The organism is Pseudomonas sp. Y5-11, from assembly GCF_022368695.1.
In the GTDB taxonomy this organism is placed as follows: domain Bacteria; phylum Pseudomonadota; class Gammaproteobacteria; order Pseudomonadales; family Pseudomonadaceae; genus Aquipseudomonas; species Aquipseudomonas parakoreensis.
Window position 1 is genome coordinate 1,931,305 of record NZ_CP058974.1, and the last position, 55,034, is coordinate 1,986,338.

Genomic DNA, 55,034 nt, shown 5'->3' on the forward strand with positions numbered 1-55,034 from the left:
AAACGCCTCTTCATCACCCGGCATCGCCAGCACACCGTTGTAGCCGTGGCGAATATGCTGCGCCGCCGCTGCCTGATCGTACGCCACCACCCCCAGACCTGAAGCCAGTGCTTCAAGCACCACATTGCCGAAGGTTTCGGTCATGCTCGGGAACAGAAAAATATCCCCCGAGGCATAGTGCGCCGCCAGCGCTTCGCCGCGCTGTGAACCACAGAAAATCGCCTCAGGCAGTTCCCTTTCCAGCGCAAGCCGTTGCGGTCCATCGCCGACCACAATCAGCTTCAGGTTTCGCTGTGGATAAGTGCTGCGGAGTTTATCGAAGCAGCGCTTGAGCAGGCCCAGGTTCTTCTCCGTGGCCAGACGCCCTACGTGAATCACCGCGATGTCCTGCTCGCTCAGGCCCCATTGCTCACGCAACCCGTTCAGGCGCCTGGCCGGGTGAAACAACTGGCTGTCCACGCCTCTGGAGAGCAGGGCGAGGCGGTCGAAGTGCCGACGCTCCAGTTCCAGGCGCTGACTGACGCTCGGCACCAGGGTCATTGCCGAGCGATTGTGAAACCAGCGCAGATAATGCGTCAGCAAGCGCGTCAGCAAACCCAGCCCGTACTGATGGGTGTACTGCTGGAAATTGGTATGAAAACCACTGACCACCGAGATCCCCAGGCGTCGCGCGGCCCGCAACGCCGACAGGCCGAGCGGACCTTCTGTGGCGATGTACAGCACGTCCGGGCGATGACGCTGCCAGCGCCGCAGCAGCTTGTGCATCGACGACTGACCCCACTGCAACCCCGGATAACCTGGCAACGGCCAGCCTCGGCACAACAGCAAGGCATCGTCATCGACGCGCTGCGGATCTCCCGCCTGGCGCGGTCGCACCAGTTCCACCTGATGGCCACGCGCGCGCAGGCCATCGCACAAGCGGCCAAGGGTATTGGCCACCCCGTTGATTTCCGGTGGGAAGGTTTCGCTGATCAGAGTGATATGCAGAGCTGTCGTCATGACCTCAGTGTCGGCTGAGGCCATGTCGTGCTTGTGACGTTCGGATGATGGATTTGTGACTGGCGGTCTGTGAGCGGCTCAGCGCTGTGCGACAAGGTTCTCCGCGCCGCGCTCACGTACCCAGAACAAGGTCGCGCCCGCAACAGCGGCCGGCATCATCAGAATATTCACCACCGGAATCAGCAGCACCAGATAGACGATCCCGCCAAAACTCATGCTCTGCCAGCGCTTCTGGCGCAGCCAGGCGAGCATCTCGTTCCAGCCCAGTTTGTGGTTGTCCGCCGGGTAGTCGATGTACTGGATCGCCATCATCCACACGCCGAACAGCAGCCACAGCGGCGCGGCGACGATATTGACCACCGGGATGAACGAGAGGATGAACAGGCCGATCGCCCGGGGCAGGAAGTAGCCGAGCTTGCGCATTTCCCGGGCCAGGGTGCGCGGAATCATCGCGATCAGTTCGCCCCAGCTGAAGGCCGGGAAATCATCGGTGCCGCGTACCACCACTTCGACCTTCTCCGCGAGGAAGCCGTTGAACGGCGCCGCGATCACGTTGGCGAGCATGGTGAAGGTGAAAAACACCATCAATGCCACCAGCACCACGAACAGCGGCCACAGGATGTAACTGAGAAAACTCAGCCAGTCGGGCAGCGACGGCATCAAGTTGTCGACCCACAGGCTGAACTGATGGCCGGCCAGATAGATCAATCCGACGAACAGCACCAGATTGATCGCCAGCGGCAGCAGCACGAACAGGCGCAGGCCCGGGCTGAGAACCAGTTTGAGGCCTTCGCGCAGGTATTGCGGGCCGGACAGAGCGGGGGCGGGCATAAGGGGCTCCGAGCAAGGGAAAACGCGCCGACCTTACCGACTTTGCAACCGGTGCGAAAGCGCGGCAGAGCGATCGACATTCACTGTAACAAAGACGTCGATCCGGTCGGAGTCTGCGCATAGAGACCACCTATGAGCTGGATTGTTAAACCGTATTTCCTTAATCTTGCCCCCCTCGATACGCTGCACCCAACTTTTTACAGGACTGTCGAGCTCATGCCTTCCCCAAGGTTATCCACAGTCCTTTTTTATTCCCGCCGGCAGTCCGGCGTTCCGCGCCAGTGTTTCGGCCCGGTCAACAGGAGCAGGTCATGTCTGAAGTCCGTCATTCGCGAGTGATTATTCTCGGTTCCGGCCCTGCCGGTTACAGCGCTGCGGTCTACGCCGCCCGTGCCAACCTCAAGCCACTGCTGATCACCGGCATGCAGGCTGGCGGTCAGCTGACCACCACCACTGAAGTCGACAACTGGCCGGGCGACGTGCACGGCTTGACCGGTCCGGCGCTGATGGAGCGCATGCGCGAGCACGCCGAGCGGTTTGAAACCGAGATCGTTTTCGATCACATCAACGCCGTGGACTTCGCCGTCAAGCCGTACACCCTGACTGGCGACAGCGCGACCTACACCTGCGACGCCCTGATTATCGCCACGGGTGCCAGCGCTCGTTACCTGGGCTTGCCGTCGGAAGAGGCGTTCATGGGCAAAGGTGTTTCCGCCTGCGCGACCTGCGACGGTTTCTTCTACCGCAACAAGCCAGTGGCTGTGGTCGGCGGCGGCAACACCGCAGTAGAGGAAGCACTGTACCTGGCCAACATCGCCAGCACCGTGACCCTGATCCACCGTCGCGAAACCTTCCGCGCCGAGAAGATCCTGATCGACAAGCTCAACGCCCGTGTGGCCGAAGGCAAGATCATCCTCAAGCTGAACGCCAACCTCGACGAAGTGCTGGGCGACAACATGGGTGTGACCGGTGCGCGCCTGAAAAACAACGATGGCAGCTTCGACGAAATCAAGGTCGACGGCGTGTTTATCGCCATCGGTCACACTCCGAACACTTCGCTGTTCGAAGGCCAGTTGACTCTCAAAGACGGATACCTGGTGGTGCAGGGCGGCCGTGACGGCAACGCCACTGCCACCAGCGTCGAAGGCATCTTCGCTGCCGGCGACGTCGCTGACCACGTTTACCGTCAGGCCATCACTTCGGCCGGTGCCGGCTGCATGGCGGCACTGGACACCGAGCGTTACCTGGACGGTCTGCAGAACGCTTCGTTCTAAGACCGCAGGCACAAAAAAACCGGCTTCGGCCGGTTTTTTTATGAGAGTCAAAAGATCGCAGCCTGCGGCAGCTCCTACAGGGATCAGTGTAGGAGCTGCCGCAGGCTGCGATCTTTTGATCTTGAATCAGCGGCGGGTCAGCGGCTGTGCTTCGAACTTCACACCGGCCAGACCGAGCTTGATCAGCGCACGGATATTGCCGTGGTCACTGCCTTCAGGCGTCGCCAGCACCGAGCGGTAATGCTCGCCGAATGCCAGCAGCGCTTCTTCATCGCTCAAGCCTTCCAGCAGTGCCAGACCCAGGGTCTTGCACGAACCTTCGTTCTGCCCGGCAGCGTTTTCCACGCCACCATTGTTGAACGCTTGCGGCTGGTAGTCATAACCGGCAGCGATGAAGGCCAGGGTATCGGCGAAAGCGTGTTCGCCGCTGTTGAGGCTGGCGCGCAGGGTGTTCAGATCACTCATTGGGTTTTCCTTTGGCGAACGCCGCCTGTTGTTCGGCGCTGGCTTCTTGCTGGTATTGGGCTTTCCATTCGGCGTACGGCATGCCGTAAACCACTTCGCGGGCGTCATCGAGGCTGACCTCGATCTGACGGTCATCGGCGGCGGCCTTGTACCACTTGGACAGGCAGTTGCGGCAGAACCCGGCAAGGTTCATCAGGTCGATGTTCTGCACGTCCTTGCGGCTGTCCAGATGGGCGACCAGCCGGCGGAAGGCGGCGGCTTCGAGTTCGAGGCGTTGTTGCTCGGTCATGATGGGCTCTGTGCAGTCTATTCGTGGCGCGGATGATAAAAGTCTGGCGAGCAATGCGCCAGACGCGCTCAGCGGCTGGCCGCGAGGGTGATCGACACCGATTCGGCAAATCGCAGGGCATGCGGCTTGTCGACTTCGACTTCGGCGTAAAGCACGGCGGTATTGCTCATCACCAGATCCAGCAGCTCCTGGGTCAGGCGTTCGAGAAGTGCAAAGCGATTGCCCTCGACGTGGGCGATGATCGCCTTGGTGATGGTGCGGTAGTTCAGCGCGTGATCGATGTCGTTGTCGCGCACCGCTTCCTGCGCGGCGTACTGGATGGTCAGGTTGATCAGCACATCCTGTTTGTTGAGGATCTCGTCCTCGTTGATCCCGATAAAGGTGCGCAGGCGCAGATCCTTGACCCGGATGCGCGCCATTCCCGGTTGAAGTTGTGACATTTACTTGCTCCGTCCAATCAATTGCAGGAACTCCTGGCGGGTGTTGCTCGAGTCGCGAAAGGCGCCGAGCATGACCGAGGTGTTCATGGTCGAATTCTGTTTCTCGACACCGCGCATCATCATGCACATGTGCCGGGCCTCGATGACCACCGCGACGCCAGCGGCATCGGTGACCTGTTGCACTGCGTCGGCAATCTGCCGGGTAAGGTTTTCCTGAATCTGCAGGCGCCGGGCGAACATGTCCACCAGCCGCGCAATCTTCGACAGTCCCAACACCTTGCCGGTCGGAATATATGCCACATGGGCCTTGCCGATGAAGGGCAGCAGGTGATGTTCGCACAACGAGTAGAGCTCGATGTCGGCGACGATGATCATCTCGTCGCTGTCAGAGGCAAACAGCGCGCCGTTGACGATCTCCTCCACACGCTGTTCGTAGCCGTGACACAGGTATTGCATGGCCTTGGCCGCGCGCAGCGGGGTGTCGAGCAGGCCTTCGCGGTCGGGGTCTTCACCGAGGCCGATGAGGATCTCGCGGTAATTCTCGGGCAGGGAACGGGTCATGAGAGAGCCTCGCGCAGCAGCTTATTTGACGTGCCGTCCGCCGTTAACGGTCAGGGTCGTGCCGGTGACATAGGGGTTGTCGAGCAGATAGCGCAGGCTCTGGTAGATCACTTCGCTGCCGGGTTCGATGCCCAGCGCGGATTTGGCCAGCGCCTTGGCACGGTACGCCGCGTCGTCGTCGGGATTGAACAATAGCAGGGCCGGCGCGATGCCGTTGACCTTGATTGCCGGCGCATAGCGCGCGGCGAAGGACAGGGTCAGGCTGTCGAGCCCGGCCTTGCTGGCGCAATAGCCGATGTGTTTGCTGCTGCCCTTGCGCGTGACGTCGTCACTGATGTGGATGATGTCGGCCGGTGTCGAGCGCTTGAGCAGGTCGGTGCAGTGCAGGTTGATCAGGTACGGCGCGAGCAGGTGCACGTTGAGCATGCGTACGAAGGCTTCGGCTTCGTTGCCCGGGGTTTCCGCCAGCCATTCGGAGGCGTTGTGGACGATGGCGCGCAAGCGGTCGGTATGGGTTTTCAGTTCATCGATGAAGGCGAGAATGGCCGCTTCGCTGGAGAAGTCGGCGAACACTCCGATCGCGCCCAGATCCCGCAGCGCTTTCACGCCTGGACGTTCGCTGCGGTAGGTGAAAATGACCTGATGGCCGTCTTCAAGCAAACGCTGCGCGCAGTGCAGACCGACACGCTGGCCGGCACCGGTGATGAGAATCGGGGCGGAGGAATTGGTCATGAATGGTTCGCGTCGCGGTTGGAGCAAAAACTATAACAGCGACATGAGCCATGCACCTATTGTCGGCCTTACCAATACCTGTGGGAGCGAGCCTGCTCGCGAATGCGGTGTCTCAGTCGACATCAATGTTGAATGGCAGTCCGTATTCGCGAGCAGGCTCGCTCCCACACAGAAATCATCGATTCTGCGTAGAGGGTGTTGCAGGCAAAGGTCGCGCCGGCACAGCGTTCAACCAGTTGGCCAGCAGCCGCGTCGACAGCGGAATAAAGAAATACACCATCAATGGCGTCAGGCACGCCGTGCTGATCAACACCCGCGGCAGCAGGCTCATGTCGCCGAGCAACGGCCCGAGAACAAAGTTGAACAGCAGCGACACCGGAAAGAACGCCAGCCAGATGGCCACGGCCTGTTTCCAGCGCGGTGGCCGCTGACCGGCCGCGCCGAACCAGCCTTCGATGCCGCTGACCCGATGTTCTTTGGGATGCGCGAACAGATCGCTGCCCCGCGCGAGCCACGCGGTACGCGAGACCGAGTGCTCCCAGGCATGCAGGGTCTGTTCGTCGACAAAGCGGAAAATGATCTGGAATTCGTTGTCACCGGGTGGCGGAGCGAGCACGCCGGAGCCCAGGTAACCGGGAAAGTCAGTGGCCAGTTGTTCGCCTTCGCGCAGCCAGGCAATCAGGTCCTGATAGCGGCCATCGGCGACGCGACGCGCAACCATCAGCGTGACGGGGGAAGTAGACATTGTGTATCTCCGTATTCCGAGTGCGTCGCTCCGGGTAGGAGTTTCGCAATACGCAGGCGGGGGTAGGAGCCTGCGCTTTTTGACAAGCAAGGATTATTCCTGATTTTAATGACAGTTTCAGAGACTTTCGTCTCTGTTCATGGGGTTGAACCGATAGAGGGCATCGGAGGTAGAATGGGATCCAAATTTACCGAGTGGATGCACCTGCACAATGGCTGTTATCACGGACGCTGACCCTGCTTTGCAGGCCTCTGTCGCACTTGAGCGCGAAGAGTTGTTCCCTATTCGTGAGGTGTCGCGCCTGACCGGCGTCAACCCGGTAACGCTGCGTGCATGGGAGCGTCGCTACGGTTTGATTCAGCCGACGCGCACCGAAAGCGGGCACCGGCTGTATTCGATGACCGAAATCGAGCGCGTGCGCAGCATCGTCGACTGGATCGACCGCGGCGTGGCGGTGAGCAAGGTCGGCAAGATCCTCGCCAAGACCGAGCCGCTGAAAGTGCTGGCGCATATCATTCCTGATGATCTGGTGCAGGCGGGTTACGCGCAGTGGCAACAGCAGGTGCAGGTTGCAGTCAGCGCGTTCGATGACCGCGCGCTGGATCAGGTCTACAACCAGATTTTCTCTTCATATTCGCTGTCAGTGGTGTTCCAGGACATTCTCATGCCGTTGTGGCTGCAGATGCTGCAGCGCCAGGACGCCTTCGGCCAGACCAGCGAATGGTTGTTTTTCGACGGGTTCCTGCGGGCGCGAGTCCTGCAGCGGATTGTCGCGCTGCGCGGCGCGCAACCGCGCAAAGTGATTGTCAGTGCGCTCGCCGGTCAGTGTCGTGAACTCGAATTACTGGTTGCCGCGTTGTTTCTGAGTGGCAATGACGCCGGGGTGCGGGTGCTCACCACCGGTCAGCCATTCGATGAGTTGGCGCTGGTGTGCGAGCGGATCAAGCCGCAGGCGCTGGTGCTGTTTTCCAATCACGCCCCGACAGCCGATTTGCCGCGACGGTTGAACCGTCTGGCGTTAAGTCTGGATTGTCAGGTGATGCTGGCCGGCGATACCGCCGATCTGGCGCAGGACAGTCTGGCGGGATCGTCGATCGGCTGTCTGGGCAATGAAGGGGTGACGATGCGTCAGCGCATGACGCAGTTTCTCGCGGGGACGCTGGATACCTGAATATCAGGTGTGCAGGGCGGGGTGGGTCAGACGGTGTTGTTGCAGGATGAACTGACGCAGGCGTTCGGTTTCATCGGCATCGGTCTGGCTCAGCTCGTAAGCGTAGAAGCCATGCTCGGTTTCGCGCTCGAAATTGCCGCGCAGGGAGATCCGCTCATAACCTGAAGGGCTGAACCACAGGGCGAAATGCTTGGGCGGTTTGGTCTTGTTGCGCATTTCCAGCAGCACGCCTTTGTGCGACACCTCGTGCACCCACATCATCCCCGGTTGGCCCTTGGCATTTTCCAGCGCGACCGGCTCTTCGAGGGTCAGACGCCATGGGCGAACCATCGGCCCGTCTTCGTAAATGCTGGGTACGCCCAGACGCAGGTGCAACGCGTGAAATTCGTCTTCCACCAGGTGCAACGGGAAGGTCATCTGCTGATTTTCGAAGTTGGCCTGGATGGTCACTTGCTCATGAGCCGCCAGGCGCGTGAGCAGGTCACGGATCTGCGAGCCACCATTGACCAACAGGCTCGACGTCGCATCCCGCACATTGAGTTGCGGGTTGTGCTGCATGGTCTGGATGAAATCCAGCTCATCCTGGGTCAGGAGGGCGTCGCGTTGCATGGCCTGGCTCGAAAGAATTAGTTACAAAGTCATTGGTGATTGTAGTTACTGACACTTAGTTCGCCGTTTTGTTTGCGCCGTTCGTCGCTTTCAGGGCAGAGAGTTCGGCTTGCAAGGCGGCAACCTGTGCTTCCAGTTGCGCGACGCGTTGCTGCGCCTTGACCTGAACCGTGACGTCCTTCTGCACGCCGACGAAATAAGTCTGGCCATCATCGGCGTTTTGTACCGTCGATAGCGACAGTTCATTCCAGAAAGGCGTGCCGTCCTTGCGATAATTGCGCAATGTTTCGCGACACGCGCCACCAGCGCGCAGCACTTCGCGAATCCTTTCCAGACTTGGCTGATCGCGGTCGCCGGACTGCAGAAAACGGCAATCCTGGTAGAGAATTTCTTCGCTGCTATAACCGGTCAGGCGCTCGAAGGCCGGGTTTACGTAAATCAGGATGTTGTCCTGTTCGCCTTCCTTTTCTGCAACCACGATCCCGTCGTTCGAAGCGTTGATCACCATTTGCAGCAGACTGGCATTGATCATCAATGAATCCTTTCAGTGTCGATATTGGCTGGCATTCTAGAAGTTCCAGCCAGTCTGTCTACTGGCCATCACGGCTATTCGGGCCTGGATCGCGGCTTTTACGTCGGACTGCTACTATCGCCGCTCTTTTTTCCAGCTTCAGGATCAGATTGATGAAAGTCGCCATCCTCTCCGGCTCGGTTTACGGCGCGGCCGAAGAAGTCGCCCGTCACGCGCAGAACCTGCTGAAAGACGCCGGTTTTGAAACCTTCTACAACTCGCGCGCCAGCCTGGCGGATATACAGGCGTTCGGCCCTGAAGCGATTCTCGCGGTGACCTCGACCACCGGCATGGGCGAGTTGCCGGATAACCTGCAGCCGCTGTATTTCAGCCTTCGCGATCAATTGCCGATGGCCTGGCGCGGTTTGCCTGGCGCGGTGATCGGTTTGGGCGATGCCAGTTACGGCGATACGTTCTGCGGTGGCGGCGAGCTGATGCGTGAGTTGTTCGCCGAGCTGGGCCTGCGCGAAGTACAGGAGATGCTGCGTCTGGACGCCAGCGAAAGCGTGACCCCGGAAACCGATGCCGAGCCTTGGCTGGCGCAGTTGATCGCCACGCTCAAGGGCTGATCGCGCGCTCGCGCAGCAGGGCCAGCCAGGCCTGCGCGGCTTTCGACAGATAGGCGCCGCGACGCCAGATGAACGCGATATCCCAACGCAGATAATCTGGCGCGCGCAAGGTCAGGCGCACCACGCCCGGACGCTCCAGTGCCCGGGCGACCACGCTCGGCAACAGCACCACGCCTTGCCCGGCCGCCACCAGCGCCACGAGAAAATCCGCTTGGCCACTGCGCCCGCCTTCTTTCGGGGTAAAGCCCAATTGCTGGCACGCCTGCAATAGACGGTCATTGAGCACGAAGCTGCGCTGATACAGCAGGAACGGTGTTTCGGCCAACTCCTCCAGAGCAATTTCATCGCGCGCCGCCAGTGGATGATCCACCGGCAGCAACGCGTCGAGCTTCTCATCGCAGAACGGCTGAAAATCGAACTGCGGATCCTTGGGCTGCAAGCTGCCACCCAACTCCAGTTCTCCGCTGAGCACCGCCTGTTCCACGTTACGACTGCCGCCCTCAAGCAATTGAATGTTGATGTTCGGATAACGCCGCCGATATTCGGCGAACAAACCGGCGAACAACGCATCGCTGCCCAGCAGCGGCAGACCGAGGCGCAATTCGCCGCGCGCCAGTTGGCTCAGATCGTCCAGTTCGCTGAGCAACTCCTGACGCAAGCGCAGCATGCCCTCGGCGTGTTGCAGCACCACGCTGCCCGCAGCGGTCAGGTGCAACTGGGAGCCGAGCCGTTCGAGCAACGGCGTGCCGAGACTCTGCTCCAGTTGCGCGACTTGTTTGCTCACCGCCGACTGACTGACGTGCAGGGTTTTCGCCGCCTGGGTAAAGCCGCCTTGACGCATGACTTCGACAAAACTGCGCAGCTGTTTAAATTCCATGGTCCGATTCCGTTTTGGAATAGCCATGAGTCTAACAATTCGCTTCTGGGATGACAGGCCGCTTCGTAAAATAAGCCCCTGTAAGGAGCCCATCATGAACGCTGCATTCCTCACGTATGTTTCCCGTCTGATAGCAGAACTGGCCGTGTTGCTCGGTCTCTATTTGCTCGGCTGCCAGATTGCCGCGTGGCTGGCCTGGCCAATCCCCGGTGGCGTTATCGGCATGGCCCTGTTGCTGCTGGCGTTCGCGTTTGGCTGGGTCAAACCGGCGGCGCTGCAACTGGGTGCCGGCTTGCTGATGGCCGAGATGCTGCTGTTCTTTATTCCGGCACTGATGAGTCTGCTCGACTACGGCGCACTGCTGCGTGATGACGGTTGGCGGATTCTGCTGGTGATTGGCGCCAGCACCCTGATGGTGATGCTGGTGACGGCCTTCACCGTGGAGCTGGCCGTGCGCCTGAGGCGGTCCCATGAAGCTTGAATGGATGCCGATGTTCTGGCTCGCTTTCACTCTGTTGGCGTATCTGTTCAGTCGCTGGATTTATCGGCGTACCGGGCGTTATCTGTTGTCGCCGCTGATTCTGGTGCCGGCGCTGCTGCTGGCGCTCGCCATACCGTTGCACACGGCCTATGCCGAATACGCCAGCAACACCCATTGGTTGATGCTGGTGCTCGGGCCGGTGACCGTCGCTTTCGCGGTGCCGATCTGGCAGCAGCGACGTCTGCTGGTGCGGCACTGGTCAGCGCTGTTGCTGGGCATGCTCGCCGGCAGCGCGGCATCGATCGCTACTTCGTTTGGCCTGGCCAGGGCGCTGGCGCTGGATACCTCAGTCACGATGTCGCTGGTGCCGCGTTCGATCACCACGCCGTTCGCCATGCCGCTGGCGCAGGATCTGGGTGGCGTGCCGGAACTGACGGCCGTGTTCGTGATGTTCACCGGCGTGTTCGGTGCGATGCTCGGCGGCGTGCTGCTCAAGTGGCTGCCGCTGCGCAGTGCCTTGGCGCGCGGTGCATTGTTTGGGGTTGGCGCGCACGGTGCCGGCGTCAGTCGGGCGCATGAAGTGGGCGGTGAAGAAGGCTCGGTGGCCGGGCTGGTGATGGTGCTGACGGGACTGCTCAATCTGTTCGCCGCGCCTTTGTTGGCGTCGTTGCTTTGACATGGATCCAAGCTGTTTGCATGGCTGACCCGCTCAGTCATCAAGCTGGCTGGCAATGCAACTACGTGAGCCCCGGGAGCTGACTAGACTGCTGACACGTGCCAAACAATAAGAACGCAGAGGTGCATACAGTGAGCGTAGCCCCCGTCCAGTCGCCCGTTAATGTCAAAGACCAGGTCAGTGCTGCGGAGTGGCAGACCCGGGTCGATCTCGCCGCCTGTTATCGACTGGTCGCCCTGCATGGCTGGGACGACCTGATCTTCACCCACATTTCCGCCAAGGTCCCGGGCACCGAAGACTTCCTGATCAACCCGTTCGGCTTGATGTTCCATGAGATCACCGCCTCAAGCCTGGTCAAAGTCGATCAGGCCGGCAACAAGCTCATGGACAGTCCCTACGAAATCAATCCCGCCGGTTACACCATCCACAGCGCCGTGCACGAAGTGCGGCACGATGTGGTGTGTGTACTGCACACGCACACCGCGTCCGGCGTGGCCGTTTCAGCGCAGAAGCAGGGCGTGTTGCCGATCAGCCAGCAGTCGCTGTTCGTGTTGTCGAGCCTGGCCTATCACGCCTACGAAGGCGTGGCGCTGAATCACGAAGAGAAAGCGCGCTTGCAGGCCGACCTGGGCGAGAACAATTTCCTGATGCTGCACAACCACGGTCTGCTGACCTGTGGCGGCACCATCGCCGACACCTTTCTGATGATGTTCACCTTCCAGCGCGCCTGCGACATTCAGGTCATGGCGCAGACCGGCGGTGCTGAACTGATCGCCATCGAACCGCAGATCCTGGCGGGCGCCAAAGCGATGATCGCCGGCGTCACCAAAAGTGCTCAAGGCATGGGCGGCGCGCTGGCCTGGCCGGCGTTGCTGCGTAAACTCGATAAACAAGACCCCGGATATAAACTCTGATGCCTCTTGCCGAGATTCCTCTGTGTGTCTGGCGCAAACGCAGCCGGACATTTGTCTTTCGCGGCCAGTCGATCCGTTACTGGACGGCGGGGCAGGGTGAGCCGCTGTTGCTGATCCATGGCTTTCCGACGGCCAGTTGGGACTGGCATTACCTGTGGCAGCCGTTGGCCCAGCGCTATCGGGTGATCGCCTGTGACATGCTCGGTTTCGGTGATTCGGCCAAACCGTTGCATCACAGCTACAGCCTGCTGGAACAGGCCGATTTGCAACAGGCGCTGCTGGCCCATCTGCAGGTCGAGCAACCTCTGCATATTCTGGCTCACGATTACGGCGACAGCGTCGCCCAGGAACTGCTCGCGCGGCATTACGAAAACCGGCTCGCCGTCGCCAGTTGCGTGTTCCTCAACGGCGGGCTGTTCCCGGAAACCCATCGCCCGGTGCTGATGCAAAAGTTGCTGCTCAGCCCTTTGGGCTGGATGATTGGCCGGGCCTTCAGCCGTGATGCATTGGTAAAAAGCTTTCGGCAGATTTTCGGCCCGCAAACCGGCCCCAGCGAAAGCGAACTGGATGATTTCTGGAGCCTGATCGAGACCCACCGCGGCCCGCGCATCCTGCACAAACTGATTGGCTACATCCCCGAGCGCCGGGCGCAACGCGACCGCTGGGTAGCGGCCATGCAGCGTGATGACATCCCGTTGCGAGTGATCGATGGCGAAGTCGATCCGGTCTCGGGTGCGCACATGGTCGAGCGTTACCGCCAGTTGATCGCCGGCGCCGACACGGTGTTGTTGCCGGGCATCGGCCACTATCCACAGATCGAGGCGCCGGTGCAGGTGCTCAAACATTATCTGGCGTTTCGTGATCGCCTGGAGTTGCCGCCGCGCAAGGTGGCGTGCTCCTGAGAGATCAAAAGATCGCAGCCTGCGGCAACTCCTGCACAAATTAATGCAGGAGCTGCCGCAGGCTGCGATCTTTTGATCTTTTGATCTTTTGACGCCCTCATCATCCCCCACCGTTATCGCGCACCATTCAGCCTCAGCCGTATTTGTTGTGACCCAAAGCCCTGTGCCTGACACTCGGACTCAATACTGGCCTGCTGGAGTTCCTGCGATGAATGAGTCCGTACGTTTCGAAGATAAAGTCGTGATCGTCACCGGCGCCGGTGGTGGCCTGGGCCGGGCGCATGCTTTGCTGTTCGCCCGGCATGGCGCCAGAGTGCTGGTCAACGACCTCGGCGGCTCGACCCAGGGCGAGGGCGCCAACGCCTCCGCCGCCGACCGTGTGGTGGCGGAAATTCGTGAAGCCGGTGGCATTGCCGAGGCCAACCACGACTCGGTCACCGACGGCGACAAACTGGTGCAGAACGCCCTCGACGCCTTTGGCCGTGTCGACGTGGTGGTGAACAACGCCGGGATCCTGCGCGACAAGACCTTTCACAAAATGGACGATGCCGACTGGGATCTGGTCTATCGCGTTCACGTCGAAGGCGCCTATAAAGTCACCCGCGCCGCCTGGCCGCACCTGCGCGAGCAAAACTACGGCCGGGTGATCTTCACGGCATCCACTTCGGGCATCTACGGCAACTTCGGTCAGTCCAATTACGGCATGGCCAAACTCGGCCTCTACGGATTGACCCGTACCCTGGCCATCGAAGGGCGCAAGAACAACATTCTGGTCAACGCCATCGCGCCCACTGGCGGTACGCGCATGACCGAGGGCCTGATCCCGCCGCAAGTGTTCGAACAACTGAAACCGGAACTGGTCAGCCCGCTGGTGGTGTACCTGGCCAGTGAGCAGTGCCAGGAAACGTCCGGTCTGTTTGAAGTCGGTGGTGGCTGGATGGGCAAAGTGCGCTGGGAGCGCAGCCTCGGCGCCGGGTTCGATCCACGCAGCGGTTTCTCCCCGGAAGACGTTGCGGCACATTGGCAGCAGATCTGCGATTTCGAAGGGGCGGCGCATCCCAAGGACAACATTGAAGCGCTGAAGGAAATGATGGCGAATCTGCAGAAGTATTCGCTTTGACATCTGCCATGACCGTCAAGCGACCTGTCCCACCGGCATAAATCTCGCCCATAAAAAAGGCCGCTGCAAACGCAGCGGCCAAGGTAAGACGTTGGATCAAGGAGCTACAAATCAACGTCAGTGAACACCAGGGCGATCAATCGAAGCATCGATTCATCTGAAATCGGTCAGCGCTGGCGCGAGTTGTTCGGCAGCCAAGGCTGGTTGCTTTGCGGCGTGTGCCGTGAAAGCCCGCTCAGAATAAGCACTTGAGATCGAAGGAAACAGAGCGATTCCGGACATGCACTGTTACGGGGCATGCAACAGTCGTGTCCGGCTACACTATTGGGTCACTGAAGGGATTGTGGCTGTTGTTTCAAGGGCGCAGGTCGTCGGCCTGATAGCCCATGCGCCAACTGACGGCGCGTGCCGCCGCCAGCAATCGCCGGGCGGCCGGGCCGTTTTCATCCGCGTGGAACAATGAAGTCGGGCCGACAATCGTCAGTACCGCTGCGATCTGCCCGACGGCGTTGAACACTGGCGCCGACAATGCATCTACGCCCGGCATCAACAAACCGTGCACATGATGCAGGCCGCGTTCGCGGATCTGTTCACACAGGCTGACGTAGTTTTTTTCATCGGCCAGCGGATGGTCGGCGATGGCGGTTTCCAGTACGCGCAGTTCATCGGTTTCGCGATGCGGCAGATAGGCACTGAACACCAGGCCAGTGGATGAACTGAGCAGCGGTAATACCGAACCCAATTGCGTGACCACCGTCACCGCGCGCACCGCCGGCTCGATGTGCACCACGGTCGCGCCCTGATTGCCCCACACCGCCAGAAAGCAGGTTTCATTCAGTTCATCGCGCAACTCCGACAGCGGCAGGGCGGCGACTTTCAGCACGTCCATACTGTTCAGGGCTGCCAGGCCCACGCGCAACGCTTCACGGCCGAGTCCGTAATGGTTGGTGGCGGCGTTCTGCTCGGCGAAACCACTGGCGATCAGGGCCTGAAGATAACGGTGCACCTTGCTCGCCGGCATCTGCACATGTTCGGCCAGCCGCGACAACGAGGTGGAGGGCGACAACTCGGCCAACGCCTTGAGGATGTCGGTGCCGACCTCGGCGGAGCGGACTTTCTGTTTGCCGTTGCTGTCGCTGGTTTTTTCCATGGTGCGGCCGGGATCCGAAAACGAATGGGCGTCTTTATAGCTTGACGCTGGTTAGCGAGCAAATTACGTTATGCGTAATCGAATTACGATAATAACAACCCCGGCGTGCGCAAAGCTCTGAGCCAGAGCGATGGGCCACTGCCGACTCCCTGTTCAGGAGGCTCCATGAACCTCGATTCAAACGCGTCGGCGCTGGTGTACCAGTCCGGTTTCGGCAACGAATTCAGCAGTGAAGCGTTGCCCGGCGCCTTGCCCATCGGCCAGAACTCCCCGCAAAAAGCGCCCTACGGCCTCTACACCGAATTGCTCTCCGGCACGGCGTTCACCATGACCCGCAGTGAAGCGCGGCGTACGTGGCTGTACCGGATTCAACCGTCGGCCAATCACCCGGCGTTCGTCAAACTGGAGCGGCAACTGGCCGGCGGCCCGCTGGGTGATATAACCCCGAATCGTCTGCGCTGGAATCCACTGCAGATGCCCGCGGAGCCGACCGACTTCATCGACGGCCTGGTCGGCATGGTCGCCAACTCGGCAGCGGAAAAACCGGCCGGCATCAGCATCTATAACTACGCCGCCAACCGCTCGATGGAGCGGGTGTTCTACAACGCCGACGGCGAACTGCTGCTGGTGCCGCAACTCGGGCGACTGCGCATTGCCACCGAACTCGGTGTGCTTGAAGTCGCGCCGCTGGAAATTGCTGTGCTGCCGCGCGGTCTGAAATTCCGCGTTGAACTGCTTGATCCGCAGGCGCGCGGCTACGTTGCCGAGAACCACGGCGCGCCGCTGCGCCTGCCGGACCTGGGGCCGATCGGCAGCAACGGTCTGGCCAATCCACGGGACTTCCTCGCGCCGGTCGCTGCCTACGAAAACCTGCAGCAGCCGACGACGCTGGTGCAGAAATTCCTTGGCCAGTTGTGGGGCACCCAACTCGATCATTCGCCGCTGAACGTGGTCGCCTGGCACGGCAACAACGTGCCGTACAAATACGATCTGCGCCGTTTCAACACCATTGGCACCGTGAGTTTCGATCATCCTGACCCATCGATTTTCACCGTGCTGACCTCGCCGACCAGCGTGCATGGCATGGCCAACCTCGACTTCGTGATCTTCCCGCCACGCTGGATGGTCGCCGAGAACACCTTCCGTCCACCGTGGTTCCATCGCAACCTGATGAACGAGTTCATGGGCCTGATCCACGGCGAATACGACGCCAAGGCTGAAGGCTTCGTGCCCGGCGGTGCATCCCTGCACAGCTGCATGAGTGCCCACGGCCCGGACGGCGAAACCTGCACCAAAGCGATCAACGCCGAACTCAAACCAGCGAAGATCGACAACACCATGGCCTTCATGTTCGAGACCAGTCAGGTGCTGCGCCCAAGCCGTTTCGCCCTCGACTGCCCGCAACTGCAATCCAATTACGACGCCTGCTGGGCCACGCTGCCCGCCACGTTCGACCCGACCCGGAGATAACCCATGACGCAGAATTCCATCACCCGCAGCTGGGTCGCTTCGGCCAACGGCCACGCGGATTTCCCGTTGCAGAACCTGCCGCTGGGCGTATTCAGCATCAACGGCTCGGCGCCGCGCGCGGGCGTGGCGATTGGCGAACACATTTTCGATCTGCAAGTGGCGCTTGAAGCCGGTCTGTTTGACGGTGCCGCGCGCAGTGCGGTCGAGGCCATGCACGGCGGCCTGTTGAACGCCTTCTTCGACCTCGGTCGCGAAGCCCGTGTCGCCTTGCGTACGCGCTTGCTGGAACTGTTCAGCGAGGGCAGCAGCCATCGCGGCGCCATCGAAGCCCAAGGCGCAAAACTGCTGCCCTTGGCTGCCGATTGCCAGATGCACCTGCCGGCCCGCATCAGCGATTACACCGACTTCTACGTCGGCATCGAACACGCGCAGAACGTCGGCAAACTGTTCCGCCCGGACAACCCGTTGTTGCCGAACTACAAGCACGTGCCGATCGGTTATCACGGTCGCGCCTCCACCGTGCGCGCCTCCGGTACCGACGTGCGCCGCCCCAAAGGCCAGACCCTGCCAGCCGGTGCCAGCGAGCCGACCTTCGGCCCGTGCGCACGATTGGACTACGAGCTGGAACTGGGCATCTGGATAGGTCAGGGCAACGACATGGGCGAGCCGATTGCGATTGGTGACGCCGCCGAGCACATCGCCGGTTTCTGCCTGCTCAACGACTGGTCGGCCCGCGATATCCAGGCCTGGGAATACCAGCCGCTGGGCCCGTTCCTGTCCAAGAGTTTTATCACCAGCGTCTCACCGTGGGTGGTGACGGCCGAAGCGCTGGAGCCTTTCCGCACGGCACAACCGGCGCGCCCTGAAGGTGATCCGCAGCCGCTGCCTTACCTGTTCGACAAGCGCGATCAGGAGGGCGGTGCCTTTGACATCGAACTGGAAGTGCTGCTGCTCACCGAAGCCATGCGCGAGCAGAATCTGCCGGCTCATCGCCTGACCCTGAGCAACACGCGCTACATGTACTGGACCGTCGCACAAATGGTCGCGCACCACAGCGTCAACGGCTGCCAGTTGCAGGCCGGCGACCTGTTCGGTTCGGGCACTTTGTCCGGTCCGGAAAACGGTCAGTTCGGCAGCCTGCTGGAAATCACCGAGGGCGGCAAAAAGCCGATCGAACTGGCCTCCGGCGAAGTGCGCAAATTCCTCGAAGACGGTGACGAAATCATCCTGCGCGCCCGTTGCGCCCGAGACGGTTTTGCCTCGATCGGCTTCGGCGAATGCCGCGGTACAGTGCTGGCGGCGCGCTGACAGGAGCGGCTCATGGATCTCTACACCTATTACCGCTCCACCTCGTCGTACCGGGTGCGTATCGCTCTGGCGCTGAAGGGGCTCGACTACAACGCGCTACCGGTCAATCTGATTGCGCCGTCCGGGGGCGAGCATCGGCAGGCGGCGTATCTGGCGATCAATCCGCAGGGCCGCGTGCCGGCTCTGCGTACGGATGAGGGCGAGTTGCTGATTCAGTCGCCGGCGATCATCGAGTATCTGGAAGAGCGTTATCCACAGCAGCCGCTGCTACCGGAAGACCTCGCCGCCCGCGCTCATGTGCGCGGTGTGGCGGCGGTGATCGGTTGCGACGTGCATCCGCTGCACAACGTCAGCGTGCTCAATCGCCTGCGCCAGCTGGGCCACGAAGAGCCGCAGGTGGTGGAGTGGATTGCGCACTGGATCAGTCAGGGGCTGGCGACCGTCGAGCAGTTGATCGGCGACAGCGGTTTCTGTTTCGGCGAGTGGCCGTGTGTGGCGGACGTGTACCTGATTCCACAGTTGTACGCGGCGCAGCGCTTCGGTGTTTCGCTGGAGGCTTATCCACGGATTTGTCGCGTAGCCGCGTTGGCGGCCGAGCATCCGGCGTTCATCAAGGCGCATCCGGCCAACCAGCCCGATACACCGTAAGACCCTGTGGGCGCGAGCCTGCTGGCGAAGAGGTCGTATCAGCAGACATTCTTTTGGCTGGCACACCGCTTTCGCGAGCAGGCTCGCTCCCACCTCGGGTCCGTGTTGTCCCTAAAAAATCATAAAAACAAAACAGGTACCTTGCGATGCACAACCAGATTGCCAGCTTCCGGGCGGCACTCGACGCCCGTCCTGTGTCCCGCTATCAGTGGTTGCTCTTGATCCTGCTCGCCTTGTTGCTGGTCACCGACGGCTATGATGCCCAGGTGCTCGGCTACGTGGTGCCGGCCCTGGCGCAGGACTGGGGCCTGGAGAAAGCCGCCTTCGGGCCGGTTTTCAGTGCCAACCTGTTGGGCCTGACCCTGGGTTCGCTCGCGGTGACGCCGCTGGCCGACCGCTTCGGCGTGCGGCGGATTCTGCTGGCGTGCGTGCTGATCTACGCCACCCTCACGGTGCTGATGGTGTTCGCCGATTCCCTGAATACCCTGATGATCGCGCGTTTCATTTGCGGCATCGGCATGGGTGGCGCGATGCCCAGTGCCATGGCCCTGATGTCGGAGTATTCGCCGCCGCGCCTGCGCACCTTGATGGTCACGCTGGCCGCTTGCGGCTTTTCCTTTGGCGGTGCGGCGGGTGGTTTTGTTGCGGCAGGGTTCATTGATCGCTTTGGCTGGCAAGCGGTGTTCCTTGCCGGTGGTGTCACGCCGCTGCTGCTGTTCCCGTTCCTGTGGTGGATGCTCCCGGAATCGCTGCCGCGACTGCTGCGCGATGCACCGCCCTATGCGCGCCTGCGCAAAGTCACCGCGCGAATGCTGCCGGACTGGCAGCCACCGGCCGCCTCGGTCGAGCAGAACGAGCGCGAGCAGGGCAGCAAACTGACCGTGGTCGAGCTGTTCCGCAACGGTTATGCACGACCGACCCTGCTGATCTGGGCGACGTTTTTTGTCAGCCTGATTCTGTTGTATTTCATGATCAGCTGGCTGCCGACGCTGTTGCTCGAAAGCGGTCTGCAACTCAATGAAGCCAATCTGGTGACCTCGATGTTCCTGTTCGCCGGCACCTTGGGTGCGGTGTGCATGGCGTGGTTCGCTGACCGGCTCAAGCGCAAGGTGCGCCTGCTCTGCGCAGTGTTGGCCGGGGCGGCTGTGTGCACGATTCTGCTGGGGCTGAATCACGACAATCCGCGCTATCTGGTGGCCTGCGTGTTTGCCGCCGGGTTCTGCATCATCGGTGGGCAACTGACGCTGAACGCTTTCGCCAGTAACTTCTATCCGGCGCAGGTGCGCGCCACGGGCACTGGCTGGGCGCTGGGGGTAGGGCGCTTCGGTTCGATCCTCGGGCCGCTGTTTGGCAGCCTGCTGCTGGCGATGCACATTCCGGTGGCGCAGATTTTCTTCTTCTGCGCGATTCCGGCGGTTATTGCGGCACTGCTGATCATCCAGGTGCGTTCGCCCTCAGATATCCCGCAATCCAATGTTGGGGCGAGCTTGCTCGCGAAGAACGATAACGCGGTTTAAAGGATAAACCGAGGCGCCTGCTTCGCGAGCAGGCGCGCTCCCACACAGGGATTAGTGGACCACGGAATTCGGAGGCAGGTGCCCGAGCCGTTCGGTCAGGCGCAGGCGCTGGATCGGATCGTCACTGAGCAGCAACGCATGCTCCAGATCGAAACGCTCGGCGTTCGGGCAGTCGAGGCGCTGATACAGGCTGGCGCGAGCCAGGTAATCGGCAGCGCTGGCACCGCCCAGTTCCAGCACGCGTTCGGCATCGATCAACGCAGCGATGTAATCCTCGTGCGCCAGATGCAACTGGCGCAGGTTGCGTGACAGGCGCTGCAGCATTTGGACCGGAGTGGCGACCAATAGATGCTCGGCGTTGAGTTTCATGTGTGCGCCGTACTGACGCTGCAACAACTCGCGACAATCATTCGGATAAAGCCGCCGACCGCCGCAGGGATCCAGCAAGTGATCAGCGCCGGGCACCCGCAGCAGGAAATGCCCTGGAAAGTTCACGCCGACCAGCGGAATTTCCAGACTGCGCGCCAGTTCCAGGGCTATCAGGGACAGGCTCAGTGGCTGGCCGCGACGGGTCTGCAACACCTTGTGCAACAACGCGACCTGTGGGCGCAACGGCAAAAAATCATCCTGGGCGAACCCCAGATCATTCATCCGCCGCAGCAACGGTTGCGCCAGTTCGCTGACTGGCAGCATCGGCAAACCGTGGCTGACGCGCTGTTGCAGCTCCTTGAAGTCCTGTTGCAGTGCTTCGACATCCAGGCCTTTTTCGTGCTCGGCAGCCATCCACAGCGCCGCTTCGAACAGTGCGGGCGGTGAACGGTGCAGACACTCGAAAAAACGTTGGCGCGGACTCATCGAAATCTCCGGGGCATGCCTCGTTTTAGCCCCGTCCGTGCCATTCGTCCAGTACCGGCCGGGTTATGCCGCAAAGTCGCCGTTGGCGCCGACGCTTATTCCGGTGCGCTTCAGCAATTTTTGGGCGCAAGCCTATACTGGCGACTACCAGAAGTGATTCGGGAGCCTGCCGATGTTCGCTCTCATGCAAAGCACTCGCCTGGAATCGCTGCACCTCAGCGTTGACCCGGTCACCGGGTTGAAGGCGGTCATTGCCATTCATAACAGTCGCCTCGGGCCTGCCCTGGGCGGTTGCCGTTATCTTGCCTATCCCAACGACGAATCCGCAGTCGAGGACGCCATTCGCCTCGCGCAGGGCATGAGCTACAAAGCGGCGCTGGCCGGACTGGCCCAGGGCGGCGGGGTGGCAGTGATCGTACGCCCGGCGCATGTGGAAAACCGCGGTGCGCTGTTCGAGGCTTTCGGGCGCTGTATCGAGCAGCTCGACGGGCGCTACATCACCGCCATCGACAGCGGCACGTCGGTGGCGGACATGGATTGCATCGCCCAGCAGACCCGGCATGTCACCAGCACCACCTCGGCCGGTGACCCGGCACCGCACGCGGCGATGGGGGTGTTCACCGGCATTCGCGCCACCGCCATGGCGCGGCTGGGCAGCGACAATCTTGAAGGCTTGCGCGTGGCGATTCAGGGCTTGGGCAACGTCGGTTATGCACTGGCCGAGCAGCTACACGCGGCAGGCGCCGAATTGCTGGTCAGCGACATCGACCACGGCAAGGTGCAACTGGCGATGGAACAGCTCAACGCGCATCCGATCGCCAACGACGCCTTGCTCAGCACACCCTGCGACATCCTTGCGCCTTGCGGCCTCGGCGGGGTGCTCAACAGTCACACGGTGACGCAATTGCGCTGCTCGGCGGTGGCCGGTTCGGCGAACAATCAACTGACGCATCTGGATGTGGCTGATCAACTCGAGCGTCGGGGGATTCTGTATGCGCCGGATTATGTGATCAACGCGGGCGGGTTGATTTATGTCTCGCTCAAGCATCGCGGTGAGGAGCTGGGGACGATCACTGCGCATCTGTCGAAGATTTCCTCGCGACTGACCGAAGTGTTTGCCCATGCGCAGGCCGAGAAACGCTCGCCGGCGCGGGTGGCGGATGAGTTGGCGGAGAAAGTCCTGTATCGCTGAAAAGCAAAAGATCGCAGCCTGCGGCAGCTCCTACATATGGAATGCGTATTCCCTGTAGGAGCTGCCGCAGGCTGCGATCTTTTCGATTCAAACGTTGTTACTTGGCAGCTTTCGCCGCTTTTGCCGGTTTGACCGGCGCTTCATCGGATTTTGCCGGCCCAGTCTCTTCAGCCACTGGCTCGGCCGGTGCATTGATCAGCTCCGACAGCGCATCAGGCTGGCTCTTGAACGCCTTGGCGAACACATCGCGGTTCTTCGCCATGTAGATCCCGACTTCTTCAACCTGTTGCTCGTTCAGCGACGGCACGGCTTTTTGCAACACTTCGGACAGCATCTCGGCCAGTTCGAGCATTTTGTCATGACGGTCAGCTTCGGCTTTATCCATGAACAAGCGCTCCAGATCTCGGCTGCTGCGGTATACCACTTCGACGGCCATTCACCACCTCACATGCCTTCACATTTAGTTGTCTTAGCGACTACTGTATTTATATACAGCGAAAGGATAAGCGAATCCCTGCGCTTTGGGTAGTGGCTTTTCAATGTAGACCGGATTCGGCGATTTTCCTGATTCACGCCCCTCAAACAAAACGACCCGCACGCGGCGGGTCGTTGGTTTGTTTGATTTCAGAACTTGCCGCTGGCGTAACCCCCATCGATGGGCATGATCACACCCGTGACGTAAGCGGATTGATCGCTGAGCAGCCAGAGCACCGCGTTGGCCACTTCGTCCGCCGTGCCGAAGCGCTTCATCGACGTCACGTTGATTTTGCGCTGGGTGTTTTCCGGTGCGGCTTTCAGGCGTGCCTCGCTGTTCATGCCGCCGAGGATCGGTCCCGGGGCGACCGCATTGACGCGAATGCAGCCACCGTCTTCCAGCCGCGCATTTTCGATCGACGCCACTTGGGTCATGCCGTTGATCGCCTGCTTGCTGGCGACATAGGCCACCTGGCCGCCAATCGGCACCACGCCGGCGCAGGACGAGGTATTGACGATGGCCCCGGTGCCGCGGGTGAGCATCAGTTGCAGTTCATGGCGCATGCAGTGGTAGGTGCCGTTGACGTTGATGTTCATCACCTTCATCCAGTCATCCGGGCACGATTGCGCGAGCGCTCCGTACTTGGCGGTCACGCCGGCATTGTTGAACGCGCAATCGAGGCGGCCGTAGGCCGAACGAATGGTCGCGAACGCCTGCTCGACCTGCGCCGGATCCCCGACATCGCAGGCGATGAAGCGGCAGTGTTCACCCAGCCGATCGGCCAGCGCCGCGCCTTTTTCCTCGTCCCGGCCGAACACGATCACCTCGGCGCCGGCCTTGATCAGGCGTTCGCTGACGGTCTCGCCGATGCCGCTGGTGCCGCCGGTGACCAGGCATACTTTTCCCAGAAAATCGTACATATGTCGCATCTCCTTATGCCAACGCGGGGCGTAAATATTTCGGGTTCACGCAGCAATACACCCGATCCAGTTGCGGATTGCTCTTGTCGCTGAAGCACTGGCTGTCCCACCGGCATTTGTGGATATCGGCGGAGCGGCCCTGCAGGGTTTTGTTGATCAGGTCGTTGTCGGCAAACAGCGCCCGCGACATGCCCACCCAATCGCATACGCCGTCGGCCAGCAACTGCTCGGCCTTGTCCAGACCGTCGATGAAACCGGCGTACCCCACCGGTACTGTCGCCACGGACTTGATCGCCCGCACGCCGGCTTGCAGGTAGGCGTCCATGGTCTCGGAATGCACAATCAACTGGCCGAAGGTCGCGCCCATGCACATCGAACATTCCAGCGCGGCAACGCCGGCCTGACAGAGCGCCTGCACGGTTTCCTTGATGTCCGGATATTGCAGCCCTTCCGCGCCCAGACGGTCGTCGATGCCCAGACGAATGGTGACGATCAATTGGCCCTGGGTGCGCTCGCGAATGGCCCTGACCACGTCAAGCAACAGCCGCGCGCGGTTCTCTTCGCTGCCGCCATAGCGGTCGGTGCGCTTGTTGGTGTGCGGCGAGAGAAAACTGCTCAGCAGGTAGCCGTTGGACGCCTGCAACTGCACCAGGCGTGCGCCGTTGGTCCAGGCCAGCCAGGCGGAATGGGCGAACTGCTCGATCACCAGGGCGATGTCGGTTTCGTCCATGATCCGCACGCGATAATCCGGATCAAGTTTCGACACGCGCGGGCAGGGCACGCCGCTCGGGGTCAACACGGCAACCCCGGTGTGGGTGGTGGTGCCCTGGCCGCCGTAATGCTGCAGTTGCACACCCACTGGCGTGTTGACCTGCTCGGCCATGGCGAACATCGCCCTGAGCGATTCGCCCTGATGTGCTTCGAACAGGCCGAGCCCGGTGCTCTGCAAGCGTGACTGCGGCGAGACCGTGGCGTTGCACAGAAACGCCATGGAGCAGCCGCCCTCCATGATGCCCTGATAAAACTCGATCATGGCGGGCGTCACGCACCCGCTGTGATCGGCCAGGTCCACGCCCATCGACGCGAAGAACAGCCGATTGCGCAACTCCAGCCCGCCGGCCAGCCGCAGCGGCTCCAGCACGTGGGGATAGCGCGTCATCATGCTTCCTTCCTGTGTTCGGGCATTGCGCTGGTCTGATCGAAGGTCATCCACACCGGTTGTCCGAGAGCGGGCGCCGGGGCCGGAGCGGTTTCTTCGTGGGAGAAGTAAGCGAATTGTTTGAGCACCTCGCGCCACTTGAAGCGCAACGGCGAATCCAGCTCTGCCAGATGCAGTTTGAGCGTGCCGGCCTTTGTCGCGTCGCTGGCGTGCAGCGATTGCAGCGGCAGACTGAGCATCCCTTCGCTTTCCAGATACAGGTAAACGTGGCCGCGCTCGGAGGCGTCGAGCGGGCTGTCGCATTGTACTTGCAGGCCGGCCATCGACAGCAGCTCCAGACGGGCGGAGAGGTGACGCCCGGAATCCAGGCGCACCAGCACTTCATGGCGTATGCCCTTGAGCGGGCGGAACCAGCAGGCCGGGTCGATGTTGATATTCCGCATGCGCTTGAACACCGGCATCTTGATCACTTCGCCATGCAGGCGAATGTCGGCCACCAGTTCGCCGCGCTGAAAGAAGCGTGCACGCTTGTCGACCTTGCGCGCCCGTGGCTGCGCCATGCCTTCGTAGTCGCCGACCAGCACATCCACCTGAAACGAAGACTCGGTGTAACGGGGAAAACTCGACAGCAGATCAACGATGGAAATCGACACCTCGCCGCGGGCGTAACCGCTGTGCTCGTAGAACTGTGCATACATCGCTTGGCGTGCCGCTTCGATCAGCATCAGGCCCGGGACATGCTCGTGGTGCTTGCGGTAGAAAAAGTAATTGGCGGTGTCGTTGAACAGGGTGAAATACAGCAGACCCTGCTGCGGGCAGCCGTCCAGGTTTTTCAGGACATCATGCACCTGCCGGCGCTGATCGAGGCTCAGGCCGTTGTCGCAACCGGGCAGTCGAGCCAGTTTGGCTTCGGTGCTTTCCAGCACCCAGACGCCGCTGAGGATCAGGTGGTCGGTGGTCTTTTCGTAATTCGTCAGCAGCTCCGGCAGACAGTCGGACAGGCCCGCCTGTTCGAGCGCCTGCAGGTCGATGATGGTTGGCAGTGAGCGCAGCACCAGGCGCTCGCTGTCCAGCCGATAGGCCTGATTGATAACCTGCAGATCCATCGGATCAAGGTTGGCCCGTTGCACGATGGCCGCAGGCAACCAGGCCGGCAGCAAGTGGTGAGCGTCGTAAATCAGCACATCGTCGTCGTGGCCCTTGTGGACGATGTCTTTGGCAACTTTCCTGTGCATGTCGATCATGATCATCCCTCTGTGTTGAACGTTGGTTTAAGGCAGTTGCTATCCATGGCGTGAAATCGACCCACACCGAAAGGTGCTGCTCGACGCGTGTCGGCAGCTTCAGTTGATGTGTTTTTTGTTATCGCGTGTCGAGCAGTTTTACTGCACCGTGATGTAGCAGGCGCCGAGGGTTCGGTTGTCCAGGACCTGTGGCGGCGCCAGCCATTTGTAGTCAATGCCGCCGCGTTTGAGCAGGCGGCCGATGGCAACCGGGGACACCGACACCAGATGTGAAACGCCGCAGGTTCGGGCGTACTCGAGCGTGGCCATGAACAGGCCGACGGTATTTTCGTCGGACATCACTTGTTCGTTTTTGCCGCCCTCGGCATCGAGGTCCAGTGAGGTGAAGCGCGACAGCTCCCAGATGTCATCACCGCACGGTGCAGGCTGGTCACCGAGCAACGCGGTGAACACCTCACTCAGCAAATACGGCTGGGTGGTTGGTAACAAGCGTGCGCAACCTTTGATGTTGCCGTCTTGTTCTTGCGCAACGATGTAATGGGTGCCGCTGTGGTCGAACTGATCAAACTCGAAATCGTCCGGTGTTGATAATTGCCAGCCGAGGCGTTCGACAAAGACCTGATAGCGATATTGAGCCAAGCGTTGACGCTTTACTGTCGTCAACTGGTCATAACGTCCTGACAAGTAATCCATCACAGATTCCGTTTAGTGATTGGTTGGGTGGCGATTAAAGTGCACACTGCGCTCGCAGACTACCTGTCACCCTTGACAGCTAGCGGAAACATTTGGAAATATGCTAGGCATGTTGGCAAGAGGCCGACAGCAATAACTGTGGGAAAGGAATCTCTATGTCATATTGGCAGGCTGAACTGTTGGAAAACGCCATGTCTGCAACGGATGTCGAGTTGTTGTTCGACAATATCAAGACCGTTGCCAGGCAGTTGGAGTTTGATTATGTGGCCTATGGTTCACGCAGGCTTTTCCCCATCACCAAACCTTGCCTTTTTCTCGCCAATAACTATTCGCCGGCCTGGCAAGCTGCCTATTCCGCCAATCGTTACCTGGAAATCGACCCTTACGTGATGCGCGCAATGCGCAGCGTGAGACCGGTGTTGTGGGATGCTGAACTCAAGGCTCAAGCGCCCGACTTCTGGCAGGAAGCGCATGCTCATGGAATCTGCGAAGGTTGGGGGCAGACGCTGCTGAACAGCGAAACTCAAGGGCTGGTGACGTTTGCCCGGGGCAGCGAAGCGATCACCGCACTGGAACTCGAAACCAAGCAGGCAGAGCTTTCATGGCTGGCTCAGATCACCCATCTGGGCCTGACGCGCCTGCAAATGCGCGGCGCCGATTCGGTAATCCCGGTACCGATAGAACTGTCGCAAAGGGAAAAGGAAATTCTGCAATGGACCGCTGACGGAAAGTCATCGGACGATGTTTCGGTGATCCTCGGCATCAGCAAAAGGACCGTAAACTTCCATATAAACCATTGCCTGAAGAAACTCGGTTGCCAAAACAAAATCGCCGCGGCCGTTAAAGCTTCGCTGATGGGCCTGCTCTGGAAATAATTACACGAGTAATTTATTCGATAACTAACTGGTGAATTACCGGGGGAGTGTGCGCGAGTTCACAGAATGACCCGGTTAATAATATTTCATTTATAAGCTAATGCCTTTTCAACGTAACGAACTTATCAAGAAACTTTAGTTGGATCGTCACAATCATTCCTGTTGACGGTGTCTGTTCAACGGTGCGACCAAACGCCACGGCGCAGGTTTCATGCCGGCTCGCCATGATGCGTGGCCTCGTTTCTGCATGGCGCACAGCGCATACGGAAAACCGTCACGTCCAACAGGCATCATCCGCTCGCATCGGGCTAAGGAACATCATCGTGAAAATCAACTGGGCCGAGAAATTGCGGCAAAACGTGCATCAACTGGCCGAGTCCCTGGGCAACCTGTTCGTCGAGACCTTCCACTACCTGGCGCTGTTCGCCATCGGTGCGGTGACCGCGTGGGCGGCGGTGATGGAATTTCTCGGCATGCTCGAGGAAGGCCACATCAAGATCGATGACATTCTGTTGCTGTTCATCTATCTGGAACTGGGCGCAATGGTCGGGATTTATTTCAAGACCAACCACATGCCGGTGCGCTTCCTGATCTACGTGGCAATCACCGCGTTGACCCGCCTGCTGATCTCCAACGTCTCGCACCACAACCCGCCGGACATGGGCATCATCTACCTGTGCGGCGGCATTCTGCTGCTGGCGTTCTCGATTCTGGTGGTGCGCTACGCCTCGTCGCAATTCCCGTCGGTGAAGATCGAAAAACCGCAACGCAAACTCGGCGCCGGTTCCGGTGAACACCCCGAGATCGAGAAGGGCGAGCTTTAAAGGCCCATCGACGGCCGAGGCTGGCCGTTGTTCTGCTGCGGTGGCGGGGACAGCCCGCCGCCGCTGGTCATTGCTTCGAGGATCGCCATGGCACTGTGGCCCTGTTCGATGGCGATGCCGAACTGAATGCTTTGCACCAGCCGCTTGAGCCGTACCGGATCGTTGCGCTGTTCGGCGCTGATCATCCGTTTGGCCACGATCCGGCCGCTGTTGGACAGGGTCAGCATGATGCTGCCGTCCAGCCCCTGAATGCTCAGGTTGATCTGATAGTCCGGCGCGAAGGCATCGGTAATGATCTGAAAAGGGTTGTCCATGATGCGTCACCGCCTGATTGAACGTGCAGTTGTTGACCGGCCGTGATCGGGTTGGTTCGCCATACCGGACCATCGGCCATTCCGTGGCCTGTGTTGTTGCTTCGTGTAGGAGCTGCCGCAGGCTGCGATCTTTTGATCTTCAGTGTTTTGATTTCGGTCACAAAGATCAAAAGATCGCAGCCTGCGGCAGCTCCTGCACAGGTCATAGCAAGGGCTGTGCCGGGAAAATTGTTGGACAATGGATACGGCGTAAAAAAGGCGAGCCCCTGGCTCGCCTTCGTCATTTATGGCCCGTTTCAGGGCAGAACCGAGTAGATGATCGCCGACAGTGCAATCAGGCCGATCAGCACCACGAACACGTTGGAGGCCTGTCCCGAGTACTGGCGCAAGGCTGGCACCCGGCGGATGGCGTACATCGGCATCAGGAACAACAGGCAGGCAATCACCGGCCCGCCGAGGGTTTCGATCATGCCCAGAATGCTCGGGTTGAAGGTGGCGACGGCCCAGCAACTGAGGATCATGAACAGCGCGGTCGCACGGTTCAGCCAGCTCGCCGACATCACTTTGCCACGGCCCCGCAAACTCTTGACGATCATGCCCTGAAAGCCTTCGCTGGCGCCGATGTAGTGGCCGAGGAAGGATTTGGTGATCGCCACCAGCGCAATCAGCGGTGCGGCGTAAGCGATGACCGGGGTCTGAAAGTGGTTGGCCAGGTACGACAGGATCGATATGTTCTGCGCCTTCGCTGCTGCAAGATCGGCCGGCGATAGCGCCAGTACGCAACTGAAGCAGAAGAACATCACCGTCACCACCATCATGCCGTGGGCCATGGCGAGGATGCCGCTGCTCTTGCGTTCGGCCTCCGCGCCGTAACGCTGTTTCTGATCGACCGCGAAGGCGGAGATGATCGGCGAGTGGTTGAACGAGAACACCATCACCGGGATCGCCAGCCACAGGGTCTTGAGGAACGTCGACAGCGGCATTGCCTCTTGAGCGCTGGCGAAGAACGCGCCGTTCCAGTTCGGAATCAGACTGAGGCCGAGTAACAGCAGCGCGGCCACGAATGGGTAAACCAGCACGCTCATGGCTTTGACGATCACGTTCTGGCCGCAGCGCACGATCGCCATCAGGCCGAGGATCAGCACCAGCGACAGGATTGCCCGAGGTGGCGGCGCGATGTGCAATTGATGTTCGAGAAAACTGCTCAGGGTGTTGGTCAGTGCAACGCTGTACACCAGCAGGATCGGAAAAATCGCAAAGAAATACAGCAGGGTAATCAGCTTGCCGGCGCCGATACCGAAGTGTTCTTCGACGACTTCGGTGATGTCGCCGGAACGCCCGGACAGCACGAAGCGGGTCAGGCCTCGGTGGGCGAAGAAGGTCATCGGGAAGGCCAGCAGCGCCAGAATCAGCAACGGCCAGAAACCGCCGACGCCGGCATTGATCGGCAGGAACAATGTGCCGGCACCAATCGCGGTGCCGTACAGACCGAGCATCCAGGTGGTGTCGGATTTGCTCCAGCCCTTGTGGGCAACGTCGGTGTTGCGTGTGCGATCTACAGCGGGATTTTCGGCAGCAGGTGTACGTACATCGGTCATCGTTTTTGCCTCGTTATTATTTTTGCTCGGGCTCACGGTTGGCAGGCCGCAAGTTGCGGCCTGCCGGGGCGGTCAGGGAATGCGCGTCAGCACTCCACCCAGCTCACGGCCAGGCCTCCCCGTGAAGTCTCTTTGTATTTGTCGTGCATGTCGGCGCCGGTGTCGCGCATGGTGCGGATCACCCGGTCGAGAGAAATGAAGTGTTTGCCGTCGCCGCGCAGGGCCATTTGTGTGGCATTGATCGCCTTCACCGCGGCGATGGCATTGCGCTCGATGCACGGCACCTGCACCAGGCCGCCGACCGGGTCGCAGGTCAGGCCGAGGTTGTGTTCCAGGCCGATTTCGGCGGCGTTTTCCAGTTGTTCCGGAGTCGCACCCAGCACTTCAGCGAGGCCCGCCGCGGCCATCGCACAGGCCGAACCGACCTCGCCCTGGCAGCCGACTTCAGCGCCGGAGATCGAGGCATTTTTCTTACACAGAATGCCGACAGCGGCGGCGCCCATGAAGAACGCGACCACGTCATCGTCAGACGCGTCCGGATTGAATTTCATGTAGTAGTGCAGAACGGCCGGAATGATCCCGGCCGCGCCATTGGTCGGCGCGGTCACCATGCGCCCGCCGGCAGCGTTCTCTTCGTTAACGGCGAGGGCGAAAAGATTGACCCACTCCATCGCCGACAGCGTCGAACTGATCACGTTCGGCTTGCCGATTTCCAGCAGGCTGCGGTGCAATTTCGCCGCGCGGCGCGGCACGTTCAGCCCACCGGGCAGGATGCCTTCGTGGCGCAGGCCCTGTTCGACACACTCGCGCATCACCGACCAGATGTGCAGCAGGCCGTTACGGATTTCAGCGTCGCTGCGCCAGGCCCGTTCGTTGGCCATCATCAGCTCCGACACGCGCAAGTTGTGCTGCTTGCACAGGCTCAGCAGTTCGGCGGCGCTGGAAAAATCGTACGGCAACACCACGTCGCCGGCCGGCGCCACACCGGACTCGGCTTCCGCCGCTTCGATGATGAAACCGCCGCCAATCGAGTAGTACGTTTGCGTAAAAAGCTCGGCGCTTTCGCCAAAGGCTGTCAGCGACATGGCGTTGGGGTGGTAGGGCAGGCTTTCGTCCAGCAGCAGGAGATCGTGCTGCCAGTTGAAGGAAATTTCTCTCTGACCGGCCAGAAGCAACAGGCCGCTTTCGCGCAGTTGCTGGATGCGTAGGTCGATGGTCGAGGGATCAATGCTGTCCGGCCATTCGCCCATCAGGCCCATGACCGTGGCGCGGTCGGTGGCGTGGCCGACACCGGTGGCCGACAACGAGCCGTATAAACGGATTTCCACCCGACGCACATCGTTGAGCAGGCGGTGCTCGATCAGCGCCTGGGCGAAGGTCGCAGCAGCGCGCATCGGGCCGACGGTGTGGGAGCTGGACGGACCGATGCCGACTTTGAATAGATCAAAAACACTGATAGCCATGCTAAACCCTTACAAGCAATGGAGTAGGAATCGCTGCCATTTTTTGTAGGACAAGCGCAATGTCGGCGATACTGCCTACCTCGGTCCTACGTGACCAACGAAACTTCCTAAGAAAGCCTTTAGCAGGACTAAACGATGAGTCGTCAATTGCACGCCCAGACCTACGTCTGGCTGCAGGTGTTTTCCTGTGCCGCGCGGCACCTGTCGTTCACCCGTTGCGCGGAAGAGCTGCACATCACCCCGGGGGCGGTCAGTCAGCAGATTCGCCAGCTGGAAGAGCGTCTGGGCTTTCGCCTGTTTCATCGCCGGGCGCGGGGTGTCGAGTTGAGTGCGGAAGGCCAGCGGCTGGCCATCACCGTCAATGAGGCCTACGGCAACATCGATGCTGAATTGCGTCGTCTGGATGCCGGGATGATCAGCGGGATTTTGCGGGTGCGTTCGATTCCGTCGTTCCTGAGCAAATGGCTGACCCCACGTCTGCCGCGCCTGCAACAGCGCTATCCGGACATCCAGTTACGGCTGGTGGCCGAGGACAGCAGCGTGCCGTTGCACGAGGGTGACTTCGATTTGGCGATCGATCTGAACGACGGCAGCTATCCGGGGCTGTTATCCACAGCCTTGCTCGATGAGCAGATTTTTCCGGTGTGTGCGCCGAGCCTGTTGCGCGGTCGCCCGCCGCTGCATGGGCCGGCGGATCTGGTGCATTTCCCGTTGTTGCACGACATCACCGCCTGGCGCGGCAGTTATGAGTACGCGGAGTGGGAGTTCTATCTGAATGCGATTGGCTTTGAAGGCGCCGACGTACGGCGGGGGCACACGTTCAATCGCAATCACCTGACCATCGAAGCGGCTATCGCCGGTATGGGCGTGGCGATTGCCCGGCGCACGTTGCTCAACGATGAGCTGGAGCGCGGGACGTTGATCGTGCCGTTCGGCCTGTCGGTGCCGAACCACAAGCGCTATGTATTGCTCTATGCGCCGGGGGCATTGAGCCATCCGGGCGTGCGTGCGGTGCATGACTGGCTGGTGGAGGAAGCGGGGATTTTCCGCAGTTTACATCCGTTGAACGACGGGCAATTGTGAGCAGATTTTGCAGGGTTGCGAGGCAACCCAACTCCCGACCTTACCAGTGACTTGCTCGGTTGTCCGGCTTTTTTTGCGAATGAATATTTATCTTTTTTCAGGGGTTGAAATGTTCGTCAGTCGGGCCGATTGTTGTAACCAAGGGGTCAGGAAATTCAATTCAAGGCCTCTCGCGAGCTAGCTGAAATAAGGGATGAACTATGCAAATCCAAGTCAACAGCGATAACCATATTCAAAGCAGTAAACGACTGGAGGAGTGGGTACGTACAACCATTGAGAGCACGCTCGACCGTTATGAAGAAGACCTGACCCGTGTCGAAGTCCACCTGAGCGACGAGAACGGCGACAAACCAGGTCCCCATGACTTGCGCTGCCAACTGGAAGCGCGGCCAAAAGGCCATCAACCGATTTCCGTCACCCATAAAGCCGATTCGCTGGAACAGGCGATCGACGGTGCAGCCGAAAAACTGGAACATGCGCTGGAGCACCTGTTTGGCAAACTGCGGGGCAAACCCCGCGCCGCCATCGTGCCATTCAGCAAGGCGAATGACGCACTGCTGGAAGAAGAGTTTCTGGAGAACGAACAGGCAGCGATCAACAGTTGATGCGCTGATTTTTCAAGCCACCCCATGAGAACGGGCCTGCGCAAGCAGGCCCGTTTTTGTTTGTGTTGCTGTGCAGTGTGGCGAGGGAGCAAGCTCCCTCGCCACAGTTCTTTTAGAAAGCTACAGACGTTTGTACATACACCGTGCGCGGTTCACCGACGTACTTGCCCTTGTTGTTGTCGTCAAACGAGCGGGTGAAGTACTGCGTGTTGAAGATGTTCTTCACCCCCACTGCCACGTTCAGATCCGACAGTTGCGGGCCGAAGTCGTAACCGGCGCGGCTGCTGAACAGCATGTAGCCGGGGATTTTGCCGGTGCTGCCGTCGGCACTTTCCTTGGAGGTGTTGGCGTTGTCGGCGAACTGGTCGCTCTGGAAGCTGCTGTCAAAGTTGAGCTTCCACGGCCCTTCGGTGTAACCGACGCCAATTGTGCCTTTGTGTTTCGAGGAGAACGGTACGCGGTTGCCCTTGTTCGGCCCGTCTTCGCGGATGGTCGCGTCGACATAGGCATAAGTGGCGTACACATCGAAACCGGCCAGTGCCGGGCTCAAGTCATCCAGTGCGTAATTAACGCTGGTCTCGATTCCCTGATGGCGGGTCTGGCCACGGGCGATCACCGAATCATTGGTCTGATTGCTTTCGTACTGGTTGTCGAAGTTGATCAGGAACGCACCAATTTCTGCGCGCAGTGCGCCGTTGTCGTAACGGGTGCCGAGTTCCCAGGTGCGGGCCTTCTCCGGTTTCACTTCGCCGCTGCTCACGCGGTTAGGCATCTGGCTGTACTGCACGCTGCCGAACGAGCCTTCGGTGTTGGCGTACAGATTCCAGCTGTCAGTCAGGTGATACAGCACGTTCAGTGCCGGCAGCGCGGTGTTGTAGTCGCCTTGGTATTTGACGTTGGTCAGGTTGTTGGTCTGCTGCGACTCGATCATCTCGTAGCGTACGCCCGGGGTGATGGTCCATTTGCCGATGTCGATGCGATCGTCGACGAACAATGCGTTGGCTTCAGTACCACCGCGGGTGTCGCGGTCGTTGCGGCTGTTAGTGGTCGGGTATTGGTTGCTGCTGATCGGCGTGCGATAGCGCAACTCGTGCCCGGCCTCATTGATATAGCGATAACCGACGCCGACTTCATGGCTGGTCGGGCCGAGATCAAAACCTTGGGCGAAGCGCGTTTCGAAACCGCGTACCCAATACTCGCGCGGCGACAGCGAGAGAAAGCTGCCCTGATCCAGATAACCGCTACGCAGGGTTTTGGTGAAGAAGGTATTGGCGGTGAATTCGCGGCGATCTTCCTGATAGCGATAGCCAAAGTTGAACATCGTCCGGCGACCCCAGAACTGGTCTTTCAATCGCGTCGACTGGTACGGATTGGCATCGTAATCGGCGACGCTCAGGCCACCGGGCATGTCGGCCTTGCCTTCGTAATACTGGGCCATGGCGTTGAAGCTGTTGGCCTCGTCGAGCTGGTATTTACCCTTGAGAATCAGGTCGTCGATCTCGCTGTCGCTGTGTTCACGCCAGTCGCCACCGCGAGTCCCGGAATACAGCAACGCGCCGCCCAGACCGTTGGCATTGGTGCCGCCGGCCAGCAGATTGGCGCTGGTCTTGAAGCCATCATGGCTCGACGACGGACTGGTTTCTGTCTGGAGCCCACCCTTGACCGTCGGCTCATCGGGGATGGCGCGGGTCACGAAGTTGACCACACCGCCGACGTTTTGCGGGCCGTAACGCACCGCGCCGCCGCCACGCACCACATCCACCGCGTCCATGTTGCCCATGCTGATCGGCGCAAACGACAACTGTGGCTGGCCGTAAGGGGCGAACGGCACGGGAATGCCGTCCATCAGTACCGTCGAACGTGCAGCCAGGCGCGGGTTAAGACCGCGAATGCCAAAGTTCAGCGCCATGTCGTGGCTGCCGGTGCCGTTGTTTTCCGGCGCGTTGACCCCGGGGATGCGGTTGAGTACATCGCGCGCCTGAGTTGCGCCTTGACGCTCAAAGTCTTCACGGCGGATCACGTCGCGGGCACCCGGATGCTCGAACACGTTGACCTGCGCCGCATCACCGAGCCAGTCACCGACGACTTTCGAGGCGTCTAGCTCCAGCGCGGTGTCGCCGACCGGTTGCAGGCTGAACGCATTGTTACCCTCGGCGCGGGCTTGCAGGCCGGTGCCTTCGAGCAGTGCATCGAGACCTTGGGCGGCGGTGTAGCTGCCTTCCAGGCCACGGCTTTGCACGCCGCGGGTGATCTGCGAACCGAAGGAGATCAGCACGCCGGCTTCACGACCAAACTGGTTGAGGGCGTTTTCCAGCGACGCCGGGGCGATGTGGTAAACCTTGGTTTCGGCGGCCATGGCTGGCAGAGCGCTGAAGCTCAGGCTGGCGCCCAGTACGAGGTTGCGCAGGTGGCGGGCCAGTGGCGTGAGGCGGGTGGGGTGCATGAAGGGTGATCCTGAGAAGGTTGAATCAAGGGGGCTTTCCTTCTCTGTCACGCCAGATCTGAAAAACGGCTCATTTATTTTCGAGAGCAAAAGATCGCAGCCTTCGGCAGCTCCTACATTGGCTTGATGTACATCCTGTAGGAGCTGCCGCAGGCTGCGATCTTTGGATTTTGCCTCTAAGCCCGCGCTTCGACGCTGACCCAATAGCGGGTAAACCGCCGCACGTTCACCGGCAGACTGACTTGCAGCAGATCCAGAATCCGCTCGCTGTCGTCCAGTGGATAAGTCCCGGAGATCAGCAGATCGGCCACTTTTGCATCGCAATGCAACTGGCCGCGCCGGTAGCGCCCGAGCTCTTCAAGGAAGTCGCCCAGGCGCATGTGCGCGGCGATCAACATGCCGTCGGCCCAGGCGCCGCTGTTGGCGTCCAGTGGTCTGGCTTCGCTGATCGAGGTGGCGCTGAAACTCAGTTGACGGGCGATGGGCAGCCACACCGGCTCGTGCCCGGGGCGGGTCAATTCAACCTGGCCTTCGAATAGCGCCACCTGCGTGCGATCGGCAAATTGCCGGACGTTGAGCCGGGCAGCAGCGGTTTTCAACAGCCCTTGTACCGTGCGCACTTCGAACGCTTGGGCGGTGCTCAGGAGGATCTCGCCTTCCAGCAGACGGATCAGTCGTTGCGTGCTGTCCACGTCCGCTGCACTGGCGGTGTTGAGCTGCAACTGGCTGCCCGCACCCAGCGTCACCTTGCGGCGCTGACCCAGCGGGCTGCGGTAATCGGCGAGCAGTGTCGGCAGCGGATTGTGCTCGCGCATGCCCCAGGTGACGGCGGAACCGGCACCGAGAAGCAGCAGCAATTTGAGCGCCTGACGGCGGCTGGAGGACTTCGGCCCGTTCAACGCGGCATGGGCCAATGGCGAAGAAACACCGCGCAAGCGCTGGTTGACCCGCTGCATGTGCTCCCACGCCCGACGGTGTTCGCTGTGGGCGTCCAGCCATTGCTGCCAGGCGTGTTGCTGGCGCGGGGAGAGCGACCCTTGCTGCATTTCCATCAACCAGTGCACGGCCTGCTCGGCCACTTGCGCAGAGAAATCCGGGTTGCGGTTCATAGGGCGAAATAGCAGCGCAGGGCGGCTTTGTGCAGATGACGTTTGACTGTGGCTACGGAGATGCCCAGTTCGGCGGCGATTTGCGGATAGGTCAGGCCATCAACCTGCGCCAGCAGAAAGGCGCGTTTGACCAGGCGCGGCAAGCCGTCGAGCAACTGATCCAGTTCGATCAGGGTTTGCAGGATGATCGCTTTGTCTTCTTCCGATGGCGCAAGCATTTCCGGCATCTGCGCCAGGGTCTCGAGATAGGCGCGTTCCAGGTCCTGGCGACGGTAATGATTGAACAGCACGCGTTTGGCGAGGGTGGTCAGGAAGGCGCGCGGCTCGATGATCACCGGTTGTTCACGAGCGCTGAGCACGCGGATGAAGGTGTCCTGGGCCAGATCCGCCGCACTGTCCGGGCAGCCGAGTCTGCGCCGCAACCAGCCGGTGAGCCAGCTGTGGTGGTCAAGGTAGAGCGATTCGACGGGATGGGCGGACGACAAGGGTATCACTCCGGGCGCATGATCGATGCGTTAGAGAACAAGAACTGTTCGCATTGTAGGGGTGTGTAGCGCTGCCCGGCAATCAGATGCTTTTGCGTATGAGAATATTTATCATTAATATTGCTCGCCTGTTGGTTCGGCTTTATCGGCTGGACGTTTTTTCGTTTCAGGGTCGAAACATGAAAGGCAAACTCGCCTCACTTCCCATGTCCTATCGTCTGGCCATCACCTCGCGGGTGCTGGCGGCGGTGTTCGGCGGCTATCTGGTTGCGGCGCTGGCCAGTGTCGCCCTGACGCTGTGGCTACCGTTGAGTCGTGCCGAAGCGGTGGTGACCGGCATGACCATTTCCTTTCTGGTTTATCTGGTCGCGGTGCTCTGGTGCTTCGCCTGTCGCACGGCGTGGTCGGCGTGGGTCGGTCTGCTGGTGCCCAGCGTGATTCTGGCGACGGTATCCGGCGCCGCGCGGGGCTTGGGCTACGCATGAAAGAGGGCTTTCGTCAGTCGATGGCCTGGCTGCATACCTGGACGGGACTGGTGTTTGGCTGGCTGCTGTTTGCGATTTTCCTGACCGGAACGCTGGCCTATTTCAAGGCTGAAATCAGCCACTGGATGCAGCCGGAAATTCCCGTGCACGCCATCGATTCAGCGAACAGCCTGAGCCTGGCGCAAGGCTATCTGCAGCAGCACGCGCCGGCTGCTTCGCGTTGGTTGATTGATTTGCCGAATGCCCGTGATCCTGCGTTGACTGTGCGTTGGCAAAACACACCGGTCGAAGCCGGCAAGCGCGGAGGTTTCACGCAAAAAACGCTCGATGCGCAGACCGGTGCAGAAATAAAGGCCCGGGACAGCCGGGGCGGCGAGTTCTTCTACCGCTTCCATTTCCAGCTGCAAATGCCGTATCCGTGGGGCCGCTGGCTGGCGACGACGGCCGCGATGGTAATGTTCATTGCGCTGATCACCGGCATCATCACCCACAAGAAAATCTTCAAAGACTTCTTCACCTTTCGCCCGCGCAAAGGCCAGCGTTCATGGCTCGACGGGCATAATGCGGTCGGCGTGCTGGTGCTGCCGTTTCATCTGATGATCACTTACAGCAGCCTGGTGATTTTCATGGCGATGGTCATGCCGGCCAGCATTCTGGCGTCCTACGGCACTGATCGCAAAGCGTTTTACCAAGAGATGTTTCCCGAAACGCCAACTCCGCAACGCGCCGCTCAAGCGAGTTCGCTGCTACCGCTGGCACCCTTATTGGTACGGGCGAGCGAGCAGTGGGCGGGGGGGCATACGGCGCGGGTCAGCGTCATCAACCCCGGCGACGCCAATGCCACGGTGCAACTGTCGCGCGCGAGTTCCGACCGGATCGCCTATGAGTACGGCAGCAACCTGACCTTCAACGGCGTCACCGGGCAGATGCTCGGCGCCACGCCCGACAAGCCGCTGCCGATGACGATCGCCAGTGGTTTCTACGGTTTACACATCGGTCATTTCGCCGGCCCGATCCTGCGTTGGCTGTACTTCATCTGCGGTCTGGCGAGTACCGCGATGATCGGCACCGGGCTGGTGATCTGGCTCGGCAAGCGCCAGCTCAAACATGCCAAAAGCGGTGTGCTCCCATTCGAATTGCGCGTGGTGGAGGTGCTGAACATCGCCAGCATGGCCGGGCTGGTGGTGGCGGTGGCGGTGTTCTTTATGGCCAATCGCCTGTTGCCGGCGGACCTGGCCGGGCGCGCCGATCAAGAAGTGAATGCGTTTTTTATCGCCTGGGCCTTGAGCGTGGTGCATGCGCTGCTGCGCAAGGGGCGAACGGCCTGGGTCGAACAGCTGGGGCTGGCTGCCGTGCTGTTTATCGCGGTGCCATTGATCAATCTGGCCACGCCATGGAGTCTCGGCGTAACGCTGGCGCAAGGCGACTGGACGCTGGCGGGTTTCGATCTGACGTGCCTGGGCGCAGGCCTGTTCCTTGGTTGGGCCGCCTGGAAAATGCAGCGTGCCGGCAGCGCCGTCAGCGTGAAAAAAACTCCCCGCGAAAAGCCGCGGCCGATCACGCTTGAGCAGGAGGTGAGCTGATGTTGCTGGCGTTGTTGCTGTGCTATGCCGGGTTCAGCGCATTGTGTCTGTCGATGCCTCGGCATCACGATGAGCTGCTCGGCAACAAACCCTCGGCCCGACGTGCACGGGTTCTGAAACTCGCCGGGTGGCTGTTGCTCGGGTTATCGCTCTGGTCAGCTGTCGGGGCAAACGGCTGGGGTTTCGGTCTGGTCGACTGGTTCGCGGTGCTCATGCTCAGCGCCTTGGCGTTGGTGTTGTTGCTGCCCTATCGGCCACGTCTGGCACTCGCACTGGCCGGGTTGAGCCTGCTCGCCAGTCCGGTCGCCGCCTGGGCGCGGTGCTGAAATGCTGATCGGTCATCCGCCGGAATCCCGCGACGACGAGCCCCATGGCGCGCGTGCGCATTTTCTTCAGGTGTTCCTCTCGCAGCGCTCGCAAATGGAAGCGCTGGTCAACCGGCGCGTCGGTTGCCGGGCCACGGCAGCGGATCTGGTGCAGGACCTGTTCCTGCGGTTCTGGCGCAGGCCGCTGGTGCAGGTCGAAGAGCTCAGCACCTACCTGTTGCGTTGCGCCGGCAACATCGCCATCGATCATTTGCGCAGCGAAGGCACGCGGGTGCGGGTCAACGAGGGCTGGCAACCGGATGCGCCGGACAGCCACGGCAGCGAACCGCAAGCCGCGCTCGAAGCGGGCAATGACCTGCGCCATGTCGAAGCGGCGTTGCGCGCCTTGCCCGAGCGCACCCGGCAGATTTTTTTGCTCAATCGCATTCACGGTCGCAAGTACGCAGACATCGCCAAGGCGATGGGCCTGTCTCAAAGTGCCGTGGAAAAACATATGATGCGCGCCCTCGAGGCCTGCAAGGCCAGCCTGCGCGAACCCGCACCACGCCTGCCAGGGAAAGCACCGTGAAAGCCACCGACCGCATCATCCCTACACCCGCTCAGGAACAGGCCGCACTCGCCTGGCTGAGCCTGTTGCACGACCGCCCGAGCACTGGCGATCAACTGACCTTCAGCCAGTGGCTGCGCGCCGACCCGGCCCACGCCGAGGCCTACGCCCAGGCGCAAGTCGTGTGGGAGTTGAGCGAAAGTCCGGCGCGCGCCCTGGCCGATGAGGACGCGTTTGCGTTGCAGGGCTACCTCAACGCAATGGAGCGTCCGCGTCGCTCGCCGCTGTTGCGCTGGTCGGGCGCGCTGGCAATGGCCGCGTGTCTGTTGCTGATGCTCAGCCTCGGCACGGGCTGGCAGCCGCAGCGCTGGATCGACGATCTGGGCGCCGATTACGTTTCGGCGCCGGGGGAAATCCGCACGGTGACCCTGGCCGACCAATCGCAAGTCACGTTGGACGCCGACAGCGCTATTGCCGTGGATTTCAGTCGAGGTGAGCGGCATGTGCAGTTGCGGCGTGGCGCTGGTTTTTTCAATGTGACGCACACCGGTGATCCCTTTGTGGTCGAGGCCGAGAATGGCCAGGCGCGGGTCCTCGGTACGCAGTTCGAAGTGCGTCTGCAACCGCAGGGCGCGCAGGTCACGGTGTTGTCCGGGCGCGTTGGCGTGACGGCGGATCGCAATGCGCAACAGCAGATTCTGACCGCCGGCCAGCAAGTGGCTTACGGACAAGGCCGCGCAGAAAAACTGCACGCCGTGGACAGCGAAGCACAACTGGCCTGGCGGCAGGGCTGGCTGACGTACTACAAGGCGTCGCTGGCCGATGTGGTGCAGGATTTGCGGCGCTATTACCCAGGGCGGATTGTTGTGCTCAACGATGAGTTGGCTGCGCGCAAGGTCAGCGGCAGTTTTCCGAGCAAGGATCCGCAGGCTGTATTGAGTTCGCTGCAAGGGGTGATGGGGTTTGAGCAGCATCAGGTGTTGGGGCATCTGATTATTCTGCGTTGAATCAACGTCAAAAGATCGCAGCCTGCGGCAGCTCCTACAGGGGATCGCGTAACCTGTAGGAGCTGCCGCAGGCTGCGATCTTTTGATCTCCAAAAAAATTTTCAAAATTGTGGTGAGGTAAACCACAGCCCCATCCGTGTAGTGACTGAAACTGCGAGTCATTCGCATCCGTTGCGGTTCTACACAGGTCATTGAGCAATGAAGTCCAGGGCAAAATCGGGTTCGGTCAAACAGTGGTTAGGCGTTTCGGCATTGAGTTTTTCCGCATTGGCGCTGTTGCCGATGAGCGTTGCACTCGCCGCTGAAGCCGTCAGCAGCCCCGCACAGAAGCAGTTCAATTTTTCCCTGAGCGCCAAACCGCTGCCCCAGGCCCTGAGCGATTTCAGCCGCGTCACCGGGCAGAGCGTGGTCTACACCGATGAGGCACCGTACGGCATCAACGCCCCGGCCGTCAGCGGCCAGATGAGCGCCGAACAAGCGCTGCAACGCCTGCTCAGCGGTTCGGGCATGACCTTCCGCCGCACCGACAGCCACACCCTGGCGCTGGAACCGCAGCCCACCGCCGGTGCGCTTAACCTCGGCGCCACCACCATCACCTCGACCCGCGACGAGTCGATGAGCTACCAGCCGCCGCAGACCAGTTCGGTGATGCGCTCCTCGGCTTCGCTGCAGGAGATTCCGCAGACCGTCAACGTGATTCCGGCCCAGGTCATCCGCGATCAGACCCCGCGCAATCTCGACGATGCGCTGGCCAACGTCAGCGGCATCACCCAGGGCAACACCTTGGGCAGCACTCAGGACTCGGTGATGACCCGCGGCTTTGGCGACAACCGCAACGGCTCGATCATGCGCGACGGCATGCCGATCGTGCAGGGCCGCGGAATGAACGCGACGGTCGATCGGGTCGAAGTGCTCAAGGGCCCGGCCTCGTTGCTCTACGGCATTCAGGACCCGGGCGGGGTGGTCAACCTGGTCAGCAAAAAGCCGGAATTGACCCAATACAACGCGCTGACCCTGCGCGGTTCGAGCTACGGCGACGGCAAGAATGGCAGCGGCGGCACCTTCGACAGCACCGGGGCACTGGGTGAATCCGGGCTGGCCTACCGGTTGGTGCTGGACCATGAAGACGAAGATTACTGGCGCAACTACGGCACCCACCGCGAGACGCTGATCGCGCCGTCGCTGGCCTGGTTCGGCGAGCGTACCCAGCTGTCGTTCGGCTATGAACACCGCGAGTTTCTCACCCCGTTCGACCGGGGCACGGTCATCGATCCGCGCACCAACCATCCGCTGGACATCTCGCGCAACGAGCGTCTGGACGAGCCGTTCAACGACATGGAAGGCCGCTCGGATCTGTACCATTTCGAGGCCGATCACGAACTCAACGACGACTGGAAAGCCCACTTCGGCTACAGCTGGAACCGCGAAACCTACGACGCCAGCCAGGTGCGCGTGACCGCCATCGATACCAAAAAAGGCACGCTGACCCGCAGCATGGACGGCACGCAAGGCGCGATCAGCACCGACCGCTTCACCACCGCCAGCCTTGAGGGCAAGGTCAACCTGCTGGGCATGCAACATGACCTGGTGTTCGGCGTCGACGACGAGTACCGCAAAATCTATCGCGCCGACCTGATCCGCCAGAAAAGCCTGAGCACCTTCAGCTACGTCAATCCGGTGTATGGCCGTGAAGTCGAAGGCACCACGGTCAGCCCGGCGGACAGCGCGCAGACCGATCTGCTGCGCAGCGATTCGGTGTTCCTGCAGGACTCGATACATCTCAATGATCAGTGGATTCTGGTCGCCGGCGGGCGCTTCCAGGAGTACGACCAGTACGCCGGCAAGGGGGTGCCGTTCAAGGCCAACACCGACAGCAACGGGCAGAAGTTCGTGCCGCGCGCCGGTCTGGTGTATCGCTACACCGACGAGTTGTCGTTCTACGGCAGCTACACCGAATCGTTCAAACCCAACTCGACCATCGCCCCGCTCAGCGGCAGCAGCACTGTGCTCGACGGCAGTATTGCGCCGGAAGAAGCCAAGTCGTGGGAATTGGGGGCGCGTCTGGATATGCCGGGGCGCATCACCGGCAACATTGCACTGTTCGACATCAAGAAACGTAACGTGCTGGTGGCCAACGCCGAAGGCCCGACCACGATCTACAGCGCCGCGGGCGAGGTGCGTTCCCGTGGTCTGGAACTGGACCTGACCGGCCAGTTGAGCGATCGCTGGAGCCTGATCGGCGCCTATGCCTACACCGATGCCGAGGTCACCGAAGACCCGGACTACAAAGGCAATCGCCTGCAGAACGTGGCGAAAAACAGCGGCTCATTGTCAGCGGTGTATGACTTCGGCAGCGTGATCGGTGGCGACCAACTGCGGGTCGGTGCCGGGGCGCGGTATGTCGGCGAGCGCGCGGGCAACGCGGTGAATGATTTCGACCTGCCGAGCTACACCGTGGCCGATGCATTCGCCACTTACGACACCCGACTCGAAGGGCAGAAGGTCAAGTTCCAGCTCAATGTGAAGAACCTGTTCGACCGCACGTACTACACCTCGGCGGCGAGCCGGTTCTTTGTGTCGATGGGTGATTCGCGGCAGATTTCGCTCTCCAGCACGCTGGAGTTCTGATCCGAAAACAGTAAAAGATCGCAGCCTGCGGCAGCTCCTACAGGGGAAACGCATTCCTACTGTAGGAGCTGCCGGAGGCTGCGATCTTTTGATCTGGCTCTAACGCAAAAACGCCTGCCGATATTCCCCCGGTGTCCCACCCAACACTTGGCGAAACCGGTTGGTGAAATGACTGGCGCTGGCAAACCCGCACGCCAGCGCAATCTCTCCCAGCGGCAACGCGGTGCAGCGTAACAACTCCCGCGCCCGGCTCATGCGTCGCGCCAGCACGTACTGATGCGGCGGCAAGCCGAAGCTCACGCGAAACATCCGCGCAAAGTGGTATTCCGACAACGCACACAGACCGGCCAGTTGCCCGAGGCTGATCGGTTCGGCCAATTGACTGTCGATGAACTCCACCAGCTGCCGGCGCTGGTGGGGCGCCAATCCGCCCTTGAGGCGCACACCCTGACGGGCGCCGACCTGGCTGAGCAGGGTATGGCTGATCAATTCGTGAGCGAGGCTGCTGGTCAGCAAACGTTCGGCCGGCTCGTCCCAGTTCAGCGTGAGCAATTGCCGAAAGCGCTGTGCCTGTTGCGGATCTTCGAGAAAAGTCTGCTCGCGCAACTGCATTTCTCGCGGCTCGCGATCGAGCAAGGTGACGCAGCCCAACGCAAATTGCTCGGCACTGAAATACAGGTGAGCGAGGCGAATGTCACCGTTGATCACCCAGCCGGATTGGTGATCGGCGGGCAGGATGCACAACTTGTCCGGCCCGCCCTTGTGCCCCGGTTGCCCGCGCCGAAAGGTGCCGGTGCCACCGGCGATGTAGCAGGACAGCGTGTGGTGGCTCGGCGCTTCGTATTCCTGGGCATCATGATGGTTGGTCCACAAAGCCGCAGACAAGCCGTCACCGAGCTCGGCGCTGTGCACAAGGCGTGCGTTCGGCGAGCGGTTGAGGGCTTGAAAGACTTGCAGGGTATCGATAGCGGCCATGTGCGGTTCTCTCCAACGCCTTGCATCCTACTCCGTAGCCTTGGCGCTGCCAGCCTGTCGGGCGACAAAAGCGCAAGAATCTGCAAGCGCCCCGATCGTTGCTGCCGCACCCTGAATCTCCATACAACACAACCCTGTGGCGAGGCAGCTTGTTCCCGCCGAGTGCGCAGCACTCATGAACGGGGCTGCTGCGCAGCCCGGCGCGAGCAAGCTCGCTCGCCACAGAGTGTCCGGTGTCCTCAGGAGTCTCGCCATGAACCTTTCGCTGTATCTGCTGACTGTGCTGATCTGGGGCACCACCTGGATTGCCCTGAAATGGCAATTGGGGGTGGTGGCGATTCCGGTGTCGATCGTCTATCGCTTCGGCCTCGCCGCGCTGGTGCTGTTCGTGCTGTTGCTGCTCAGTCGGCGCCTGCAACCGATGAATCGCCGTGGTCATTTGATCTGCGTGGCGCAGGGGTTGTGCCTGTTCTGTGTCAACTTCATGTGCTTTCTGACGGCCAGCCAGTGGATTCCCAGCGGTCTGGTGGCGGTGGTGTTTTCCACCGCCACCTTGTGGAACGCGCTCAATGCGCGGGTGTTCTTCGGTCAGCGCATTGCGCGCAATGTGCTGATGGGAGGCGCGCTCGGTTTGTTCGGTCTGGGGATGTTGTTCTGGCCGGAACTGTCCGGCCATCAAGCCAGTCCGCAGACCTTGCTCGGTCTGGCGTTGGCCCTGTGCGGTACGTTGTGTTTCTCGGCGGGCAACATGCTGTCGAGTCTGCAGCAGAAGGCCGGTCTGAAACCGCTGACCACCAATGCCTGGGGCATGGCCTACGGGGCGGCGATGTTGTCAGTGTGGTGCCTGGTCAAAGGTATTGCGTTCGACATGGACTGGTCGCCACGTTACGTCGGCGCGCTGTTGTATCTGGTGATCCCGGGTTCAGTGATCGGTTTCACCGCCTACCTGACGCTGGTCGGGCGCATGGGCCCGGAGCGCGCGGCCTATTGCACAGTGTTGTTCCCGGTGGTGGCGCTGAACGTTTCGGCGTTTGCCGAAGGCTACCAGTGGACGGCTCCGGCGCTGCTCGGCCTGGTGTTGGTCATGCTTGGCAACGTCTTGGTGTTTCGCAAACCTCGTGCCCTGGCTTTGCCCCGTCAGGGCAAGTTGGCTTGAGCCTGTCACTGTGCGAGCGCTGATGTTCAGCGCTCGACTTTTATCACGATGTAAATCAGCAGCGGCAAGATAAAGTCGACAATATGCCGGGCCCAATCCTTGGCGTTCCAGATGTTTGAAGTGTCCATGTCGAACCATTCGACGCCGACAACTTGAAAACATACGTAGTAGATGAAAACAGCTATTAAAAGGCCAATGATCGAAAACTTCTTGGCTTCATGAAATTCCTCGCTGGAGCCGTTGATGTTCTTGAGTAATTGATAGACACCCAACATGCAAAATGCGCTGAAAGTGACTTCCAGGGTAATGATCAGCCAGTAGATACGGTGGTGCAGCGTTGGCGAGGTGATGGCGCGGTAGCGCAGGTTGGGGTTGTGTTCGGTCGTGTCCATGCTCAGGACGTGCGCGACATATTCGTAGTTTGAACCGTAGTCGGTGAAATTGCTGAACATCATCAGCAAGCCAAAAAAACTGAAGTAACTCATCAGTATGACTTTGCTGTAGCGGATAATTTTATCCATGGTCAGAGCGTTCAAGTGTGTTCTCCATAACATTTGTCGAGGGTTCGATATGTCGGGAGAGTTTATAGCGGGGTCTATTGTTTTGGTGTCGGGTTGAATTGCAAAGTATGTGGGCGTGCATAACGTGTCGGGCAAGTGTCTTTTGGCACTTGCCCGATTTTGTTTAACCGCGCCAGACCTGCGGGTTTACCAGATCCTGTGGACGCTCGCCCATCAAGGCGCTGCGCAGGTTGGCCAGCGCGCGATTGGCCATGGCTTCGCGGGTTTCTCCGGTGGCCGAGCCGATGTGCGGCAATGTCACAGCATTTTTCAACTGGAACAGCGGGGACTCGGCCAGCGGTTCTTTTTCGTAGACGTCCAGACCGGCGCCACGGATGCGATTGTTCTGCAGCGCCTCGATCAGCGCCGGCTCGTCGACCACCGGACCACGGGAGATGTTGACCAGGATCGCGCCCGGCTTCATCAGGCCCAGTTCGCGATGGCTGATCAGGTGGCGGGTCTTGTCGCTGAGCGGCACCACCAGGCAGACGAAATCGGCTTCGGCGAGCAACTGGTCGAGGCTGCGAAAGTGTGCGCCGAGTTGTTGTTCCAGTTCGGGCTTGCGGCTGTTGCCGCTGTAGATAATCGGCATGTTGAAGCCGAAGTGGCCACGGCGGGCGATGGCAGCGCCGATGTTGCCCATGCCGACGATGCCCAGGGTCTTGCCGTGGACGTCGCAGCCGAACAATGGCGCGCCGACGCTGGCTTGCCACTGCCCGGCCTTGGTCCAGGCATCGAGTTCGGCGACGCGGCGGGCGCTGCTCATGATCAGGGCGAAGGCGAGGTCGGCGGTGCTTTCGGTGAGCACGTCCGGGGTGTTGGTGAGCATGATCCCGCGTTCATTGAAGTAGTCGAGGTCGTAGTTGTCGTAGCCGACGGAGACGCTGGAGACCACTTCGAGTTTTGTGGCGGTTTCGAGTTGGGCTTTGCCGAGTTTGCGGCCGACGCCGATCAGGCCGTGGGCGTGGGGCAGGGCTTCGTTGAATTGGGCGTTGATGTCACCGTTCTTCGGGTTGGGAACGATGACGTCGAATTCCTGTTGCAGGCGTTCGATCATGGGTGGGGTGATGCGGCTGAAGGCCAGGACTGTTTTTTTCATTGGGCTTGGGCTCGGCTGTCTTTATTACCAAGCACGCTAACATTTCTTTGTGGGGTTTGGCTTGTCTTGGCGGCCTCCGGGCCGACCATGCTCCTGGGGTTTTGGGTGTTTATCCGTTGCTTCGGGTGTTGCGGCTGGCGGTTTCGCCCTTACGGCGAGTCACTTTTGCAGACGCCCAAAAGTAACCAAAACGCTGGGCCCCGGCGTACGGCCCTCGCTTAGGCTCGGGTTCCTTCGTTGCGGGGTTTATCCGGGGGCATCGCCTCCGGTTTGCTTCGCTGCACCTCCTCTCGATGCCTTTGGCTGCGCCAAACGGTCGCTGCGCTCCCACCCCCGGATCAACCCCTCCACTCAGCCTGCCGAAGGGGCCGGCACGGCAAGATCAAGAGCTGCAGCCGAGCTAACGCTCATCCTGTTGAGTGGTGAAAAGCATGCGGTCTGCCTGAACTGCTTTGCTTTTCTGTAGGAGTGAGCTTGCTCGCGATGGCGGCCTGACAGCCGACCTGGATCTAACTGAATCCACTCAGTCCTTGTGGGAGCTGGCTTGCCAGCGATGGCGGCCTGACAGCCGACCAGCCTCTAACTGACTCGCCCGCTCCCACAATGGCTCAGCTGTGTGCTGCAGATTGGCTGATTTCCACGTTATCCAGCACCCGGTTCACCGCCAGTTCGGCGAGCATGATGATTTGCTGGATCGCCAGTATCGTTTGTCGCTGCGGGCTGTCGACGTAGGCCGCAATGTCGCTGGTCATGATGCTCGCCGAGGCCAGTGATTCGCAGGCGTGAACCAGCAGGCTTTCGTTGTCCATGTCGGGGGCGACCTGGAACATGCTGCTGGGTTTGTGGAATCTTACAGCGGCGGCGGAAGGTTTCAGGTAGTGGTCGAGGGCGCGTTCGGCGGCATCGTGGAGCTTTTTTGAATCGAGGGATTCGTAGGGGGAGGTGCTTTCCGCTGGGGGCGGGTTGGGTGTGGGTTTGATCATGCTGGAACTCCATTCGGGATGTGGAGTTCGCCACGTACTGCGACCAAGCAATAGGGTGGCGAACCGTACGCAGGTTGGTCGACCAGGGAATGGAAACCCGGCAGGGCCAAGGCCCTCCCACGCACAGCTCGCCATTAAGCAAGCTTAAAAAGTGCGCCATTCTAAACCCGGACGACCAAGTCCGGTCGTTGATTCGTCAACGACCCCCTGAGCCTATCCACCCCACTTCCGAGCCACAACCGTCAAAACCTGTCGGAAAACTCCCGTCAAATCACCGCTTCTGTAGGAGCTGCCGTAGGCTGCGATCTTTTGATTGTTAAACATCAAAGGCAAAGATCGCAGCCTGCGGCAGCTCCTACAGGTTTGGCGGTTTGTTTAAGTCAGTTGGCGACACGGGCTCCGGCGAGGCTGCCACTCAACTCATAAGCCGCCAGTTCCGCTTGGTGCGCCGCCAATATCTCCGGCAGTGACCCGCGCAAATACTCGACCCAGGTCTTGATCTTCGCATCCAGGTATTGCCGCGACGGGTAGATCGCGTACAGGTTGAGTTCCTGCGAGCGGTAGTTGGGCATCATCCGCACCAGCGTGCCGTTGCGCAGGCCTTCGATGGCGGCGTAGACCGGCAGGACGCCGACGCCCATGCCGCTGATGATCGCGGCTTTCATGGCGTCGGCGGAGTTCACCAGGAACGGCGAGCTGTTGATGGTGACCATTTCCTGGCCGTCGGGGCCGTTGAAGGCCCATTTTTCCAGGGGGATCACCGGGCTGACGAGGCGCAGGCAGGCGTGGTTCAGCAGGTCGCTGGGTTTTTGCGCGCAGCCGTTGGCTTTCACGTAGGCCGGGGAGGCGCAGACGATGCTGTAGGTGATGCCCAGGCGTTGCGAGACGAAGCCCGAGTCCGGCAGTTCGCTGGCCAGCACGATGGACACGTCATAGCCCTCGTCGAGCAGGTCCGGCACGCGGTTGGCCATGGTCAGGTCGAAGGTCACGTCCGGGTGGGTCTTGCGGTAGCGGGCGATGGCGTCGATCACGAAGTGCTGACCGATGCCGGTCATGGTGTGCACTTTCAGTTGCCCGGCGGGGCGCGCGTGGGCTTCGCTGGCCTCGGCTTCGGCTTCTTCGACATAGGCCAGGATCTGTTCGCAACGCAGCAGGTAGCGCTTGCCGGCCTCGGTCAGGGCGATGCGCCGGGTCGTGCGATTGAGCAGGCGGGTTTGCAGGTGGGCTTCCAGGTTGGAGACCGCGCGCGAGACGTTGGCCGTGGTGGTGTCGAGTTGCACGGCGGCGGCGGTGAAGCTGCCAGCTTCGGCCACACAACTGAAGGCGCGCATGTTTTGCAATGTGTCCATGGGGTGCTCTCAAGGGAGATGGCAAATTGTGACACGAAGTTTCAGGGGCTGAGACCCCCGACCAAGGGATTATCTCGTTAACGGTAACAAAGATTCACAGGAATCCCAGCTTATCGCCGAACAGGGCGTTCCCTAGAATTGCGCCGTTCCCTGTAGGAGCTGCCGAAGGCTGCGATCTTTTGATTCTGTTTTAAGGGAATCAGGATCAAAGATCGCAGCCTTCGGCAGCTCCTACAGAAGGGAACACGTCCCGCCTTATCCTCTTTCAGGAATTCGCAGCTGTGCCGCGTCGCATCAACAGAGCGCTTTTGCCGCTCAGTGTTCTGGCTTTTACTTTGGGTCTTGGCGGCTGCATCGGTACCGGAGGAATTGCCCCGCAGGGCAAGGCACTGGAGGCCAATACCCTGGCCACCGACGACGCGATTGCCCACGCCGCCAAAGACGCCAATTGGCCCACCGCACAATGGTGGCAAGCCTACGGCGACCCGCAACTCAATCGCTGGATCGACCTCGCCGTGCAGGGCAGTCCGAGCATGGCCATGGCCGCGGCGCGGGTGCGTCAGGCCAAGGCCATGGCCGGTGTCGCCGAAGCGGCCGAGTCGTTACAGATCAATGGCGAGTCGACGCTCAAGCGCCACAACTGGCCGACCGACCAGTTCTACGGCCCGGGCGAGCTGGCCAACACCACCACCTGGGACAACAACGCCGCGCTGGGCTTCAGCTACGCCCTCGACCTCTGGGGCCGCGAAAGCAATGCCAGCGAACGCGCGGTGGATCTGGCGCACATGAGCGCCGCCGAAGCGCGGCTGGCGCAGCTGGAATTGCAGAACAATATCGTGCGCGCCTACATCGAGCTGTCGCTGCACTATGCCCAGCGCGATATCGTCGCCGCGACCCTCAAGCAGCAACAGCAGATTCTGGATCTGGCGCAGAAGCGTCTGGATGGCGGGATCGGTACGCACTTCGAAGTCAGTCAGGCCGAAACACCGTTGCCGGAAACCCATCGGCAACTGGATGCGCTCGACGAAGCTATCGCCCTGAGCCGCAACCAGATCGCCGCGCTGGCCGGTAAGGGCCCGGGCGACGGCGCGCAACTGCAGCGACCGACTTTGGCCCTAGGTGCTGCGTTGAAACTGCCGTCGGCATTGCCCGCCGAGTTGCTCGGTCAACGCCCGGACGTGGTTGCCAGTCGCTGGCAAGTGGCAGCGCAGGCACGCGGCATCGACGTGGCACACGCCGGGTTTTATCCCAACGTCGATCTGGTCGGCAGCCTCGGCTACATGGCCACCGGCGGCGGAGCGCTGGAGTTTTTGACCGGCAAGAAGCTCAACTACAACGTCGGCCCGGCAATCTCCTTGCCGATCTTCGACGGTGGGCGTTTGCGCAGTGAGCTGGGCGAAGCGTCTGCCGGGTATGACATCGCTGTGGCGCATTACAACCAGACGCTGGTCAATGCGCTGAAGAACATCTCCGACCAGTTGATCCGCCGCGAGTCGATGGACAAGCAGCAAGCCTTCGCTGCCGAGTCGGTGGCCACCGCGCAGAAGACCTACGACATCGCGATGATTGCCTATCAGCGCGGCCTCACCGATTACCTCAACGTGCTCAATGCGCAGACCTTGCTGTTCAAGCAACAGCAGGTGCAGCAGCAAGTGCAGGCGGCGCGCTTGAGTGCGCATGCCGAGCTGGTGACGGCGTTGGGTGGCGGCCTCGGGGCGGGTAATGACGTGCCGACTGCCGAGCAAACAGCAGCCCCGAAAACCCCGACTCTGCTGCGGTGAACACACAACTCACTACACAAAACCTTTGTGGCGAGGGGATTCATCCCCGATGGGCTGCGGAGCAGCCCCAAAACCTGCAAACCGGTTCTGCTTGGCACACCGCATTGGCTTTTCTTGGGGCTGCTGCGCAACCCATCGGGGATAAATCCCCTCACCACAGAGTTTGTGTTCACCACAAAAATTGATGTTTGCCACAGATAACTCTTCAGTCCTCAATCATTGAGCAGATTTAATGACTCCCTTGCCCGCACCTCTACGCTGGCTCTCCTCCCTGGAATGGCGCCGTGGCTTCTTTGACTGGGCGCGCAGTGATGGCGTGACCTGGGTGTATATCTTCAAGGTATTGCTCGCCGCGTTCCTGACGCTGTGGCTGGCGATGCGCCTGGAGTTGCCGCAACCGCGTACGGCGATGATCACCGTGTTCATCGTCATGCAGCCGCAGAGCGGGCAGGTGTTCGCCAAGAGTTTCTATCGCTTCCTCGGCACTCTGGCCGGGTCGGCGATGATGGTCACGCTGATCGCGCTGTTCGCGCAGAACACCGAATTGTTCCTGGGCTCGCTGGCAATCTGGGTCGGCATTTGTTCGGCGGGTGCGGCGCGCTGCCGTAATTTTCGTGCCTACGGTTTTGTCCTCGCTGGCTACACCGCGGCGATGGTCGGACTGCCGGCGCTGGCGCATCCGGACGGTGCGTTCATGGCCGCCGTGTGGCGGGTGCTGGAAATCTCGTTGGGGATTCTCTGCTCGACCGTGATCAGCGCCGCGATCCTGCCGCAAACCGCCAGCGCAGCCATGCGCAACGCCCTGTATCAGCGCTTCGGTGTGTTCGCGCTGTTCGTCACCGATGGCCTGCGCGGGCGCAGCAAGGCCGAGTCGTTCGAAGCGAGCAACGTGCGCTTCATCGCCGAAGCCGTAGGCCTGGAAGGGCTGCGCAGCGTGACCGTGTTCGAAGACCCGCACATGCGTCGGCGCAACGGTCGCCTCAGTCGTTTGAACAGCGAGTTCATGGGCATCACCACACGCTTCAACGCCCTGCATCAGTTGCTCGAGCGCCTGCGCGGCAATGGCGAAGAACATGTGGTGGCCGCGATCAAGCCGGGCCTGCAGGACCTGGCCGAAGTGCTCGACGGCTTCAGTGGCCGTGCCTTGACCAGCCCGGACGCGGCACGCCTGGCGACGGCGTTGGCGACTTACAAGGAAGGCCTGCCGACACGCGTGCGAACCTTGCGCGGCATTTTCCAGGAAACCGCTCCGAGTGAAGCCGAGCAACTGGACTTCCACACCGCCTACGAATTGCTCTATCGCTTCGTCGACGACCTGCACAGTTATGCACAGACCCACGCCTCGCTGGCCGATCACCGCCACGAGCGTGAGCGCTGGGACGAGCCGTTCACCCCGCAAACCAACTGGTGGGCCGCGGCGGCTTCGGGGATCCGCGCGTCGTTCATCCTGATTGTGCTGGGCAGCTATTGGGTGGCCACCGCGTGGCCGAGTGGCGCGACCATGACCTTGATTGCCGCCGCCACCGTGGGTTTGTCCGCCGCCACACCGAACCCGAAACGCATGGCGTTCCAGATGGCCTGCGGGACGTTCCTCGGGGCGCTGATCGGCTTCGTCGAGATGTTTTTCATCTTCCCGTGGATCGACGGTTTTCCGCTGTTGTGCGTGATGCTCGCGCCGGTGATCGTGCTCGGTTCGTTCCTCACGTCGCGGCCGCAATATGCCGGGGTCGGCCTGGGGTTGCTGATCTTCTTCAGCACAGGTTCCGTGCCGGACAACCTGACCGTCTACAACCCTTACACCTTCATCAACGACTACATCGCCATGGTCATGGGCATGCTGGTGTGCGCGGCGGCGGGGGCAATCATTCTGCCGCCGAACAGCCGCTGGTTATGGAAGCGGCTGGAGCAGGACCTGCGCGGTCAGGTGGTCTACGCCATCAGCGGCAAACTCAAGGGGTTGGCGTCGAGTTTCGAGAGTCGCACCCGCGATCTGTTGCATCAGGCATACGGCCTCGCTGCCGGCCAGCCGAAGGTACAAAAAAACCTGCTGCGCTGGATGTTCGTGGTGCTCGAAGTCGGCCACGCGATCATCGAGTTGCGCAAGGAACAGGCAATTCTACCGGTGCACCCGGCGTATACCGAATCGCAGCCGTGGCGCCAGGCCATTCGGGTGATGGGCCGGGCGCTGGTGCGGCTGTTTCTGCAACCGAACCCGAGCAATCTGGAGCGTGCACTGGTCGCGGTCGATCACGCGATCAGCCGGGTCGCCGCGACCGACGAGCCGTTCGCGCCGCACTTCGACACTTCCGCGCTGCGTCGGGTAAAGAGCTACCTGCACTTCATCCGCACCTCGTTGCTCGACCCGCAATCACCGCTCGCCGCCTATGCCGTCGCCAAGCCCGAAGGACTTGCCCATGCCTCGTGAAATCGCTTTCCACGGCGTGTACATGCCGACCATGACCCTGATGTTCTTTGTCGCTGCGGCGCTGGCCTGGGCGCTCGACCGGTTCCTCTCGGGGTTCGACCTGTACCGCTTTTTCTGGCACCCGGCGCTGCTGCGCCTGAGTCTGTTTACCTGTCTGTTCGGCGCCATGGCGCTGACCGTCTACCGTTGAGAACGCTCTGATGAAAAAGTTTTTCAGCCTGCTCGCCACCTTGCTGGTGCTGGCCCTGGCGCTGTGGATCGGCCGCACGTTGTGGGTGCATTACATGAACACGCCGTGGACCCGTGACGGCCGGGTTCGTGCCGACATCATCAATGTCGCGGCCGACGTCACCGGTGAAGTCATCGATGTGCCGGTGCGCGACAACCAGTTGGTGAAGAAGGGCGATCTGCTGATGCAGATCGATCCGGAGCACTACCGCATCGCGGTCAAGCAGGCGCAGTCGCTGGTGGCTT

General features: G+C 60.8%; 56 protein-coding genes and 1 pseudogene (2 of these 57 only partly in view). 28 read left to right on the forward strand and 29 right to left on the reverse strand.

The features are described from left to right. Both HXW87_RS08450 and cysZ read right to left on the reverse strand, forming a co-directional pair. A protein-coding gene (locus tag HXW87_RS08450) for a glycosyltransferase family 1 protein (RefSeq protein ID WP_239778745.1) crosses the window boundary here: on the reverse strand, positions 1-1,023 show its 5' portion. 177 nt of this gene lie to the left of the window's left edge; the window shows 1,023 of its 1,200 coding nt (coding positions 1-1,023); its start codon is at positions 1,021-1,023; its stop codon lies beyond the left edge, outside the window. 54 nt (positions 1,024-1,077) lie between these two features. Beyond that, on the reverse strand, positions 1,078-1,830 hold the full coding sequence (cysZ, locus tag HXW87_RS08455) for a sulfate transporter CysZ (RefSeq protein ID WP_239778746.1): 753 nt from the start codon (positions 1,828-1,830) through the stop codon (positions 1,078-1,080). A 311-nt stretch (positions 1,831-2,141) separates the two neighbouring features. Here cysZ and trxB point away from each other — a divergent pair, with 311 nt between their 5' ends. After that, positions 2,142-3,104 carry a thioredoxin-disulfide reductase gene (trxB, locus tag HXW87_RS08460; protein WP_047291749.1) on the forward strand — a complete coding sequence of 321 codons (963 nt, stop codon included), beginning with the start codon at positions 2,142-2,144 and terminating at the stop codon, positions 3,102-3,104. 126 nt (positions 3,105-3,230) lie between these two features. Here the strand turns inward: trxB and HXW87_RS08465 are convergent, their stop codons facing one another. The 6 genes from HXW87_RS08465 to HXW87_RS08490 form a co-directional block, all read right to left on the reverse strand. Beyond that, positions 3,231-3,569, reverse strand: coding sequence for a HopJ type III effector protein (locus HXW87_RS08465; RefSeq protein WP_239778747.1), 339 nt, complete (start codon positions 3,567-3,569; stop codon positions 3,231-3,233). Then, complete coding sequence (locus tag HXW87_RS08470; protein ID WP_007968038.1) at positions 3,562-3,858, reverse strand: DUF1244 domain-containing protein; 297 nt, start codon at positions 3,856-3,858, stop codon at positions 3,562-3,564. Before HXW87_RS08470 ends, HXW87_RS08465 begins: the two co-directional genes overlap by 8 nt. A 68-nt stretch (positions 3,859-3,926) precedes the next feature. Beyond that, entirely contained in the window at positions 3,927-4,298 is a 372-nt protein-coding gene (gene folX, locus HXW87_RS08475) for a dihydroneopterin triphosphate 2'-epimerase (RefSeq protein ID WP_041073935.1), read from the reverse strand. After that, positions 4,299-4,859, reverse strand: coding sequence for a GTP cyclohydrolase I FolE (gene folE, locus HXW87_RS08480; RefSeq protein WP_239778748.1), 561 nt, complete (start codon positions 4,857-4,859; stop codon positions 4,299-4,301). Between the two features lie 21 nt (positions 4,860-4,880). Beyond that, positions 4,881-5,591: a dihydromonapterin reductase gene (folM, locus tag HXW87_RS08485; protein ID WP_239778749.1), complete on the reverse strand. Its 711-nt coding sequence runs from the start codon at positions 5,589-5,591 to the stop codon at positions 4,881-4,883. Positions 5,592-5,766: 175 nt separating this feature from the next. After that, a complete protein-coding gene (locus tag HXW87_RS08490) occupies positions 5,767-6,336 on the reverse strand; it encodes an antibiotic biosynthesis monooxygenase (protein WP_047291761.1) in 570 nt (189 codons plus the stop codon). 211 nt (positions 6,337-6,547) lie between these two features. Between HXW87_RS08490 and HXW87_RS08495 the strand changes: the two genes are divergently transcribed. Beyond that, complete coding sequence (locus tag HXW87_RS08495; RefSeq protein ID WP_239778750.1) at positions 6,548-7,507, forward strand: MerR family transcriptional regulator; 960 nt, start codon at positions 6,548-6,550, stop codon at positions 7,505-7,507. 3 nt (positions 7,508-7,510) lie between these two features. On the opposite strand, the gene HXW87_RS08500 is transcribed toward HXW87_RS08495, so the two are convergent. Continuing rightward, complete coding sequence (locus tag HXW87_RS08500) at positions 7,511-8,116, reverse strand: hypothetical protein (RefSeq protein WP_025109427.1); 606 nt, start codon at positions 8,114-8,116, stop codon at positions 7,511-7,513. A 55-nt stretch (positions 8,117-8,171) separates the two neighbouring features. After that, the gene (locus tag HXW87_RS08505) at positions 8,172-8,648 is read right to left on the reverse strand and encodes a PAS domain-containing protein (RefSeq protein WP_121183736.1); all 477 of its coding nucleotides are present in this window, start codon (positions 8,646-8,648) and stop codon (positions 8,172-8,174) included. Positions 8,649-8,800: 152 nt separating this feature from the next. On the opposite strand from HXW87_RS08505, the gene HXW87_RS08510 reads away from it, so the two are divergent. Beyond that, complete coding sequence (locus tag HXW87_RS08510; protein ID WP_041073948.1) at positions 8,801-9,256, forward strand: flavodoxin; 456 nt, start codon at positions 8,801-8,803, stop codon at positions 9,254-9,256. Here the strand turns inward: HXW87_RS08510 and HXW87_RS08515 are convergent. Further along, positions 9,246-10,133: a LysR family transcriptional regulator gene (locus HXW87_RS08515; protein WP_239778751.1), complete on the reverse strand. Its 888-nt coding sequence runs from the start codon at positions 10,131-10,133 to the stop codon at positions 9,246-9,248. The two genes, HXW87_RS08510 and HXW87_RS08515, sit on opposite strands and share 11 nt — an antisense overlap. Before the next feature lie 94 nt (positions 10,134-10,227). Here HXW87_RS08515 and HXW87_RS08520 point away from each other — a divergent pair, with 94 nt between their 5' ends. The 5 genes from HXW87_RS08520 (at position 10,228) to HXW87_RS08540 (ending at position 14,226) form a co-directional block, all read left to right on the forward strand. Beyond that, positions 10,228-10,614 carry a CidA/LrgA family protein gene (locus HXW87_RS08520; RefSeq protein WP_239778752.1) on the forward strand — a complete coding sequence of 129 codons (387 nt, stop codon included), beginning with the start codon at positions 10,228-10,230 and terminating at the stop codon, positions 10,612-10,614. After that, complete coding sequence (locus tag HXW87_RS08525) at positions 10,604-11,290, forward strand: LrgB family protein (protein ID WP_095667474.1); 687 nt, start codon at positions 10,604-10,606, stop codon at positions 11,288-11,290. Before HXW87_RS08520 ends, HXW87_RS08525 begins: the two co-directional genes overlap by 11 nt. Before the next feature lie 131 nt (positions 11,291-11,421). After that, positions 11,422-12,204, forward strand: a complete 783-nt coding sequence (locus HXW87_RS08530; protein WP_182403885.1) for a class II aldolase/adducin family protein — start codon at positions 11,422-11,424, stop codon at positions 12,202-12,204. Then, the gene (locus HXW87_RS08535; RefSeq protein ID WP_086793805.1) at positions 12,204-13,106 is read left to right on the forward strand and encodes an alpha/beta hydrolase; all 903 of its coding nucleotides are present in this window, start codon (positions 12,204-12,206) and stop codon (positions 13,104-13,106) included. The genes HXW87_RS08530 and HXW87_RS08535 overlap by 1 nt, the downstream gene beginning before the upstream one ends. 208 nt (positions 13,107-13,314) lie before the next feature. Then, on the forward strand, positions 13,315-14,226 hold the full coding sequence (locus HXW87_RS08540; RefSeq protein ID WP_239778753.1) for an SDR family oxidoreductase: 912 nt from the start codon (positions 13,315-13,317) through the stop codon (positions 14,224-14,226). 355 nt (positions 14,227-14,581) lie between these two features. On the opposite strand, the gene HXW87_RS08545 is transcribed toward HXW87_RS08540, so the two are convergent. Continuing rightward, entirely contained in the window at positions 14,582-15,376 is a 795-nt protein-coding gene (locus HXW87_RS08545; protein WP_047291777.1) for an IclR family transcriptional regulator, read from the reverse strand. A gap of 165 nt (positions 15,377-15,541) precedes the next feature. On the opposite strand from HXW87_RS08545, the gene hmgA reads away from it, so the two are divergent. The 4 genes from hmgA to HXW87_RS08565 all read left to right on the forward strand — a co-directional run bounded on the left by hmgA (position 15,542) and on the right by HXW87_RS08565 (position 20,319). Beyond that, positions 15,542-16,846 (forward strand): homogentisate 1,2-dioxygenase, encoded by a 1,305-nt coding sequence (hmgA, locus tag HXW87_RS08550; protein ID WP_239778754.1) that lies wholly within the window; start codon positions 15,542-15,544, stop codon positions 16,844-16,846. Positions 16,847-16,849: 3 nt separating this feature from the next. Next, entirely contained in the window at positions 16,850-18,154 is a 1,305-nt protein-coding gene (gene fahA, locus HXW87_RS08555; RefSeq protein ID WP_239778755.1) for a fumarylacetoacetase, read from the forward strand. A 12-nt stretch (positions 18,155-18,166) separates the two neighbouring features. Next, positions 18,167-18,802: a maleylacetoacetate isomerase gene (gene maiA / locus HXW87_RS08560; RefSeq protein WP_182403894.1), complete on the forward strand. Its 636-nt coding sequence runs from the start codon at positions 18,167-18,169 to the stop codon at positions 18,800-18,802. Positions 18,803-18,948: 146 nt separating this feature from the next. Continuing rightward, positions 18,949-20,319: an aromatic acid/H+ symport family MFS transporter gene (locus tag HXW87_RS08565; RefSeq protein WP_239778756.1), complete on the forward strand. Its 1,371-nt coding sequence runs from the start codon at positions 18,949-18,951 to the stop codon at positions 20,317-20,319. A gap of 51 nt (positions 20,320-20,370) precedes the next feature. On the opposite strand, the gene HXW87_RS08570 is transcribed toward HXW87_RS08565, so the two are convergent. Next, positions 20,371-21,174: a transglutaminase family protein gene (locus tag HXW87_RS08570; RefSeq protein WP_239778757.1), complete on the reverse strand. Its 804-nt coding sequence runs from the start codon at positions 21,172-21,174 to the stop codon at positions 20,371-20,373. A gap of 172 nt (positions 21,175-21,346) precedes the next feature. On the opposite strand from HXW87_RS08570, the gene HXW87_RS08575 reads away from it, so the two are divergent. Continuing rightward, positions 21,347-22,366, forward strand: a complete 1,020-nt coding sequence (locus HXW87_RS08575) for a Glu/Leu/Phe/Val dehydrogenase dimerization domain-containing protein (RefSeq protein WP_239778758.1) — start codon at positions 21,347-21,349, stop codon at positions 22,364-22,366. A 196-nt stretch (positions 22,367-22,562) separates the two neighbouring features. Here HXW87_RS08575 and HXW87_RS08580 read toward each other — a convergent pair. From HXW87_RS08580 to HXW87_RS08600, 5 genes and pseudogenes are all read right to left on the reverse strand, one after another. Further along, positions 22,563-22,802, reverse strand: a pseudogene (locus HXW87_RS08580) (YebG family protein); the annotation flags it as partial. Positions 22,803-22,990: 188 nt separating this feature from the next. Continuing rightward, positions 22,991-23,761, reverse strand: a complete 771-nt coding sequence (locus HXW87_RS08585; RefSeq protein WP_239778759.1) for an SDR family NAD(P)-dependent oxidoreductase — start codon at positions 23,759-23,761, stop codon at positions 22,991-22,993. A 13-nt stretch (positions 23,762-23,774) separates the two neighbouring features. After that, positions 23,775-24,923, reverse strand: a complete 1,149-nt coding sequence (locus HXW87_RS08590; RefSeq protein ID WP_095667467.1) for an NADH:flavin oxidoreductase — start codon at positions 24,921-24,923, stop codon at positions 23,775-23,777. Next, entirely contained in the window at positions 24,920-26,164 is a 1,245-nt protein-coding gene (locus HXW87_RS08595) for an AfsA-related hotdog domain-containing protein (protein WP_239778760.1), read from the reverse strand. The genes HXW87_RS08590 and HXW87_RS08595 overlap by 4 nt, the downstream gene beginning before the upstream one ends. 138 nt (positions 26,165-26,302) lie before the next feature. Beyond that, positions 26,303-26,857 carry an acyl-homoserine-lactone synthase gene (locus tag HXW87_RS08600; protein ID WP_145597451.1) on the reverse strand — a complete coding sequence of 185 codons (555 nt, stop codon included), beginning with the start codon at positions 26,855-26,857 and terminating at the stop codon, positions 26,303-26,305. A 155-nt stretch (positions 26,858-27,012) separates the two neighbouring features. Between HXW87_RS08600 and HXW87_RS08605 the strand changes: the two genes are divergently transcribed. Both HXW87_RS08605 and HXW87_RS08610 read left to right on the forward strand, forming a co-directional pair. Next, entirely contained in the window at positions 27,013-27,732 is a 720-nt protein-coding gene (locus HXW87_RS08605) for an autoinducer binding domain-containing protein (protein WP_239778761.1), read from the forward strand. A gap of 323 nt (positions 27,733-28,055) precedes the next feature. Next, positions 28,056-28,556: a phosphate-starvation-inducible PsiE family protein gene (locus HXW87_RS08610; protein ID WP_003221775.1), complete on the forward strand. Its 501-nt coding sequence runs from the start codon at positions 28,056-28,058 to the stop codon at positions 28,554-28,556. Here the strand turns inward: HXW87_RS08610 and HXW87_RS08615 are convergent. The 3 genes from HXW87_RS08615 to HXW87_RS08625 form a co-directional block, all read right to left on the reverse strand. Next, positions 28,553-28,870, reverse strand: coding sequence for a DUF3509 domain-containing protein (locus HXW87_RS08615; RefSeq protein WP_239778762.1), 318 nt, complete (start codon positions 28,868-28,870; stop codon positions 28,553-28,555). The two genes, HXW87_RS08610 and HXW87_RS08615, sit on opposite strands and share 4 nt — an antisense overlap. 296 nt (positions 28,871-29,166) lie before the next feature. Beyond that, positions 29,167-30,468, reverse strand: a complete 1,302-nt coding sequence (locus HXW87_RS08620) for an HAAAP family serine/threonine permease (RefSeq protein ID WP_131671468.1) — start codon at positions 30,466-30,468, stop codon at positions 29,167-29,169. 86 nt (positions 30,469-30,554) lie between these two features. Beyond that, the gene (locus tag HXW87_RS08625; RefSeq protein WP_239778763.1) at positions 30,555-31,931 is read right to left on the reverse strand and encodes an L-serine ammonia-lyase; all 1,377 of its coding nucleotides are present in this window, start codon (positions 31,929-31,931) and stop codon (positions 30,555-30,557) included. A gap of 135 nt (positions 31,932-32,066) precedes the next feature. Between HXW87_RS08625 and HXW87_RS08630 the strand changes: the two genes are divergently transcribed. Together HXW87_RS08630 and HXW87_RS08635 are read left to right on the forward strand one after the other, a co-directional pair. Then, complete coding sequence (locus HXW87_RS08630; protein WP_047291811.1) at positions 32,067-33,014, forward strand: LysR substrate-binding domain-containing protein; 948 nt, start codon at positions 32,067-32,069, stop codon at positions 33,012-33,014. A gap of 200 nt (positions 33,015-33,214) precedes the next feature. Beyond that, positions 33,215-33,619 carry an HPF/RaiA family ribosome-associated protein gene (locus HXW87_RS08635; RefSeq protein ID WP_007968091.1) on the forward strand — a complete coding sequence of 135 codons (405 nt, stop codon included), beginning with the start codon at positions 33,215-33,217 and terminating at the stop codon, positions 33,617-33,619. 112 nt (positions 33,620-33,731) lie between these two features. Here the strand turns inward: HXW87_RS08635 and fecA are convergent, their stop codons facing one another. From fecA to HXW87_RS08650, 3 genes are all read right to left on the reverse strand, one after another. Next, on the reverse strand, positions 33,732-36,062 hold the full coding sequence (gene fecA, locus HXW87_RS08640) for a TonB-dependent Fe(3+) dicitrate receptor FecA (RefSeq protein WP_239778764.1): 2,331 nt from the start codon (positions 36,060-36,062) through the stop codon (positions 33,732-33,734). 176 nt (positions 36,063-36,238) lie between these two features. Next, positions 36,239-37,171, reverse strand: a complete 933-nt coding sequence (locus HXW87_RS08645; RefSeq protein WP_239778765.1) for a DUF4880 domain-containing protein — start codon at positions 37,169-37,171, stop codon at positions 36,239-36,241. Further along, entirely contained in the window at positions 37,168-37,656 is a 489-nt protein-coding gene (locus HXW87_RS08650; protein WP_108589887.1) for a sigma-70 family RNA polymerase sigma factor, read from the reverse strand. The genes HXW87_RS08645 and HXW87_RS08650 overlap by 4 nt, the downstream gene beginning before the upstream one ends. A gap of 179 nt (positions 37,657-37,835) precedes the next feature. On the opposite strand from HXW87_RS08650, the gene HXW87_RS08655 reads away from it, so the two are divergent. From HXW87_RS08655 to HXW87_RS08680, 6 genes are all read left to right on the forward strand, one after another. Next, positions 37,836-38,141, forward strand: coding sequence for a DUF3649 domain-containing protein (locus HXW87_RS08655; protein WP_041073980.1), 306 nt, complete (start codon positions 37,836-37,838; stop codon positions 38,139-38,141). Beyond that, complete coding sequence (locus tag HXW87_RS08660) at positions 38,138-39,724, forward strand: PepSY-associated TM helix domain-containing protein (protein WP_239778766.1); 1,587 nt, start codon at positions 38,138-38,140, stop codon at positions 39,722-39,724. The genes HXW87_RS08655 and HXW87_RS08660 overlap by 4 nt, the downstream gene beginning before the upstream one ends. After that, positions 39,724-40,050 carry a DUF3325 domain-containing protein gene (locus HXW87_RS08665; protein WP_047291824.1) on the forward strand — a complete coding sequence of 109 codons (327 nt, stop codon included), beginning with the start codon at positions 39,724-39,726 and terminating at the stop codon, positions 40,048-40,050. Before HXW87_RS08660 ends, HXW87_RS08665 begins: the two co-directional genes overlap by 1 nt. Position 40,051: 1 nt before the next feature. Beyond that, a complete protein-coding gene (locus HXW87_RS08670; RefSeq protein WP_003221797.1) occupies positions 40,052-40,618 on the forward strand; it encodes an RNA polymerase sigma factor in 567 nt (188 codons plus the stop codon). Next, on the forward strand, positions 40,615-41,604 hold the full coding sequence (locus HXW87_RS08675) for a FecR family protein (protein WP_131671475.1): 990 nt from the start codon (positions 40,615-40,617) through the stop codon (positions 41,602-41,604). The genes HXW87_RS08670 and HXW87_RS08675 overlap by 4 nt, the downstream gene beginning before the upstream one ends. Positions 41,605-41,802: 198 nt before the next feature. Continuing rightward, positions 41,803-44,232, forward strand: a complete 2,430-nt coding sequence (locus HXW87_RS08680; protein ID WP_239778767.1) for a TonB-dependent receptor — start codon at positions 41,803-41,805, stop codon at positions 44,230-44,232. Between the two features lie 99 nt (positions 44,233-44,331). On the opposite strand, the gene HXW87_RS08685 is transcribed toward HXW87_RS08680, so the two are convergent. Further along, a complete protein-coding gene (locus HXW87_RS08685) occupies positions 44,332-45,207 on the reverse strand; it encodes an AraC family transcriptional regulator (RefSeq protein WP_239778768.1) in 876 nt (291 codons plus the stop codon). A gap of 253 nt (positions 45,208-45,460) precedes the next feature. Between HXW87_RS08685 and HXW87_RS08690 the strand changes: the two genes are divergently transcribed. Further along, complete coding sequence (locus tag HXW87_RS08690; protein WP_047291834.1) at positions 45,461-46,363, forward strand: DMT family transporter; 903 nt, start codon at positions 45,461-45,463, stop codon at positions 46,361-46,363. Between the two features lie 26 nt (positions 46,364-46,389). Here HXW87_RS08690 and HXW87_RS08695 read toward each other — a convergent pair whose 3' ends face one another. The 4 genes from HXW87_RS08695 to HXW87_RS08710 form a co-directional block, all read right to left on the reverse strand. Continuing rightward, positions 46,390-46,899: a DUF2165 domain-containing protein gene (locus HXW87_RS08695; protein ID WP_131671477.1), complete on the reverse strand. Its 510-nt coding sequence runs from the start codon at positions 46,897-46,899 to the stop codon at positions 46,390-46,392. A 148-nt stretch (positions 46,900-47,047) separates the two neighbouring features. Continuing rightward, positions 47,048-48,022: a D-glycerate dehydrogenase gene (locus HXW87_RS08700; protein WP_239778769.1), complete on the reverse strand. Its 975-nt coding sequence runs from the start codon at positions 48,020-48,022 to the stop codon at positions 47,048-47,050. Positions 48,023-48,630: 608 nt separating this feature from the next. Continuing rightward, complete coding sequence (locus tag HXW87_RS08705) at positions 48,631-49,005, reverse strand: DUF6124 family protein (RefSeq protein ID WP_047292646.1); 375 nt, start codon at positions 49,003-49,005, stop codon at positions 48,631-48,633. Positions 49,006-49,385: 380 nt separating this feature from the next. Continuing rightward, a complete protein-coding gene (locus HXW87_RS08710; protein ID WP_025112118.1) occupies positions 49,386-50,354 on the reverse strand; it encodes a LysR family transcriptional regulator in 969 nt (322 codons plus the stop codon). Positions 50,355-50,635: 281 nt separating this feature from the next. On the opposite strand from HXW87_RS08710, the gene HXW87_RS08715 reads away from it, so the two are divergent. The 4 genes from HXW87_RS08715 to HXW87_RS08730 all read left to right on the forward strand — a co-directional run. Then, positions 50,636-52,135 carry an efflux transporter outer membrane subunit gene (locus HXW87_RS08715; protein ID WP_239778770.1) on the forward strand — a complete coding sequence of 500 codons (1,500 nt, stop codon included), beginning with the start codon at positions 50,636-50,638 and terminating at the stop codon, positions 52,133-52,135. Positions 52,136-52,367: 232 nt separating this feature from the next. Next, positions 52,368-54,560, forward strand: a complete 2,193-nt coding sequence (locus HXW87_RS08720; protein WP_239778771.1) for an FUSC family protein — start codon at positions 52,368-52,370, stop codon at positions 54,558-54,560. Next, entirely contained in the window at positions 54,550-54,750 is a 201-nt protein-coding gene (locus tag HXW87_RS08725) for a DUF1656 domain-containing protein (protein ID WP_003221811.1), read from the forward strand. The genes HXW87_RS08720 and HXW87_RS08725 overlap by 11 nt, the downstream gene beginning before the upstream one ends. Positions 54,751-54,760: 10 nt before the next feature. Further along, a protein-coding gene (locus HXW87_RS08730; protein WP_239778772.1) for an HlyD family secretion protein crosses the window boundary here: on the forward strand, positions 54,761-55,034 show its start. 593 nt of this gene lie beyond the right edge of the window; 274 of the gene's 867 nt are visible here — the first part of the coding sequence; its start codon is at positions 54,761-54,763; its stop codon lies off the right edge, out of view.

Bases quoted from the DNA above. Each gene is read 5' to 3' on its own strand.
- cysZ (WP_239778746.1), bottom strand. From the start codon at position 1,830: ATGCCCGCCCCCGCTCTGTCCGGCCCGCAATACCTGCGCGAAGGCCTC.
- trxB (WP_047291749.1), top strand. From the start codon at position 2,142: ATGTCTGAAGTCCGTCATTCGCGAGTGATTATTCTCGGTTCCGGCCCT.
- HXW87_RS08465 (WP_239778747.1), bottom strand. From the start codon at position 3,569: ATGAGTGATCTGAACACCCTGCGCGCCAGCCTCAACAGCGGCGAACAC.
- HXW87_RS08470 (WP_007968038.1), bottom strand. From the start codon at position 3,858: ATGACCGAGCAACAACGCCTCGAACTCGAAGCCGCCGCCTTCCGCCGG.
- folX (WP_041073935.1), bottom strand. From the start codon at position 4,298: ATGTCACAACTTCAACCGGGAATGGCGCGCATCCGGGTCAAGGATCTG.
- folE (WP_239778748.1), bottom strand. From the start codon at position 4,859: ATGACCCGTTCCCTGCCCGAGAATTACCGCGAGATCCTCATCGGCCTC.
- folM (WP_239778749.1), bottom strand. From the start codon at position 5,591: ATGACCAATTCCTCCGCCCCGATTCTCATCACCGGTGCCGGCCAGCGT.
- HXW87_RS08490 (WP_047291761.1), bottom strand. From the start codon at position 6,336: ATGTCTACTTCCCCCGTCACGCTGATGGTTGCGCGTCGCGTCGCCGAT.
- HXW87_RS08495 (WP_239778750.1), top strand. From the start codon at position 6,548: ATGGCTGTTATCACGGACGCTGACCCTGCTTTGCAGGCCTCTGTCGCA.
- HXW87_RS08500 (WP_025109427.1), bottom strand. From the start codon at position 8,116: ATGCAACGCGACGCCCTCCTGACCCAGGATGAGCTGGATTTCATCCAG.
- HXW87_RS08505 (WP_121183736.1), bottom strand. From the start codon at position 8,648: ATGATCAATGCCAGTCTGCTGCAAATGGTGATCAACGCTTCGAACGAC.
- HXW87_RS08510 (WP_041073948.1), top strand. From the start codon at position 8,801: ATGAAAGTCGCCATCCTCTCCGGCTCGGTTTACGGCGCGGCCGAAGAA.
- HXW87_RS08515 (WP_239778751.1), bottom strand. From the start codon at position 10,133: ATGGAATTTAAACAGCTGCGCAGTTTTGTCGAAGTCATGCGTCAAGGC.
- HXW87_RS08520 (WP_239778752.1), top strand. From the start codon at position 10,228: ATGAACGCTGCATTCCTCACGTATGTTTCCCGTCTGATAGCAGAACTG.
- HXW87_RS08525 (WP_095667474.1), top strand. From the start codon at position 10,604: ATGAAGCTTGAATGGATGCCGATGTTCTGGCTCGCTTTCACTCTGTTG.
- HXW87_RS08535 (WP_086793805.1), top strand. From the start codon at position 12,204: ATGCCTCTTGCCGAGATTCCTCTGTGTGTCTGGCGCAAACGCAGCCGG.
- HXW87_RS08540 (WP_239778753.1), top strand. From the start codon at position 13,315: ATGAATGAGTCCGTACGTTTCGAAGATAAAGTCGTGATCGTCACCGGC.
- HXW87_RS08545 (WP_047291777.1), bottom strand. From the start codon at position 15,376: ATGGAAAAAACCAGCGACAGCAACGGCAAACAGAAAGTCCGCTCCGCC.
- hmgA (WP_239778754.1), top strand. From the start codon at position 15,542: ATGAACCTCGATTCAAACGCGTCGGCGCTGGTGTACCAGTCCGGTTTC.
- fahA (WP_239778755.1), top strand. From the start codon at position 16,850: ATGACGCAGAATTCCATCACCCGCAGCTGGGTCGCTTCGGCCAACGGC.
- maiA (WP_182403894.1), top strand. From the start codon at position 18,167: ATGGATCTCTACACCTATTACCGCTCCACCTCGTCGTACCGGGTGCGT.
- HXW87_RS08565 (WP_239778756.1), top strand. From the start codon at position 18,949: ATGCACAACCAGATTGCCAGCTTCCGGGCGGCACTCGACGCCCGTCCT.
- HXW87_RS08570 (WP_239778757.1), bottom strand. From the start codon at position 21,174: ATGAGTCCGCGCCAACGTTTTTTCGAGTGTCTGCACCGTTCACCGCCC.
- HXW87_RS08575 (WP_239778758.1), top strand. From the start codon at position 21,347: ATGTTCGCTCTCATGCAAAGCACTCGCCTGGAATCGCTGCACCTCAGC.
- HXW87_RS08585 (WP_239778759.1), bottom strand. From the start codon at position 23,761: ATGTACGATTTTCTGGGAAAAGTATGCCTGGTCACCGGCGGCACCAGC.
- HXW87_RS08590 (WP_095667467.1), bottom strand. From the start codon at position 24,923: ATGATGACGCGCTATCCCCACGTGCTGGAGCCGCTGCGGCTGGCCGGC.
- HXW87_RS08595 (WP_239778760.1), bottom strand. From the start codon at position 26,164: ATGATCGACATGCACAGGAAAGTTGCCAAAGACATCGTCCACAAGGGC.
- HXW87_RS08600 (WP_145597451.1), bottom strand. From the start codon at position 26,857: ATGGATTACTTGTCAGGACGTTATGACCAGTTGACGACAGTAAAGCGT.
- HXW87_RS08605 (WP_239778761.1), top strand. From the start codon at position 27,013: ATGTCATATTGGCAGGCTGAACTGTTGGAAAACGCCATGTCTGCAACG.
- HXW87_RS08615 (WP_239778762.1), bottom strand. From the start codon at position 28,870: ATGGACAACCCTTTTCAGATCATTACCGATGCCTTCGCGCCGGACTAT.
- HXW87_RS08620 (WP_131671468.1), bottom strand. From the start codon at position 30,468: ATGACCGATGTACGTACACCTGCTGCCGAAAATCCCGCTGTAGATCGC.
- HXW87_RS08625 (WP_239778763.1), bottom strand. From the start codon at position 31,931: ATGGCTATCAGTGTTTTTGATCTATTCAAAGTCGGCATCGGTCCGTCC.
- HXW87_RS08630 (WP_047291811.1), top strand. From the start codon at position 32,067: ATGAGTCGTCAATTGCACGCCCAGACCTACGTCTGGCTGCAGGTGTTT.
- HXW87_RS08635 (WP_007968091.1), top strand. From the start codon at position 33,215: ATGCAAATCCAAGTCAACAGCGATAACCATATTCAAAGCAGTAAACGA.
- fecA (WP_239778764.1), bottom strand. From the start codon at position 36,062: ATGCACCCCACCCGCCTCACGCCACTGGCCCGCCACCTGCGCAACCTC.
- HXW87_RS08645 (WP_239778765.1), bottom strand. From the start codon at position 37,171: ATGAACCGCAACCCGGATTTCTCTGCGCAAGTGGCCGAGCAGGCCGTG.
- HXW87_RS08655 (WP_041073980.1), top strand. From the start codon at position 37,836: ATGAAAGGCAAACTCGCCTCACTTCCCATGTCCTATCGTCTGGCCATC.
- HXW87_RS08660 (WP_239778766.1), top strand. From the start codon at position 38,138: ATGAAAGAGGGCTTTCGTCAGTCGATGGCCTGGCTGCATACCTGGACG.
- HXW87_RS08665 (WP_047291824.1), top strand. From the start codon at position 39,724: ATGTTGCTGGCGTTGTTGCTGTGCTATGCCGGGTTCAGCGCATTGTGT.
- HXW87_RS08670 (WP_003221797.1), top strand. From the start codon at position 40,052: ATGCTGATCGGTCATCCGCCGGAATCCCGCGACGACGAGCCCCATGGC.
- HXW87_RS08680 (WP_239778767.1), top strand. From the start codon at position 41,803: ATGAAGTCCAGGGCAAAATCGGGTTCGGTCAAACAGTGGTTAGGCGTT.
- HXW87_RS08685 (WP_239778768.1), bottom strand. From the start codon at position 45,207: ATGGCCGCTATCGATACCCTGCAAGTCTTTCAAGCCCTCAACCGCTCG.
- HXW87_RS08690 (WP_047291834.1), top strand. From the start codon at position 45,461: ATGAACCTTTCGCTGTATCTGCTGACTGTGCTGATCTGGGGCACCACC.
- HXW87_RS08700 (WP_239778769.1), bottom strand. From the start codon at position 48,022: ATGAAAAAAACAGTCCTGGCCTTCAGCCGCATCACCCCACCCATGATC.
- HXW87_RS08705 (WP_047292646.1), bottom strand. From the start codon at position 49,005: ATGATCAAACCCACACCCAACCCGCCCCCAGCGGAAAGCACCTCCCCC.
- HXW87_RS08710 (WP_025112118.1), bottom strand. From the start codon at position 50,354: ATGGACACATTGCAAAACATGCGCGCCTTCAGTTGTGTGGCCGAAGCT.
- HXW87_RS08720 (WP_239778771.1), top strand. From the start codon at position 52,368: ATGACTCCCTTGCCCGCACCTCTACGCTGGCTCTCCTCCCTGGAATGG.
- HXW87_RS08725 (WP_003221811.1), top strand. From the start codon at position 54,550: ATGCCTCGTGAAATCGCTTTCCACGGCGTGTACATGCCGACCATGACC.